The organism is Streptomyces scabichelini (assembly GCF_011045015.1).
Classification (GTDB): Bacteria; Actinomycetota; Actinomycetes; order Streptomycetales; family Streptomycetaceae; genus Streptomyces; species Streptomyces scabichelini.
Genome location: NZ_JAAKZY010000037.1, coordinates 1 through 57671 on the forward strand (window position 1 = coordinate 1; position 57671 = coordinate 57671).

General features: G+C 70.0%; 51 protein-coding genes (1 of these 51 running past the window's edge). 28 read left to right on the forward strand and 23 right to left on the reverse strand.

The annotated features are described in order from the left end of the window. Positions 1-91 precede the first annotated feature (91 nt). Genes G5C60_RS14315 through G5C60_RS14325 form a run of 3 tightly spaced genes read right to left on the reverse strand, consistent with a single transcriptional unit; the run spans position 92 to position 2516 of the window. Entirely contained in the window at positions 92-514 is a 423-nt protein-coding gene (locus G5C60_RS14315; RefSeq protein ID WP_165258855.1) for a RidA family protein, read from the reverse strand. Continuing rightward, positions 511-1302 (reverse strand): IclR family transcriptional regulator, encoded by a 792-nt coding sequence (locus G5C60_RS14320; protein WP_165258857.1) that lies wholly within the window; start codon positions 1300-1302, stop codon positions 511-513. The genes G5C60_RS14315 and G5C60_RS14320 overlap by 4 nt, the downstream gene beginning before the upstream one ends. Beyond that, the gene (locus tag G5C60_RS14325) at positions 1299-2516 is read right to left on the reverse strand and encodes a sugar kinase (protein WP_241266800.1); all 1218 of its coding nucleotides are present in this window, start codon (positions 2514-2516) and stop codon (positions 1299-1301) included. Before G5C60_RS14325 ends, G5C60_RS14320 begins: the two co-directional genes overlap by 4 nt. A 212-nt stretch (positions 2517-2728) precedes the next feature. Between G5C60_RS14325 and G5C60_RS14330 the strand changes: the two genes are divergently transcribed. Both G5C60_RS14330 and G5C60_RS14335 read left to right on the forward strand, forming a co-directional pair. Then, the gene (locus tag G5C60_RS14330; RefSeq protein WP_165258862.1) at positions 2729-4036 is read left to right on the forward strand and encodes an amino acid deaminase; all 1308 of its coding nucleotides are present in this window, start codon (positions 2729-2731) and stop codon (positions 4034-4036) included. An 87-nt stretch (positions 4037-4123) separates the two neighbouring features. After that, positions 4124-5746, forward strand: coding sequence for an N-acyl-D-amino-acid deacylase family protein (locus G5C60_RS14335; protein ID WP_165258864.1), 1623 nt, complete (start codon positions 4124-4126; stop codon positions 5744-5746). Between the two features lie 115 nt (positions 5747-5861). Here G5C60_RS14335 and G5C60_RS14340 read toward each other — a convergent pair whose 3' ends face one another. Together G5C60_RS14340 and G5C60_RS14345 are read right to left on the reverse strand one after the other, a co-directional pair. Continuing rightward, positions 5862-6833 carry a trypsin-like serine peptidase gene (locus G5C60_RS14340; RefSeq protein WP_165258866.1) on the reverse strand — a complete coding sequence of 324 codons (972 nt, stop codon included), beginning with the start codon at positions 6831-6833 and terminating at the stop codon, positions 5862-5864. 149 nt (positions 6834-6982) lie between these two features. After that, entirely contained in the window at positions 6983-7687 is a 705-nt protein-coding gene (locus G5C60_RS14345) for a hypothetical protein (RefSeq protein WP_165258869.1), read from the reverse strand. A 200-nt stretch (positions 7688-7887) separates the two neighbouring features. Here G5C60_RS14345 and G5C60_RS14350 point away from each other — a divergent pair, with 200 nt between their 5' ends. The 6 genes from G5C60_RS14350 to G5C60_RS14375 all read left to right on the forward strand — a co-directional run bounded on the left by G5C60_RS14350 (position 7888) and on the right by G5C60_RS14375 (position 14435). Further along, positions 7888-9099, forward strand: a complete 1212-nt coding sequence (locus G5C60_RS14350; protein WP_165258873.1) for a pyridoxal phosphate-dependent aminotransferase — start codon at positions 7888-7890, stop codon at positions 9097-9099. A 77-nt stretch (positions 9100-9176) separates the two neighbouring features. Beyond that, entirely contained in the window at positions 9177-9584 is a 408-nt protein-coding gene (locus tag G5C60_RS14355) for an SCO4983 family protein (protein WP_165258876.1), read from the forward strand. Positions 9585-10000: 416 nt separating this feature from the next. Then, complete coding sequence (locus G5C60_RS14360; protein WP_165258879.1) at positions 10001-11095, forward strand: substrate-binding domain-containing protein; 1095 nt, start codon at positions 10001-10003, stop codon at positions 11093-11095. Positions 11096-11108: 13 nt separating this feature from the next. After that, a complete protein-coding gene (locus tag G5C60_RS14365) occupies positions 11109-12284 on the forward strand; it encodes a toxic anion resistance protein (RefSeq protein ID WP_165258883.1) in 1176 nt (391 codons plus the stop codon). Next, entirely contained in the window at positions 12281-13849 is a 1569-nt protein-coding gene (locus G5C60_RS14370) for a substrate-binding and vWA domain-containing protein (RefSeq protein ID WP_165258886.1), read from the forward strand. The genes G5C60_RS14365 and G5C60_RS14370 overlap by 4 nt, the downstream gene beginning before the upstream one ends. After that, positions 13836-14435, forward strand: coding sequence for a hypothetical protein (locus G5C60_RS14375; RefSeq protein ID WP_165258890.1), 600 nt, complete (start codon positions 13836-13838; stop codon positions 14433-14435). Before G5C60_RS14370 ends, G5C60_RS14375 begins: the two co-directional genes overlap by 14 nt. Positions 14436-14597: 162 nt before the next feature. On the opposite strand, the gene G5C60_RS14380 is transcribed toward G5C60_RS14375, so the two are convergent. Continuing rightward, on the reverse strand, positions 14598-16421 hold the full coding sequence (locus G5C60_RS14380) for a phosphoenolpyruvate carboxykinase (GTP) (RefSeq protein ID WP_165258901.1): 1824 nt from the start codon (positions 16419-16421) through the stop codon (positions 14598-14600). Positions 16422-16761: 340 nt separating this feature from the next. Here G5C60_RS14380 and trhA point away from each other — a divergent pair, with 340 nt between their 5' ends. The 4 genes from trhA to G5C60_RS14400 all read left to right on the forward strand — a co-directional run bounded on the left by trhA (position 16762) and on the right by G5C60_RS14400 (position 20625). Continuing rightward, positions 16762-17469, forward strand: coding sequence for a PAQR family membrane homeostasis protein TrhA (gene trhA, locus G5C60_RS14385; protein ID WP_165258903.1), 708 nt, complete (start codon positions 16762-16764; stop codon positions 17467-17469). A gap of 135 nt (positions 17470-17604) precedes the next feature. Further along, on the forward strand, positions 17605-19179 hold the full coding sequence (locus tag G5C60_RS14390) for an MFS transporter (protein ID WP_165258905.1): 1575 nt from the start codon (positions 17605-17607) through the stop codon (positions 19177-19179). A 5-nt stretch (positions 19180-19184) separates the two neighbouring features. Further along, the gene (locus G5C60_RS14395) at positions 19185-19817 is read left to right on the forward strand and encodes a TetR/AcrR family transcriptional regulator (RefSeq protein WP_165258907.1); all 633 of its coding nucleotides are present in this window, start codon (positions 19185-19187) and stop codon (positions 19815-19817) included. Between the two features lie 82 nt (positions 19818-19899). After that, positions 19900-20625: a Mut7-C RNAse domain-containing protein gene (locus tag G5C60_RS14400; RefSeq protein ID WP_165258910.1), complete on the forward strand. Its 726-nt coding sequence runs from the start codon at positions 19900-19902 to the stop codon at positions 20623-20625. Between the two features lie 35 nt (positions 20626-20660). On the opposite strand, the gene G5C60_RS14405 is transcribed toward G5C60_RS14400, so the two are convergent. Next, positions 20661-22691, reverse strand: coding sequence for a thioredoxin domain-containing protein (locus G5C60_RS14405; protein ID WP_165258912.1), 2031 nt, complete (start codon positions 22689-22691; stop codon positions 20661-20663). 125 nt (positions 22692-22816) lie between these two features. Between G5C60_RS14405 and G5C60_RS14410 the strand changes: the two genes are divergently transcribed. From G5C60_RS14410 to G5C60_RS14425, 4 genes are all read left to right on the forward strand, one after another. Beyond that, the gene (locus tag G5C60_RS14410; RefSeq protein ID WP_165258915.1) at positions 22817-26020 is read left to right on the forward strand and encodes a tetratricopeptide repeat protein; all 3204 of its coding nucleotides are present in this window, start codon (positions 22817-22819) and stop codon (positions 26018-26020) included. An 87-nt stretch (positions 26021-26107) separates the two neighbouring features. After that, a complete protein-coding gene (locus tag G5C60_RS53155; protein ID WP_165258917.1) occupies positions 26108-28924 on the forward strand; it encodes an AAA family ATPase in 2817 nt (938 codons plus the stop codon). A 6-nt stretch (positions 28925-28930) separates the two neighbouring features. Further along, a complete protein-coding gene (locus G5C60_RS14420) occupies positions 28931-30256 on the forward strand; it encodes a CHAT domain-containing protein (RefSeq protein ID WP_165258919.1) in 1326 nt (441 codons plus the stop codon). Continuing rightward, positions 30253-31284 (forward strand): hypothetical protein, encoded by a 1032-nt coding sequence (locus G5C60_RS14425; protein WP_241266798.1) that lies wholly within the window; start codon positions 30253-30255, stop codon positions 31282-31284. Before G5C60_RS14420 ends, G5C60_RS14425 begins: the two co-directional genes overlap by 4 nt. A gap of 49 nt (positions 31285-31333) precedes the next feature. On the opposite strand, the gene G5C60_RS53160 is transcribed toward G5C60_RS14425, so the two are convergent. The 3 genes from G5C60_RS53160 to mca form a co-directional block, all read right to left on the reverse strand. Beyond that, positions 31334-31465: a hypothetical protein gene (locus G5C60_RS53160; protein WP_277611320.1), complete on the reverse strand. Its 132-nt coding sequence runs from the start codon at positions 31463-31465 to the stop codon at positions 31334-31336. Positions 31466-31530: 65 nt separating this feature from the next. Next, on the reverse strand, positions 31531-31791 hold the full coding sequence (locus tag G5C60_RS14430; RefSeq protein ID WP_165258922.1) for a hypothetical protein: 261 nt from the start codon (positions 31789-31791) through the stop codon (positions 31531-31533). A 6-nt stretch (positions 31792-31797) separates the two neighbouring features. After that, the gene (mca, locus tag G5C60_RS14435) at positions 31798-32676 is read right to left on the reverse strand and encodes a mycothiol conjugate amidase Mca (protein ID WP_165258924.1); all 879 of its coding nucleotides are present in this window, start codon (positions 32674-32676) and stop codon (positions 31798-31800) included. Between the two features lie 122 nt (positions 32677-32798). Between mca and G5C60_RS14440 the strand changes: the two genes are divergently transcribed. After that, a complete protein-coding gene (locus G5C60_RS14440; RefSeq protein ID WP_165258926.1) occupies positions 32799-33197 on the forward strand; it encodes a DUF4307 domain-containing protein in 399 nt (132 codons plus the stop codon). Between the two features lie 223 nt (positions 33198-33420). After that, complete coding sequence (gene greA, locus G5C60_RS14445) at positions 33421-33918, forward strand: transcription elongation factor GreA (protein WP_165258928.1); 498 nt, start codon at positions 33421-33423, stop codon at positions 33916-33918. 124 nt (positions 33919-34042) lie between these two features. Here greA and G5C60_RS14450 read toward each other — a convergent pair whose 3' ends face one another. From G5C60_RS14450 to ilvA, 3 genes are all read right to left on the reverse strand, one after another. Further along, a complete protein-coding gene (locus tag G5C60_RS14450) occupies positions 34043-34888 on the reverse strand; it encodes an ABC transporter permease (RefSeq protein WP_165258930.1) in 846 nt (281 codons plus the stop codon). Further along, complete coding sequence (locus tag G5C60_RS14455) at positions 34885-35910, reverse strand: ATP-binding cassette domain-containing protein (RefSeq protein ID WP_165258938.1); 1026 nt, start codon at positions 35908-35910, stop codon at positions 34885-34887. Before G5C60_RS14455 ends, G5C60_RS14450 begins: the two co-directional genes overlap by 4 nt. 238 nt (positions 35911-36148) lie before the next feature. After that, positions 36149-37378: a threonine ammonia-lyase gene (gene ilvA / locus G5C60_RS14460; protein ID WP_165258941.1), complete on the reverse strand. Its 1230-nt coding sequence runs from the start codon at positions 37376-37378 to the stop codon at positions 36149-36151. Positions 37379-37540: 162 nt separating this feature from the next. Between ilvA and G5C60_RS14465 the strand changes: the two genes are divergently transcribed. From G5C60_RS14465 to G5C60_RS52035, 3 genes are all read left to right on the forward strand, one after another. Beyond that, positions 37541-38050 carry a MarR family winged helix-turn-helix transcriptional regulator gene (locus G5C60_RS14465; protein WP_206439515.1) on the forward strand — a complete coding sequence of 170 codons (510 nt, stop codon included), beginning with the start codon at positions 37541-37543 and terminating at the stop codon, positions 38048-38050. Between the two features lie 199 nt (positions 38051-38249). Next, complete coding sequence (locus tag G5C60_RS52030) at positions 38250-38759, forward strand: sigma factor-like helix-turn-helix DNA-binding protein (protein ID WP_165258945.1); 510 nt, start codon at positions 38250-38252, stop codon at positions 38757-38759. Beyond that, complete coding sequence (locus G5C60_RS52035; protein WP_165258948.1) at positions 38756-39007, forward strand: hypothetical protein; 252 nt, start codon at positions 38756-38758, stop codon at positions 39005-39007. Before G5C60_RS52030 ends, G5C60_RS52035 begins: the two co-directional genes overlap by 4 nt. Before the next feature lie 21 nt (positions 39008-39028). Here the strand turns inward: G5C60_RS52035 and G5C60_RS14480 are convergent, their stop codons facing one another. Then, positions 39029-40183: a cystathionine gamma-synthase gene (locus G5C60_RS14480; RefSeq protein WP_165258951.1), complete on the reverse strand. Its 1155-nt coding sequence runs from the start codon at positions 40181-40183 to the stop codon at positions 39029-39031. Between the two features lie 142 nt (positions 40184-40325). Here G5C60_RS14480 and G5C60_RS14485 point away from each other — a divergent pair, with 142 nt between their 5' ends. Beyond that, positions 40326-41447 (forward strand): hypothetical protein, encoded by a 1122-nt coding sequence (locus G5C60_RS14485; RefSeq protein WP_165258954.1) that lies wholly within the window; start codon positions 40326-40328, stop codon positions 41445-41447. Between the two features lie 64 nt (positions 41448-41511). On the opposite strand, the gene msrA is transcribed toward G5C60_RS14485, so the two are convergent. Continuing rightward, entirely contained in the window at positions 41512-42024 is a 513-nt protein-coding gene (msrA, locus tag G5C60_RS14490; protein WP_165258957.1) for a peptide-methionine (S)-S-oxide reductase MsrA, read from the reverse strand. Positions 42025-42572: 548 nt separating this feature from the next. On the opposite strand from msrA, the gene G5C60_RS14495 reads away from it, so the two are divergent. Next, complete coding sequence (locus G5C60_RS14495; RefSeq protein WP_206439517.1) at positions 42573-43640, forward strand: serine hydrolase domain-containing protein; 1068 nt, start codon at positions 42573-42575, stop codon at positions 43638-43640. Positions 43641-43794: 154 nt separating this feature from the next. On the opposite strand, the gene G5C60_RS14500 is transcribed toward G5C60_RS14495, so the two are convergent. Both G5C60_RS14500 and G5C60_RS14505 read right to left on the reverse strand, forming a co-directional pair. Further along, a complete protein-coding gene (locus tag G5C60_RS14500; protein ID WP_165258960.1) occupies positions 43795-45846 on the reverse strand; it encodes a serine/threonine-protein kinase in 2052 nt (683 codons plus the stop codon). 164 nt (positions 45847-46010) lie between these two features. Continuing rightward, complete coding sequence (locus tag G5C60_RS14505) at positions 46011-46400, reverse strand: VOC family protein (protein ID WP_165258963.1); 390 nt, start codon at positions 46398-46400, stop codon at positions 46011-46013. Positions 46401-46613: 213 nt separating this feature from the next. Between G5C60_RS14505 and G5C60_RS14510 the strand changes: the two genes are divergently transcribed. Genes G5C60_RS14510 through G5C60_RS14520 form a run of 3 tightly spaced genes read left to right on the forward strand, consistent with a single transcriptional unit; the run spans position 46614 to position 49791 of the window. Then, a complete protein-coding gene (locus tag G5C60_RS14510) occupies positions 46614-47687 on the forward strand; it encodes an ABC transporter substrate-binding protein (protein ID WP_338145818.1) in 1074 nt (357 codons plus the stop codon). 32 nt (positions 47688-47719) lie between these two features. Beyond that, positions 47720-48721: a FecCD family ABC transporter permease gene (locus tag G5C60_RS14515; protein WP_338145819.1), complete on the forward strand. Its 1002-nt coding sequence runs from the start codon at positions 47720-47722 to the stop codon at positions 48719-48721. Next, positions 48718-49791: a FecCD family ABC transporter permease gene (locus tag G5C60_RS14520; protein ID WP_338145820.1), complete on the forward strand. Its 1074-nt coding sequence runs from the start codon at positions 48718-48720 to the stop codon at positions 49789-49791. Before G5C60_RS14515 ends, G5C60_RS14520 begins: the two co-directional genes overlap by 4 nt. A 132-nt stretch (positions 49792-49923) precedes the next feature. Here G5C60_RS14520 and G5C60_RS14525 read toward each other — a convergent pair whose 3' ends face one another. Then, the gene (locus G5C60_RS14525; protein WP_165258965.1) at positions 49924-50964 is read right to left on the reverse strand and encodes an NAD(P)-dependent alcohol dehydrogenase; all 1041 of its coding nucleotides are present in this window, start codon (positions 50962-50964) and stop codon (positions 49924-49926) included. Positions 50965-51136: 172 nt separating this feature from the next. Between G5C60_RS14525 and G5C60_RS14530 the strand changes: the two genes are divergently transcribed. After that, the gene (locus G5C60_RS14530; RefSeq protein WP_165258967.1) at positions 51137-52048 is read left to right on the forward strand and encodes a helix-turn-helix transcriptional regulator; all 912 of its coding nucleotides are present in this window, start codon (positions 51137-51139) and stop codon (positions 52046-52048) included. 36 nt (positions 52049-52084) lie between these two features. Here G5C60_RS14530 and G5C60_RS14535 read toward each other — a convergent pair whose 3' ends face one another. Together G5C60_RS14535 and G5C60_RS14540 are read right to left on the reverse strand one after the other, a co-directional pair. Then, positions 52085-52855, reverse strand: a complete 771-nt coding sequence (locus tag G5C60_RS14535; RefSeq protein WP_165258969.1) for a group II truncated hemoglobin — start codon at positions 52853-52855, stop codon at positions 52085-52087. Positions 52856-53001: 146 nt separating this feature from the next. Continuing rightward, positions 53002-54255 carry a L,D-transpeptidase gene (locus G5C60_RS14540; RefSeq protein WP_165258980.1) on the reverse strand — a complete coding sequence of 418 codons (1254 nt, stop codon included), beginning with the start codon at positions 54253-54255 and terminating at the stop codon, positions 53002-53004. A 421-nt stretch (positions 54256-54676) separates the two neighbouring features. Between G5C60_RS14540 and G5C60_RS14550 the strand changes: the two genes are divergently transcribed. Further along, on the forward strand, positions 54677-55030 hold the full coding sequence (locus G5C60_RS14550; RefSeq protein ID WP_165258982.1) for an LPXTG cell wall anchor domain-containing protein: 354 nt from the start codon (positions 54677-54679) through the stop codon (positions 55028-55030). 165 nt (positions 55031-55195) lie between these two features. On the opposite strand, the gene G5C60_RS14555 is transcribed toward G5C60_RS14550, so the two are convergent. From G5C60_RS14555 to hutH, 3 genes are all read right to left on the reverse strand, one after another. After that, entirely contained in the window at positions 55196-56689 is a 1494-nt protein-coding gene (locus G5C60_RS14555; protein ID WP_241266799.1) for a DEAD/DEAH box helicase, read from the reverse strand. A gap of 132 nt (positions 56690-56821) precedes the next feature. Continuing rightward, positions 56822-57025 (reverse strand): cold-shock protein, encoded by a 204-nt coding sequence (locus G5C60_RS14560; protein WP_033323720.1) that lies wholly within the window; start codon positions 57023-57025, stop codon positions 56822-56824. A 209-nt stretch (positions 57026-57234) separates the two neighbouring features. After that, positions 57235-57671: the end of a histidine ammonia-lyase gene (hutH, locus tag G5C60_RS14565; RefSeq protein WP_165259017.1), read on the reverse strand. It continues 1102 nt past the right edge of the window; only the last 437 of its 1539 coding nucleotides appear in the window; its start codon lies off the right edge, out of view; its stop codon occupies positions 57235-57237.

The window sequence follows — 57671 nt, forward strand, 5'->3', positions numbered from 1 at the left end:
GTGGGGGGTGGTGCTGATGGCGGCCGGGCGCGGGTTGGATGTGGCTGGTCGCGCAGTTCCCCGCGCCCCTGAAGGGCGCGGGGTGTGAGCCTTAGTTGCTCAGTACTGCCAGTGCGTCGATCTCGATCAAGAGACCTGCCGGGAGGCCTACGTAAACCGTTGTGCGGGCGGCGGGCGGCGCGGTGAGCCCCTGCTCCTCGAAGTACTGGTTGTAGATCGCGTTCATCTCGGCGAAGTGGTCGACGTCCGTCAGGTAGACGCGGATCATCATCGCGTCGTCCCAGGTCGCGCCACCCTCTTCGAGGACCGACTTGACGTTGGCGAGGGTCTGGAGGGTCTGCTCGCGCAGGGTCGGCCCGGCTGGCGTCGGCGGCTGTCCCTCCACGGCGGGCAGAAAGCCGACCTGACCGGCGACCTGAAGGATGTTCCCCTTCTTGACTCCGTGCGAGAACTTGGCGGGCGGGGTGGTGTGGGTCTTCGGCGTGAGGGCGATCTTGTCCGTCTTGTCCGTCATGAGCTCGCTTCCTTGGGGTCTTTGAGGTTCTTGAGGTCCTTGAGGGGGGCGGTGCCGGAGTACTCGTGGCTGATGGTCTCGGCGGTACGCCGCACCAGCGGGAGCAGTGTGAGGAGTTCGTCGGCGGTGACGACGACGTTCGGCGCGGAGACCGACATGGCGGCGACGACGCGTCCGTCGGTGCCGCGGATGGGGGCGCCCACGCAGTTGATGGACTCCTCGTGGCCACCGAGGTCGGTGGCCCAGCCCTGTTCGCGTACCGTCGCCAACTCCTTGAGGAAAGCAGGGGCGTTGGGGATGGAACGGGCCGTGTACATGGGGTAGTCGAGCTTGTCCGCGAGGGTGCGGCGCTCGGTCTCGGGCAGGTCGGCGAGGAGGAGTTTCGCGACGGCGGCGACCGTGATGGCGACCGGCTTTCCGATACGGGAGTACATGCGCACCGGGTAGCGGCTCTCGACCTTGTCGATGTAGAGGACCTCGCCCTCCTCGTACACGGCGAGGTGGACCGTGTGCCCGCACTGTTCGTTGAGGCGTACGAGATGAGGGTGGGCGATCTCGCGGATGTCCAGGTTCTCGACGGCCTCCTGGGCGAGGGCGAAGAGGCGGGCGCCGAGGCGGTAGCGCTGGTCGGACTGGCGGTAGACGAGGCCGTGCTCGTGGAGGGTGCGCAGGAGCCGGAGCGCGGTGGACTTGTGGACGCCGAGCCGCTCGGCGACCCGGCCGAGGTCGGCGGGGCCCTCGGCGAGCAGCGGCAGGATACTCAGGGCACGATCGACGGTCTGGCTCATGGGGTACGTACCTCCTCCTTGGCCCGCGTCCACCCGGGGCCGAGTCGAAGTGTCCCCCACGCGTCGTCGTCCAGCGCGACCAGTCGGTCGGCGTGCTCGCGCGCGGGAGGCGCCCCGAGGTCATCGGGCACGGTGAGCGCGGCGGCGGCCATGAGATGCCCGTGCCGGATCCGTTCCCGCACGGGGAGCCCGCGAAGGGTCGCGGACAGGAATCCGGCGGCGAAGGCGTCCCCGGCGCCGACGTGCGCCACGACGTCCACGCGGAGGGCGGGGACGTGGGTGACGGTGTCGGTGGCAATGGCGGTGACGGTGGCGGGACCGTGGGGAGGATCCTCGTGTGGCTCGCGTTCGAAGACGGTGGCGCCTCGGTCGCCCTCCTTGACGACCAGTAGCCGTGGCTCGGGCAGCGTCGCGCGGATCGCGGTGGGGCCACCGGTGACGCCCCAGGCGGCCTCGGCCTCGTCGGCGCCCACGAAGACGAGGTCGCTGCCGCGGGCCAGGTCGAGCAGGATGCGGCCCGCATCAGCCCGGTCGTGCCAGAGGTCCACGCGGTAGTTGACGTCGAAGGAGACGAGGGGGCGGCCGGGGCGGGGTGCCGTGAGGTTGCGGAGGAGGGCGAGGCAGTCGGCGGAGAGGGCGGCGGTGATGCCGGAGAGGTGGAGTACGCGGCCGGAACGGATCTCGTCACCGGGCATGTTCGCGGGGGACATGGCGGAGGCGGCGGACCCCGTGCGGTAGTAGACGACTTCGGCGGGTGAGTCCCCGTCGAAGCCCTCAATGGCGCCCCCAACGGCACCCTCGTCGGAGCGCCGGTCGGCGCCCCCGTCGGCGCCTCTGCCGGAGCACTCGTCGCCGCCCCTGCCGACGCCTCTGTCGGAGCCCCCGTCGGCGACCGGTTCACGGAGGTCCCCCGAGCCCTGCTCACCGTCGGTACCCGCCGCCGCCGTCAGCGCCCGCTTCCCCGCCGTACGGAAGTAGATGCCGGTCGGCCGGACCGGGTCGGTCTGGACCGCGCTCGTGTCGACGCCGTGCGCCGCGATCCGCTCCACCAGGTGCCGCCCGAAGCCGTCGGCGCCCACCCGGCTGACCCATTTCACGGAGTGCCCGGCGGCGGCAAGACCGCACGCCACGTTGGACTCCGCGCCGCCGATGCCCCGGTCGAAGGACGGTACGTCGGCGAGACGGCCCGGCCGCGAGGGCAGGAACGTGACCATGGACTCGCCGAGCGTGACGACGTCCACGGCAGCGTCCACGGCAGGTTCGGGGCAGTCGGGTCCGGTGGGGGTAACGATGGCGGAGGCTCCTCGTCGTATCGCGGGTCTCAGCGGCTCCGTTGACCCGGCGTTGGCCGAGATGTTAGACAGCAGTAAGCGACATACGCAATGAGCGTTGCACATAATGCAACGCACCTCAGCAGGGAGGCTCCATGGCCGCCGACTCCGCCTCTGCCACCGCCGCAGAACGCCTCGCCGCGCTCGCGGAGGAACGCGTCGACCACCGCTTCAAGGGCCTCCCTCCCGACGCCGACGGCCTGACGGTCGGCGAGTTGGCCGCCCAGCGCCGCAACCTCTTCACCGACGGCTTCACCACCCCCGTACTCGCCCTCTCCGCCGAGCGCCTGGAGCACAACCTCCGGCTCATGGAGACGTACGCGAGCCGCCACGGCCTGTCCTTCGCCCCGCACGGCAAGACCTCGATGGCCCCTCAGCTCTTCCACCGCCAGATCGAGCACGGCGCGTGGGGCATCACGCTGGCGGTTCCGCACCAGGTGCGGGTGGCACGTGCCTTCGGGATCCAACGAGTCTTCCTGGCCAACGAGTTGGTGGACCCGGCCGCGCTGAAATGGGTCGCGTCGCAACTCGCCGCCGACCCGTCCTTCCGCTTCATCTGTTACGTCGACTCCGTGCGCGGCGTGGAGCTGATGAACGCGGCGCTGCACGGATCGGCCCGCCCGGTGGACGTCGTCGTCGAGCTCGCCGCGGGCGAGGGCGCCAGGACCGGCGTCCGTACCGAGGCGGAGTGCGCGGCGGTCGCGGACGCGGTGGCCGCCGTGGACACGCTGCGGCTGGTGGGCGTGGCGGGGTACGAGGGCGAGGTGCCGGACGCGAACCCGGAGCGGGTGCACGCGTGGCTGCGGCGTCTCGTCGCGCTCGCCGCCGACTTCGACAAGGCGGAGCGTTTCGCAGGTCTTGACGAGGTCGTCGTGAGCGCGGGCGGCAGCGGCTGGTTCGACGCGGTGGCCGACGTCTTCGCCGAGATTCCTGAACTCTCCCTCCCCGTGCTGAAGTTGCTGCGCTCCGGCGCGTACGTCTCGCACGACGACGGTCACTACCGCCGGATCACCCCCTTCACCCGCGTTCCCGAGGAAGGCGCCCTCCACCCCGCCTTCCGCCTCTGGGCGCAGGTCGTCTCCCGGCCCTCGCCTGACCAGGCCTTCGTCAACGCGGGCAAGCGGGACGCGGCGTACGACCTGGATCTTCCGGAGGCCCAGGCGGTCCGACGTGACGGCGACGGAGGCGGAGGCGGAGCCGAGCGGCCGGCGACCGGCATCACGGTCACCGGCCTGTCCGACCAGCACGGCTGGCTCCGTACGACCCCGGACGCGGACCTGCGGGTGGGCGACTGGCTCGGCATGGGCCTCTCCCACCCGTGCACGTCCTTCGACAAGTGGCAGCTGATTCCGCTCGTGGCGGCGGACGGCACGGTGGTGGACTACGTCCGCACGTTCTTCTAGCCCACCAACTTCTAGCCCACCAAGAGGCGCGAACAACTCGACAGTTCGGGACTCGACAGTTCGGGCGGAGCCCGGAAAGGCGGCACCATGGATCTCGTCATCCGCGACGCGGAAGTCGTCGACGGCAGCGGCGACGCTTCCTACCGCGCCGACGTCGCCATCGAGGGCGGCCGTATCACCGCGATCGTCAAGGAGGCCGCGGCGGCCGGCTGTCTGCGGCCCACCGCCACCCGCGTCCTCGACGCCGAGGGCCTCGTCCTCTCCCCCGGCTTCATCGACATGCACGCCCACAGCGACCTCGCGCTGCTCCGGGACCCGGATCACAGTGCGAAGGTCGCGCAGGGGGTGACCCTCGAAGTCATCGGGCAGGACGGACTGTCGTACGCGCCGGTCGACGACCGTACGCTCGCCGAGGTGCGCCGCGCGATCACCGGCTGGAACGGCAACGGCGACGACATCGACTTCACGTGGCGTTCGGTGGGCGAGTACCTGGACCGCCTCGACCACGGCTTCGACGGCGAGGGCATCGCGGTGAACGCGGCGTACCTCGTCCCGCAGGGCACCGTCCGCATGCTGGCCGTCGGGTGGGAGGACCGCGAGGCGACGCCCCAAGAGCTGGACCGTATGCGGCAGTTGGTCGCCGAGGGGATGGAGCAGGGCGCCGTGGGTCTGTCCTCCGGGCTGACGTACACCCCCGGCATGTACGCCAAGGACGCCGAACTCACCGAGCTGTGCCGGGTGGTGGCCGAGTACGGCGGCTACTACTGCCCGCATCACCGCTCGTACGGAGCGGGCGCCCTGGACGCGTACAAGGAGATGGTGGCGCTGACGCGCACCGCGAACTGCCCCCTCCATCTCGCCCACGCCACCATGAACTTCGGCGTGAACAAGGGGAAGGCCCCGGATCTGCTGGCCCTCCTCGACGACGCGCTCGCCTCGGGGGCGGACATCAGCCTGGACACGTACCCGTACACCCCCGGCTGCACAACCCTCGTGGCCATGCTGCCCAGTTGGGCGAGCGAGGGCGGTCCCGAGGCGATCCTCGCCCGGCTGAAGGACGACGACACCGCCGAACGGATCCGTCACCACATGGAGGTCGTCGGAGCGGACGGCTGCCACGGCGTGCCCATCGAGTGGGACACGATCGAGATCTCGGGTGTGTCGGAGCCGGCCCTCGCGCCCTACGTGGGCCGCACGGTCCAGCAGTCCGCCGACGAGCGCGGCGAGGCCCCCTGGACCACCGCCCGCCGTCTTCTCCTCGACGACGGCCTCGGCTCGACGATCCTCCAGCACGTGGGCCACGAGGAGAACGTCCAGGAGATCATGCGCCACCGCGTGCACACGGGCGGCTCCGACGGCATCCTCCAGGGCGACAAGCCGCACCCGCGCGCGTACGGGACGTTCCCGCAGTATCTCGGGCGGTACGTGAGGGAGTTGGGCGTCCTCACCCTTGAGGAATGCGTCGCGCATCTCACCTCACGCCCGGCCGCGCGCCTCCGTCTGGCCGACCGCGGCCTGGTCCGCGAGGGCCACCGCGCCGACCTGGTCCTCTTCGACCCGGCCACGGTCGCCGCGGGCTCGACCTTCGAGACTCCGCGCACGCTGCCGGCCGGCATCCCGTACGTCCTCGTCGACGGCCGTTTCGCCGTCGAGGACGGCCGACGCACGGACGTACTGGCGGGGCGGGCGGTCCGCCGGACTGCCGGGTAACCGCCCGCCGTCCGCGCCCCAAAGGGGCGCGGGGCTGTGACATATGCGGCTCCGCCGCGTGGGCGCGACCAGCCACGACGGACCCGCAGCTTCGAACCGCACTTCCAGCGGAGCGCTAGGGCTTGGGAAGGGTGCAGCCTGGCCGGCTCAGGTCGATCTTGTTGTCGAGGCCGACGCACGGGACGATCTGGTACGTCTGCTGGGCGTAGTTGATGCCCTGGCGGACGGTGACCTCGCCGCTCTCGTCGACCTCACAGGGGTTGTTGTCGGTGCAGCGGGCGCCGTCCTCGTTGCCGGTGTTGTTGACGGCGACGACCTTGCCGGTGGCGTCGTCGATGACGGGCGAACCGGACGTACCGCCGATGGTGTTACAGGCGGAGGTGTAGCGGACCGAGTCCTTCCAGGTCCAGGCACCTTCCTTCAGGCGGTACGCGAAGCCGTCGACGTCGCAGCTGTAGGTGCGCTTCCAGTAGCCGGAGACGACGGTGATGGCGGTACCGGCGGTGGGGCGCGCGGAGTTGAGTTCCAGGGCCTGTATGCCGTACGAGTCCTTGATCTGCTGGTACGTGCTGGTCAGCTGGTACAGCGAGACGTCGGTGTCCGTCATCGTCGAGTACGCGATCTTGCTCGCCTGGAGGGTCGCGACGCGCGTACCGGCGGAGTTGAGCAGGCCGAAGGTGCGGCTGGACGGCTGGTCGACGATGACCTCACCCGGCTCGGGGAAGCCGCTCTCCAGACAGTGGCCGTTGGACATCACCAGGGCCGGGTCGTTGTCCTCCGAGTCGGGGAGCCGTATGACCGAACCGGAGCAGTTGCTGAGCGAGACGGTGCCGGCAAAGTTCACGGCTCGGGCCGACGGCGCGGCGGCCCTGGACAGGTTCGCCGTCGTGGACGTGACCACGTCATGGGCCACCGATGTGACCGTGTCCGGGTCCACGCCCTTGCCCACGGTCGCGGCCGCGGGCTCGGCCGCGACGGCGCGCGCCTCGTCGGCGGGTGTCATGACCGTGGGGGCCGCGACCGTGGGCGCCGCGCCGATCCCGGCGAGTGCCAGGACGCCGAGCGCGGCAACGAGAGGTTTTCTCATGTGGGGGTCCCCTCTTACGACTTGGGCGACCGGAGAATTTCCGGCCGCCCGATGCATTGTCATGCGCATTGTGATCGCAGAGGGGCGTATGAGCAAGGAGTTGTTTCAGGCGGGGCGTTGTTATCGTCGATGTACAACCTGATCAGCGGCTACTTGGGGTCTTTGGTGGGGCGTTGGCCGCGGCCGGGGTTCTCGTCCGAGTTGCCGCGGTCGGGCTCGCTCGTGGTGGTGGGGGCCGCGGTCGTGGGCGGCTCGGTGGTGGAATCACCGGAGCGATCGGACTCGTCGCCCGCCTCGCCCCCGTCGTCCTTGCCGGGCCGGGAGTCTCCCGGTGAGGGGCTCACCGAGGCGCCGTCCGAGGCGACGGGTGACACCCCCTCCGGCCTCTCGGTCGACGTGCCGGACGGGTCGGCCGACGAGCCTGCCGCGCCGGGCCCGGCCGCGGCCGACGGGGACTGCCGGGCCTTCGGCGACTGCCGGTCGTCCACCCCGGAGGACTCGGAACCGAAGAGCCCGGCGACGACAACGGCGAGGAGTACGACACCCGCCACGCAGCCGGCGACGACCCCACGGCGGATCAGCCGGGCCCGGCGGCGGCGCGCCAGCTGCTCGCGGCGGTCCGGACGGTCTGAGGGGCCGGACTCGTCGGGCGCGTCGGCCGCGTCGGGCGCGTCGGGCGCGTCGGCCGCGTCCGTCACGTCGATGCGGACCGTGTCGTCGTACGCGTTCTGCCACCCGTGCGCGACCGCCGGGTCCGCGTACTCGTCGTACGCCGCCGGGGTCGTGTCGCCGTACGGGTGGTACACCATCGGCGCGCTCTGGGGTTCGCCGTTCTCCCGGTTCGCGCTGTTCATGCCGTACGTACCGGCGATCTCGTTTGCAGTATTCGCGCCGTACGTACCGCTGTGGGGCTGAGGGTCCGGTACATGGCGGGGGATTGTAGAGATAGGAGGGGCTCCTGGTGTAGCCGAGGGCGATATCCACCCAAAGCAGCACGTCTCGCGTGATGGAAAGCACGTCCCACGGAGCGTTACGCGGCCGTAAGCTCACCGACATGCAGGTGATCCAGTCGACCAAGCTCGCCAACGTCTGTTACGAGATCCGGGGTCCGGTACTCGAGGAGGCGATGCGGCTCGAGGCGGCCGGTCACCGCATCCTCAAGCTGAACACCGGAAATCCGGCCGCGTTCGGCTTCGAGTGCCCGCCCGAGATCCTGGAGGACATCCTCCGCAACGTCTCGTCGGCACACGGATACGGGGACGCCAAGGGCCTGCTCGCGGCACGCCGGGCCGTGGTCATGCACAACCAGACCCTCGGCATAGAGACGGACGTCGAGCACGTCTTCATCGGCAACGGCGTCTCCGAGCTGATCGTGATGGCGATGCAGGGCCTGCTCGACGACGGCGACGAGGTCCTCGTACCCGCCCCGGACTATCCGCTGTGGACGGCCGCGGTCTCACTGTCCGGCGGTACGGCCGTGCACTACCGCTGCGACGAGCAGTCCGACTGGATGCCGGATCTCGCCGATGTCGAGCGGAAGGTCACCGACCGGACCAAGGCGCTCGTGATCATCAACCCGAACAATCCGACGGGTGCGGTGTACGACGAGGCGATGCTGCGCGGGCTGACGGACATCGCGCGCCGGCACAACCTGCTCGTCTGCTCGGACGAGATCTACGACAAGATCCTGTACGACGACGCCACGCACACGGCGACCGCCAAGATCGCCCCGGACCTGCTGACGCTCACCTTCAACGGGATGTCGAAGGCGTATCGCGTGGCGGGGTACCGGGTGGGCTGGATGTCGATCTCCGGGCCGCGGGCGCACGCCGACTCGTACATCGAGGGGCTGACGATCCTGGCGAACATGCGGCTGTGCGCGAACATGCCGGGGCAGCATGGCGTGGTCGCGGCGCTGAGCGGGCGGCAGACGATCAACGATCTCGTGCTGCCGGGCGGTCGGCTGCGGGAGCAGCGGGACGTGGCGCACGAGCTGCTGACGCAGATTCCCGGTGTGACGTGCGTGAAGCCCAAGGGGGCGCTGTATCTGTTCCCGCGGCTCGATCCGAAGGTCTTCAAGATCAAGGACGACCGGCAGATGGTGCTGGATCTGCTGCGGGCCGAGAAGATCATGGTGGTGCAGGGTACGGGGTTCAACTGGCCGGAGGCCGATCACTTCCGGGTCGTGACGCTGCCTACGGCGCGGGATCTGACGGATGCGGTGACGCGGATCGGGAACTTCCTGGACGGCTATGGCCAACCGTGACGTTGTCGCTGCCGCTACAACTTTAGACGGAATCTAAGGTAGGATGGCTTCCTGTTACAGCACAGGAGGCCGTCCCCATGTACGAACCGATCCGCACCAAGTCGGTCCACACGATGGCCGGCACCGCCGACTTTCCCCACCGGTCGCGGGAGGAAGAGCTGGACATCCAGCTCGCCGGTCATCTGGCGGCGTTGCTCGCGGTGACGGATGAGTTGCGCGGGCTCGAGCCGTCGGCCGACCTGGACGTTGCCGCGGAGCGGCTGGCCGAGCAGGTGACGCGGCTGCGTGGTGGGCGTCCGCCGGTGCGCGCGGCGGTGGCCGCCGGTGTCGATGAGCCGCGTGCTGCTGCGCTCCAGCAGCGGGCGCACGCGCTTGCGGGGCGCGCGCTGGTCGTCGCCGCGTCTCGCGCGGATACGGGGGCCGCGATTCTCGCCGCCGAGCGCATGGATGCGCACGCGGCGGCCGCCGAGGCTTTGGCGGTTTGAAGCTGCGGGTGTGTGGGTGGCTGGTCGCGCAGTTCCCCGCGCCCCTGGGTGGGTGGTGGGTGCGGGGTCGTGGGCCGGTGCGTCAGCCCGTCGCAGGGTGGGCATACGGCCCGGTGGTGGTACACGGCCCTGGTGACCTGAGACCGAACCTACGCGACGGGCATACGACGCACCGACCCACGACCCCTCCCGCCGGTGGGAGGGAGCGGGGTTCGTCGTGGCGCAGGCTTTTGCTTTTTAGGGGCGCGGGGAACTGCGCGACCAGCCACAACGGGCCCGCAGTCGCCCATGGACCGAACCCACCCACCCGGTAGGCGCCCCCCGCAGGGGCACGGGGGCGATACCGGGACCGGTAAGTCACCCCCCGTTCACCCCGGACGCTGGGGAACTTTGGGTTCCGCGAGCAAGCTCCAGGTGTGAGACGAATAGTCGCTATCGTCCTCGCGGTGTTCCTGATCGGCGGAGTGGCAGCAGCCGTCGTCGCGGGCCGCGAAGGGCAGGACAAGAGCACGGCAACGAAGACCGTGCGGGGAGTGATCGGGTCGGAGAAGGCCGAGTTCTTCGCCGACCCCGACGTGGTGAAGGCCCTGGCCGCCAAGGGCTACACCGTAGAGACGGAGACGTCGGGTTCCTGGGCCATGGAGGGCCTGAACCTCAAGGGATACGACTTCGCGTTTCCGTCCAGCCAGGCGCCCGCCGAGGAGCTGGCCGAGAAGTACGGCGTACGGCAGCCACTGCCGCGCCCCTTCTACTCGCCCCTCGTGGTCGTGGCGCACCGCAGCGCCGCCGAGGTACTGGCCGCGAACGGACTCGCGACCGTCGGCAAGGGGAAGAGCGAGGGCAACGGCACCCTGAAAATGGGCGCCTATCTCGATGCCGCCGACGCCGACAAGACCTGGCAGCAGCTCAAGGGCGCGGACAAGTACGGCGAGCTGACCGGGACGCTGTTCGTGTCGACCACCGATCCGACCAGCTCGAACTCCGGCGCGCTCTACCTCGCCGCCGCCTCGTACGTCGCCGCCGGCGGGCGCGTGGCCAGTGACACCGCCGCCGTCGACGGCACCGCACCCCTGATGCACAAGCTGATCAGCGTCCAGGGCGCCCAGCAGACCAGTACGGACGCGGCGTTCAGGGATTTCATCAGCGGGGTCGGCAATCCGCTCGTCCTCGTATACGAGTCCCAGGTCGCCTCGCTGCTCATACAGCGCCCAGGAGGCCAGGAGGCCGACGACATGACCGTCCTCTACCCGGACACCACCGCCAACAGCGACCACACTGTCGTACCCCTCAACGAAGAAGGCCGCGCACTCGGTGAACTCCTCAGCACCGACAAGGAGTTGCGCAGGCTGGCGGTGCGGCACGGGTTCCGGCCGCAGGGCGCGAGCGCGGAGTTCACGGCGGCGACTGCCGCCCACACCACGTATCTCAACCAGAAGCTGACCGGCGTCCGGCAGGCGCCCGTGCCCGCCTCCAAGGTGCTGCACGAGATGGCGCGCCGGGCCCGGGGCTAGGGGGAAACAGCAAGTGACCAGCAACAACGAAGACTTCACTCTGACGCCGCCCGAGCCCGTCGCGGCCGTGCCGAAGGAGAAGGCCGGCGGGCTCGTGCCCGTCGACGAGTCGGTCCGTACGGACATGGACCGCAAGGCCGCCGAGTACGTCGACGGGCTCGCCGCCCTCGACGCCCGCTCCCCCGAGTTCGCGAGCAAGCTGGGCGAGATCGTCGCCCTCGGCTCGGGCGAGATGCGCGCCGCGTCCGCCCAGTCCAACCGCATGCTGGACCGCACGATCCGCAGCCTGCCCTCGAACGGCGAGGACGCCCAGTCGCGCGTCTCGTCCTCGCTGGTCGAACTCCGGCGTACGGTCGAGGATCTGGACCCGCGCGATCTGCCCGCGAGCAAGGGCCGCAAGCTGCTGTCCAGGCTCCCCGGCGGCAACAAGTTGCGGGACCACGTCGCCAAGTACGCTTCCGCGCAAGGCACGCTGAACAAGATCGTCGGCTCTCTGCGCGGCGGCCAGGACGAGCTGCGCCGCGACAACGCCGCCCTGCAGACCGAACGCGTCCGCCTCTGGGACACGATGGGCAAGCTCCAGGAGTACGTCGTCCTGACGCAGGCCCTGGACGAGGCGGTCGAGCGGCACATCGTCGGCGTCGAGGCCACGGATCCGGCGCAGGCCGACACGCTCCGAGCCGATGTCCTCTTCCCGGTGCGCCAGAAGCACCAGGACCTGCTCACCCAGCTCGCCGTGTGCGCACAGGGTTACCTGGCCATGGATGTCGTACGCCGCAACAACGAGGAACTCATCAAGGGCGTCGACCGCGCGGCCACCACCACCGTGTCCGCGCTGCGCATCTCCGTGATGCTCGCTTCCGCCCTCGACAACCAGAAGAAGGTCGTCGAGCAGGTCAACGCCCTGCGCGGCACGACGGAGGACCTCATCCGCGGCAACGCGGAGATGCTCGCCACGCAGTCCGGCGAGATCCAGCGCATCGCCGCGGACCCGGCGGTCGGCGCGGAGACACTGCGCAGCGCCTTCCAGCAGATCTACCGGACCCTCGACACGATCGACAACTACAAGGCCCAGGCCACGGAGACGATGGCCGCCACGGTGGAGTCCCTGACCTCCGAACTCCAGAACGCCACCGCGTACTTGGAGCGGTCGCGGTCGGCGAACGCGCTGGAAGGGGGGCTCGGATGAGAGTTCCCCAAGTACGCGGCACCGCGCTGGCCGCCGTCCTGCTGCTGGCGGTCACCGCGTGCACCGGGAGCCTGAGCTCCGAGAAGCCCGGGCAGTCCGGGCAGCCCGCCAAGGCCGAACCCGGCACCGTGCGCATCCTCGCCTCCAGCGAGCTCGCCGACATGGCCGAGGCCCTGGCCGGCGTCCATGAGGAAACCGGTGTCAAGCTCGAACTCTCCTACACCGGCACCCGCGACGCCGTCGACCAGCTCGCGTCCGGCCGGACGGACGGCCGGTACGACGCGGTGTGGCTGGCGTCGAACGACTATCTGCGCCTCGCCCCGGCGGCTGCGAAGAAGCTCGTGTCAGAGACCCCGATCATGGCCAGCCCGGTCGCGCTCGGCGTCAGGTCCGGCGTGGTGAAGCGCCTCGGCTGGAGACCGGAGGATGTCACCTGGTCCCAGGTGCAGCGGGCGGTCGCGGACGGCAAGCTGACGTACGGCATGACGGACCCGGCTCGCTCCAACTCCGGTTTCTCCGCGCTGGTCTCGGTGGCCGCGGCACTGTCCGGTGCCCAGTCGGCCCTGACGGACGCCGACGTGCGGAAGGCCACGCCGGAGCTGAAGACGTTCTTCGCGGGGCAGCGGCTCACGTCCGGCTCCTCCGGCTGGCTGGCGTCCGCGTATGAGCGCCGGGGCACGGTGGACGCGCTCATCAACTACGAGTCGGTCCTCGCCAAGATGAAGGGCATGACGGTGATCCAGCCGCGCGACGGCGTCCTCACGGCCGACTATCCGCTGTCTTCCCTCGCCGCCACGGACTCGGCCACCCGTGACAGGGTCCGCCGTGTCGCCGATTATCTGCGTGAACCGCTCAATCAGTGGCATATCGCGTACACAACCGGACGCCGCCCCGTCGTATCCGCCGCGCTGGCCTCGCACTCCCCCGCCCCGAGCGACAGACGCCGCGAGCTTCCCTTCCCCGCAAGCCGATCCGTCGCCGACGGGCTCCTCGACGCATACGAGAACAAGCTGCGCCGGCCCTCGCGCACGGTGTACGTCCTGGACACCTCGGGGTCGATGCGCGAGGGCGGCCGTCTGGACCTGCTGAAGAAGGCGCTCACCGATCTGACCGGTGACTTCCGTGAGCGTGAGGAGGTGACGCTGATGCCGTTCGGCTCCGCCGTCAAGAGCGTACGGACCCATGTGGTGCGGCCCGAGGACCCGCGGGCGGGTCTCGACGGGATCCGCCGCGACACGAAGGCGCTGAGCGCTGAGGGTGACACGGCGATCTATACGTCGCTGGAGAAGGCGTACGAGCATCTGGGTGCCGACGACGACACGTTCAAGTCGATCGTGCTCATGACGGACGGCGAGAACACGGCGGGCGTGGGGCCGGAGAACTTCGACGGCTTCTACGAAGGGCTGCCGTACGAGCGGCGGGAGATCCCCGTCTTCCCGATCCTCTTCGGCGACTCCGACCGAGCCGAGCTCGAGCACATCGCCGAACTGACCGGCGGCCGTCTCTTCGACGCCCGGCAGGGCTCGCTCGACGGCGCCTTCGAGGAGATCCGTGGCTACCAATAAGTTCTTCGGCTACCTGGAGTCCCGCAAGAATCTCACCGGCAGCGCGCTCGGGATCGTGGGTCTTGGCCTGACGTTCACGGGTCTTGCGGGCGCGTACTGGCCGATCGTCGTCGCGGGTCTGTACGGCGCCGGTGCGCTCCTCGCGCCGCCGGAGCGTCCGTCCCTGCCGGACTTCCCCGACCCGTCGGCCCAACTGGACGAACTGCGGGCAGACTTCGACAAGCTGCGCGACTACTTGACCGGAGTGGAGCTCCCCCCGGCGGCCTCCGGCCGCCTCACCGAACTCACGGAACTCCTCACGGCCCTCCTCGCTCCCGGCTGGGTCACGGAGGTCCTCGCCCAGGACCCGGAGGGCGTACACGCCCTGTCCCGTACGGTCCGCCAGGACATCCCGGAAGCGGTCGACACCTTCATACGAACTCGCTGGTGGACCCGCCTGACTCCCGGCACGGACCCGCCGGAGCGCCACCTGGAACGCCAGCTGTCGCTGCTGCAGGGCGAGATGGAGGTCCTGGCAACGAGCCTCCGAGAGGTGGAGGCCCGCCGCCAGGAGTCCCACACGCGTTACCTGGAGGAGCGGTCGTGATCAGCGGGCCTGGCGCGGCGCTGGGGGTCTTCGCCCCCGCCGCCCCTACCCGTTCCCGTCCACTCTCCTGGGGCTTCGCCCCAGACCCCGTTTCGGGGGCCAGCCCCCGGACCCCCGGTCCGCCAGGCCGATCAGCGGGGTCCAGGGGCGGAGCCCCTGCCCTCAGCCCAGGCGTTCCACCAGCGCCCGGTACTCGTCCCACAGTTCCTTCGGCGTGTGGGAGCCGAACGTGTTGAGGTGGTCGGGGACCAGCGCCGCCTCCTCGCGCCACACGTCCTTGTCGACGGTGAGCAGGAAGTCCAGCTCGGACTCGGAGAGTTCGAGACCCTCCGTGTCCAGGGCCGCCTTCGACGGCAGAATGCCTATCGGCGTTTCGACACCCTCGGCCTTGCCGTCCAGCCGGTCCACGATCCACTTCAGGACACGGCTGTTCTCGCCGAAGCCCGGCCACACGAACTTGCCCGCGTCGTTCTTGCGGAACCAGTTCACGTAGTAGATCTTCGGGAGCTTGGCAGGGTCCTTGTCCTTGGCGACGTCGATCCAGTGGCCCATGTAGTCGCCCATGTTGTAGCCGCAGAACGGCAGCATGGCGAAGGGGTCGCGGCGCAGTTCGCCGACCTTGCCCTCGGCCGCCGCCGTCTTCTCGGAGGCGACGTTCGCGCCGAGGAACACGCCGTGGTTCCAGTCGAAGGACTCGGTGACCAGGGGGACCGCGGTGGCGCGGCGGCCGCCGAAGAGGATCGCCGAGATCGGCACGCCCTTCGGGTCCTCCCACTCGGGCGCGATGATCGGGCACTGGGACGCGGGGACGGTGAAGCGGGCGTTGGGGTGGGCGGCCGGGGTCTCGGACTCGGGCGTCCAGTCGTTGCCCTTCCAGTCCGTGAGGTGGGCGGGCGTCTCCTCGGTCATCCCCTCCCACCAGATGTCACTGTCGTCCGTCAGCGCGACGTTGGTGAAGACGGAGTTGCCCCACAGGGTCTTCATCGCGTTGGCGTTGGTGTGCTCACCGGTGCCGGGCGCGACGCCGAAGAAGCCGGCCTCGGGGTTGATGGCGTACAGCTGGCCGTCCTCGCCGAAACGCATCCAGGCGATGTCGTCACCGATCGTCTCGACCGTCCAGCCGCGGACCGTGGGCTCCAGCATGGCGAGGTTGGTCTTGCCGCAGGCGCTCGGGAAGGCTGCGGCTACGTACTTCGACTCGCCCTGCGACGGCGTCAGCTTGAGGATCAGCATGTGCTCGGCCAGCCAGCCCTCGTCCCGTGCCATGACGGAGGCTATGCGCAGGGCGTAGCACTTCTTGCCGAGCAGCGCGTTGCCGCCGTAGCCGGAGCCGTACGACCAGATCTCGCGGGTCTCCGGGAAGTGGGAGATGTACTTCGTGGAGTTGCACGGCCACGGTACGTCCTGCTCGCCCTCGGCCAGCGGCGCTCCGAGCGTGTGCACAGCACGCACGAAGAAGCCGTCGGAGCCGAGCTCGTCCAGGACCGGCTGGCCCATACGCGTCATGGTGCGCATGGACACGGCGACGTACGCGGAGTCGGTGATCTCGACGCCGATCGCGGAGAGGTCCGAGCCGAGCGGGCCCATGCAGAACGGCACGACGTACATGGTCCGGCCACGCATCGAGCCGCGGAAGACACCCTGCTCACCAGCGAAGATCTCCCGCATCTCGGCGGGGTCCTTCCAGTGGTTCGTCGGGCCCGCGTCCTCCTCCTTCTCGGAGCAGATGAAGGTGCGGTCCTCGACCCGGGCGACATCGGTCGGGTCGGAGGCCGCGTAGTAAGAGTTGGGGCGTTTGATCGGGTCGAGTTTCTTGAAGGTGCCCTTACGGACGAGCTCCTCGCACAGTCGCTCGTATTCCGCCTCTGAGCCGTCACACCAGACCACGTTGTCCGGCTGCGTGAGTTCTGCGATCTCGTTGACCCACGAGATCAGTTCCTGGTGGTTGGTGGGAACGGCGGGGGGAGCCGCGATGTCGCGCGCCACGGTTGCTCCTAGATGAGGGGTTTTGTTGTCGAATGCCCCTTGGGGGCCGCGGCCCGGATGCTTCGTCTGGATCATTGGCGCTCATCCGGTGCCGACCGCACTCATTTGATCATCCGACGGGTTCGCGCATATGTCCAGAGCGCCTCACACCTGAGCGGACGTGACCATCACCACGCGATTCCCCCCGGGGGTTCATGTTTTATTGACCGTTTTGCCCCCAAGCCATAGTGACGGCCCGGCCTGCACCGCCCTCAAACCCCGATGAGACGATGGACACTTGGCACTTGTCACAGGGCCGAACTGATAGAGGACTTACGGTTCCGTAGGTACGATTTCCCGCATGACTGCGTCCGTCCCCGACGCGCCCTCGGACTCGCCGGTAGCCGACCGCGTCTCCTCCGCGCTCTCCCACCTCCCGCACCCGGACAAGCCCAAGCTCCGGGGCTGGCTGCACGCCGGAATGTTCCCGGCCGTGGTCATCTCGGGCCTGGTCCTCACCGCGCTCGCGGACTCGTCGCGCGCACGCATCGCCTGCGCGATCTACGTCCTGACCGCCTGCCTGCTGTTCGGCGTGAGCGCGCTCTACCACCGGGGCGACTGGGGACCGAAAGCCGACGGCGTACTGCGCCGGCTCGACCACGCGAACATCTTCCTGATCATCGCGGGGACCTACACACCGCTGACGATGCTGCTCCTGCCGGACACGAAGGGGCAGTGGCTCCTGTGGAGCATATGGGCCGCCGCCGCGGCGGGCATCGTCTTCCGGGTGTTCTGGGTCGGCGCCCCGCGCTGGCTCTACACCCCCTGTTACATCGCGATGGGCTGGGCGGCCGTCTTCTTCCTCCCCGACTTCATGCGCGCGGGCGGGATCACCGTCCTCGTCCTGGTCGTCGTCGGCGGCCTGCTCTACAGCGCGGGCGGCGTGATCTACGGACTCAAGCGCCCCAACCCGTCCCCGCGCTGGTTCGGCTTCCACGAGGTCTTCCACTCCTTGACGCTCGCGGCGTTCGTCGCGCACTACGTCGGGATCTCGATCGTGGCCTACTAGCACGGGTAACCTCCCCACCCAGCACGGGTAACCTCACCGACCTCGCCTTCAGTGGCCGCGGCTTTCGAGCCGCGGCCACTTTTGCGTATGGGAGCGTATTGACAGACCCAATCTTTTGACAGCTACTCTCATTTCATGGCTACCGTCACTCCACAAGCCGAGACCCCGCCCGACCCCCGTCGCTGGTGGGCCCTCGGCGCCCTCGTCGCGAGCATGCTCGTACTCGGCTTCGACATGACGATCCTCAACGTCGCGCTGCCGACGATGGCCGCGCAGCTGGATGCCGGCACGGGTGAGCTCCAGTGGATCGTGGACTCGTACATCGTCGTGTTCGCGGCGCTGATGCTGCCCGCCGGACTGCTCGGCGACCGCTTCGGACGGCGCAGGATGCTGATCGCGGGGCTCCTGGTGTTCCTCGCCGGCGCCATGTTCGGCACCCTCGTCTCCACGCCCGAGCTGGTCATCGCCGCCCGCACGGTCATGGGCGTGGGCGCCGCGCTGGTGATCCCGCTCGGTCTTTCCGTGCTGCCGTCGATGTTCGGGCCCGAGGAGCGCAGCAAGGCGGTCGCCGCCGTCACCGCCTCGATGGCCGCGGGCATGCCGCTCGGGCCGCTCGTCGGCGGGCTGCTGCTCGACCACTACTGGTGGGGCTCGATCTTCCTGATCAACATCCCGATGGTCGCCATCGGCGTCGCCGCCTGCCTCTTCCTGCTGCCGGAGTCCCGCGACCCGGCAACGCCCCGCGTCGACGTCCTGTCCACGGCGTACAGCGCGATCGGTCTGGGAGCGCTGGTCTTCGGCATCATCGAGGCGCCCGAGCGCGGCTGGGGCAGCCCGCTGGTCCTCGGCTCGTTCGCACTGTCCGCGGTTCTGCTCGCGGCTCTCGTCGTACGGGAACGCCGTGTGGTGCGGCCCATGCTCGACCTGAAGCTGCTCGGGCACCGCGGTTTCCTGTTCAACAGTCTGGCCGCGACGCTCGGCACCTTCGTCTTCTCCGGGCTGCTGTTCATGCTGCCGACATACCTCCAGGAGGTCGGCGGCAGTGACGCGTTCGGCACCGGGCTGCGGCTGCTGCCGATGATGGGCGGCCTGATGTTCGCCGCGCGGGCGAGCACGCCCTTGGTGCAGCGCGTGGGGCCCCGCCCGGTGGTCACCGCGGGTCTGGCGGTGCTGTGCTTCGCCGCGCTGCTCGGCTCCCGCACCGAGGCCGACAGCGGCTACGGGTTCACCGCGCTCTGGCTGACCATCGCGGGCCTGGGCTTCGGCCTCGCGATGGTGCCCGCGATGGACGCGGCGCTCGGCGGGATCCCCCGCGACGAGGCGGGCAGCGGGTCCGGGCTGCTGATGACGCTGCGGCAGGTGGGCGGCGCGATCGGTATCGCACTGCTCGGCAGCCTGGTCGCCAGTGCCTACGGCGACCGGATCGACACCTCGCGCCTCCCGGCCGAGGCCGCGGACGCGGCGCGCGAGTCGCTGACCGGCGCGCACGCGGTCGCCGAGCGGCTCGGCCTGCCCGGCCTCGCCCGCTCCGCCGACGCCGCGTACGTGGACGGCATGGGCACGGTCCTGGTGGTGTGCGGCATCGCGGCCCTGGTGACCGCCCTGCTGACGGCGGCGCTGCTGCCGAACGTACGGCCCGCCAAGGACGGTGAGGTCGCGGAAGGCGACACTCCGGTCATGGCTCGCAGCGAATCCGATGGCGGACAATGACGGGCATGACCACGGCACGAACCTCCCTGCCCGAAGCCGCCCGGCACCTGAGCCTGCGGGAGCGGAAGAAGCTCAAGACGCGCATCGCGATCAGGAACGCCACGTATGAGCTGATCGAGGAGCAGGGGTACGACGCCACGACCGTCGAGCAGATCGCGGAGCGCGCGGAGGTCTCGCCGAGCACCGTCTTCCGCTACTTCCCGGTCAAGGAGGACATCGTCCTCACGGACGAGTACGACCCCCTGGCGGTGGAGATGCTGCGGTCGCGTCCGGAGGACGAGAGTCTGCTGGACTCGATGCGGTTCATCATCCGGCGGTCGATGGACATGGCGATCGCCGACGACCCGACCTTCGCGGATCGGGAGATGAAGCTGCGCGTCGGACTGATGGCGAACGTCCCGGCCGTGCGCTCCCGGGTCATGGAGACCATGTCCGTCACGGGCCGCCTGATGTGCGGGGCGATCGCGGAGCGCACCGGACGGCACGAGAACGACCTGGAGGTACGGGTCTACACCATGGGGCTGATGGGCGCTCTCCTCGAAGCGACCATCTACTGGGCCGAGCACGACTACCAAGACGACGTCCTGGACCTGATCGACCGCACCCTCGCCACCTTCAAGGACCTGCCCAGGCGATGACCCGGGCGACGGCCCGGACGACGGCCTCAGGGCGCCGGAAAAGGACCGGGCCGCCGTACCGCGGTCATGGCATCCTGACCCCGTGAACGGTCCGGAGATCCACGTCGAGTTCGCCCCCGAGCTGGGCATGTTCGTGCCGCAGGCGCGGCGCGCGGGGGCCACGGAGGTCGTCACCGACGGGGTCTCCACGCTCGGGCATGTCGTGGAGTCGCTGGGTGTGCCGCTGACGGAGGTCGGCGGGCTCGTCGTGGACGGGCGTGAGGTGCCCGTGTCGTACGTCCCGGTGGCGGGTGACTCCGTCGAGGTGCGGGCCGTCGAACGGCCGCAGCAGGTGCCGGGGGCGCCGCTCCGTTTCCTGCTCGACGTCCACCTCGGCACGCTCGCCCGGCGGCTGCGGCTGCTCGGCGTGGACGCGGCGTACGAGTCCACCGACATCGGCGACCCGGCCCTCTCCGCGCGCTCGGCGGCCGAGCGGCGCGTGATGCTCAGCCGCGACCGGGGCCTGCTGCGCCGCCGCGAGCTGTGGGCCGGCGCGTTCGTCTACAGCACGCGGCCCGATGACCAACTCCGGGACGTACTGGGCCGGTTCGAGCCCGAGCTGAAGCCGTGGACGCGCTGCACGGCCTGCAACGGCATGCTCGAAGAGGCCGCCAAGGAGGACATCGCCGACCGGCTCGAAGGCGGGACGCAGCGCTCGTACGACGTGTTCGCGCAGTGCGGGGAATGTGGGCGCCTGTACTGGCGGGGCGCGCATCACGACCGCCTTGAGGCGATCGTGATGCGCGCCGTAACGGAGTTCGGCTCCTGAAGCTGCGCCCCGTAGGGGCGCGGGGCAGTGTGCAGTCAAGAGACCAGCTTCTCCCGGAGGGACCCCGCGTCCGTCACCGGTGCGTCGCAGGTGAACCGGCGGCAGACGTACGCCGCCGGTTCGCCCTCGACCAGCGGGCGGTCGGCGAGGAGCGGGAGTTCGTCGCTGCCGGGGGTGCCCACAGCGACGACCGCGCCTGGGGCGGTGGTCAGGAGGGCCGTGCGGTGGAGTTCCTTCGTCGCCGGGTCGTCCTCCGGTCCGACGACGGCCACCTCACGCGGCCCGTCCAGCAGGGCCTCCGCGGTCGCGAGTCCCCAGCCGATGAAGCGCGGGGCGCGCGGGCCGAGCGCCTTGACGACGCCCAACGCCCCTTCCGCGGCGGTGCGATGGGGCTCGGCGCCGGTCTGGGCCGCATAGCTCAGCAGGGCACCGGCGGCCGCGCTCCACCCGGAGGGCGTGGCGCTGTCGGTCGGGTCCTGCGGGCGGCGGATCAGCTTCTCGGCGTCGGCGGCCGTGTCGTACAAGGCACCGGACTCCTCGTCGACGAACCGCACCAGCACATGGTCGAGCAGGAACCCGGCGAACTCCAGCCAGACCCCCTCACCGGTCACCGAGGCGAGCGCCAGGAAGCCCTCGGCCACATCCGCGTAGTCCTCCAACACGCCTGCGTTGGCGCCGACTTGGCCGTCCTTCGACGTACGGGCGAGCCGGGCGCGCTCGTCCAGATGAAGACGTACGAGGAGATCGGCGGCCTCGAGCGCGGCCTCGACGAGGTCGGGGCGGTCGAAATACGCGCCGGTCTCCGCGAGGGCGGCGATGGCGAGACCGTTCCAGGCGGCGACCACCTTGTCGTCGCGGCCGGGAGCGGGCCGCTGCGCACGGGCCCGGTTGAGGCGCTGCTTGACGGACTCGATCCGCTCGGCGTCGAACACGCCTTCCTGCTGCGGCAGTTGCAGAACGGAGGCGCCCTCTTCGAAGGTGCCCTCCTCCGTCACGCCGAAGTACAGGGCGGCGAGTTCGGCGTCCTCCTCGCCGAGGATCTCGGTGAGTTGCCGGGGCGTCCACACGTAGTACGCGCCCTCGACATGCTTCCCCGTACCGTCATCGCTGTCCGCGTCGAGCGCGGAAGCGAACCCGCCCTCGTTCGTGCGGAGTTCGCGGACCATGAAGTCGGCGGTTTCGAGGGCGACGCGACGGGCCAGGTCGGAGCCGGTGGCGCGCCACAAGTGGGCGTACACACGGCACAGCAGGGCATTGTCGTAGAGCATCTTCTCGAAGTGGGGCACGACCCACTCGCGGTCCACGGAGTACCGGGCGAACCCCCCGCCCAACTGGTCGTAGATGCCCCCGCGCGCCATCCGCTCACATGTATCGGCGGCCATCTGCAACGCGCCCTCGGCCCCGGTCCGCGCGTGATGCCGCAACAGGAACTCGATCGCCATGGACGGCGGGAACTTCGGCGCCCCGCCGAAGCCGCCGCGCTGGGCGTCGTAGTCCCGAGTGAGCCCGAGCAGCGCCTGCGCCAGCTCCTCCTCACCGGGCACGGTCGTGTCCCCGTACGAGATCTCCCGCCCGGCAAGATCCCGCGCGATCTTCCCGGCGACGTCGGCGACCTCCTCACGCCGGTCGCTCCACGCGCTGTGCACCCCTTCCAGCACCTGCCGGAAGGAGGGCATGCCCTGCCGGGGCGCGGGCGGGAAGTAGGTGCCGAAGTAGAAGGGCTCGGCGTCCGGGGTGAGGAAGACAGTCATGGGCCAGCCGCCCTGCCCGGTCGCCGCCTGCACGGCCTCCATGTAGACGGCATCCACGTCGGGCCGCTCCTCGCGGTCGACCTTGATGCTCAGGAAGTGCGCGTTGAGGTAGTCGGCGGTCTCCCGGTCCTCGAACGACTCGTGAGCCATGACATGACACCAGTGGCAGCTGCTGTAGCCGACGCTCAGCAGCACGGGAACGCCCCGTTTGCGCGCCTCTTCGAAGGCCTCGGCCGACCAGGGCCACCAGTCGACCGGGTTCTCGGCGTGCTGGAGGAGGTAGGGGGACGTTTCGTGGGCCAGTCGGTTCGGCATGGGGTCCATCCTGCCGCAGTACCCGCAATTCCCCGGACAAGCCGTGATCGCTGCCCTCTCGCGCCGACGTGCCGTCCGCAGGACACTTGGCCGGGAAAGTCATCGCTGGCGGAGGGGGACCTGACATGCGGGACAGCCATCGGGCGGAAGCCGAGCGGCTGTTGGCCCGGGCCGTGGAGGAGGAGGTTCGGCGCTCGGGCGGGCGGACCGATGGGAGCGTGCTGCTGTCGCGGGCGCGTGGGGCGCTGGACGCCATCGCGGAGACGGCCGCGGAGGAGTACGAGGCGTACACGAAGGCGCTGGACGAGGCGGAGGCGGGCCGGCTGACCTTCGGGCAGCGGTACGCGCGCGAGGGTGGGGGGACTGCGCTGCTGGTGGCGGCCGTCGCGGCGGTCGCGGCCGGCGTCACGGACCTGGCCTTCGGTACGGGTGCGGGGACGGCGGTCGGTGCCGGGGCCGTGGTCGGTGTGGCGGGCGCCGCGACCACCGTGCTGAAGGTGACCGCCTCCCATCTGCCGGCCGCCAGCCGCCGGGCCGGGGCCCTGAGCCAGCCGGGCGGCCCCGAGCAGCTGCGGCTCCAGTGGCTGACCGCCCTTGAGGTACGCGGCATCCGCCCGTTCCTCGACCAGCAGCGGGTGCTCAGCGCGTCCACGGGGCCGAAGAAGAAGGCGCCACAGCTACGGGGTACGGACAAGAGCGCGGCGGCACGCAGGCGCAGTGTCCTGGAGCGGTCCTTCGACCAGCTCCCGGAGCCGGAGGGGCCGTTCGCGGGCCGCAGGCAGGAGCTGGGACGGGTGGCGCAGTGGGTGCACGCGGCCCGCGCGAGCACGGAGACCAAGCCGACGGTGGTCGTGCTGCACGGCGCTCCGGGCTCGGGCCGCAGCACCCTCGCGATCCGTGCCGCGCACGCGCTGAGGGATCAGTTCCGGGGCGCGTGCGTGGTGGATCTGCGCGGCGACAGCCCGGAGGAGCCGCCGCTGTCCACCCGTGACGCGCTGCTGCACCTGCTCAACCGGCTCGGCGCGTCCCGCGAGCAGTTGCTGTTCCGGGAGCGTTCCTCGCCGGAGCAGCAGGTGCGGCGGCTGAGCGAGCTCTATCACCAGCATCTGACGGGCCTGCCCGTGACGATCGTGCTGGACGACGCGAGCGATGCGGAGCAGGTACGGACCCTCGTGCCCGAGCGCTCCGACAGCCTCGTCCTGGTCACCGCCCGCAAACCGCTCGACCTGCCCGCCGACCTCCCCGCCTGGGTGCACCAGCTCTCCGTGGACGCGCTGGACGCGTCGGGCGCCGAGGAGCTGCTGAACGCGGCGGCACAGGACACCTCGGGCCCGTACGACGCCGAATCCTGCGACCGGGTGAGGGAGTTGTGCGGCGGCCTGCCCCTCGCGCTGCGCATCGCGGGCTCCGCACTGGGCCCGCGTACGCACCGGCAGCTCGCCACCGATCTGGCGGCGTACGGCCCGGTCGAGCCGGTCGAACGGGTGCTGTGGCTGCGCTACACGGACCAGTCCGACACGGCCCGGCGGCTGTGCAGAAGGCTGGCTCTGGCGGGCCGCGCGTCGCTGGGCGCGGCCGCGGCGGCCGCCCTGCTCGCGACGGACGAAGCGGAGGCGACCCGGCACCTGGAGGCCCTGTCGCACGCCGGCCTCATCGACCACGTACGCGGCAGCCGCTACCGCCTGCACGACCTCGTCCGCGCCTTCGCGCAGGCCCGCCTGCTGGACGAGGAGGAACCTGCCGAGCGTACGGCCGCGCAGGAACGTCTCATCGTGAACTACGGGGAGTTGGCCGACTCGGTGATCCGCCTGGTCGACGGCAAGACGTCGACGCGCGCGGACACGGTCGGCCCGCACGGGTTCACCTCGCTGGACGCGGCGCTGCGCTGGCTGGACGACGAGTCGAGCTTCATCACGGCGGCCCTGCGGCACGCGGAGGGCGTGGACCAGGCGGCCGTACTGAACCTGCTCGGCGCCCTGTGCGACTACTGCCTGCTGCGCGGCGACCTCTACCGCCTGGGCGAGATCAGCGAGTTGACGCAGGCGGTGGACCAGGGACTGCTCATGCGCTCGGTCCAGTGGCGCACGGGCATCGCGGCCCGCCAGCTCGGCGAACTCGACAAGGCGCGTACGCAGCTCGCCTCCGTGGTGGACCTCTACTTCGAGGCGCACCACGACGCGGGCGCGGCAAGGGCGTTGTGCTCCCTCGGGATCACGCTCCACCACCAGGGCAACCTCACGGAGGCGGCGGCCAGGCTCCAGGAGGCCATGGACCTCCAGGCCTCCCCCGAGCTCGCGGCGGACCGCGCCTGGACGATGCACGCGCTGGCGGCGGTGGAACGGGACCGGGCTCGCCTCGCCACGGCCCTGGAGCTGCTGACCCAGGCCCTGGTCCTGCACCGCCACGGCGAGTCCGTGCACGGTGAGGCCTGGGCCCACTTCCAGCTCGGCCAGCTGGGCCTGCGCATGGGCGACGTACCGCGCGCGGAGGCGGAACTCCGCGAGGCCCTCGACCTGTACGGCCGCACCCGCGACGCCCGCGGCGAGGCCTGGGCCCTGACCCAGCTCGCCCGTGCCCGGCTGGTCGACGGCGACCCGTCCTCCGCCGTGGACGGCCTCCGCCAGGCGATCTCCCGCCACCGCGACAACGAGGACGCGCGCGGCGAGGCGTGGACGGTGTACTACCTGGGCCAGGCGCTGGAGGAGTCGGGCAGCCTGGATCAGGCGGTGCGGGAGCTGGAGCGTTCGCGGACGATGTTCTCGCGGATACGGGACGTGTACGGGCTGGCCTGCGCCCGCCACCACTCGGCCCGCGCCACCCGCGACCAACGGGCCGCCCAGACGGGCTCGTTGCGCAACTCGGGCTTCGCCCGCCAACTGCTCGTGGACGCCCGGGCGGACTTCCAGCGCATCGGCGTGGCCCATGGCGAAGCCTGGACCTGCCTGGAACTGGCGGTGGTCGACGCGGGCAACGCCCGTACGCAGTCCGCCCTCACCTTGTGCGACGAGGCGGCCTCGCTCTTCGCCTCCTACGGCGACCGCAGAGGCGAGGACTGGGCCCGGTTCCTGCGCTGCACCCTGCTCCCGTACGCCTCCCCCGGCGGCAACGAAATCGGCACCGCCGTCGCCCAGGAGGAACTGACCCAGCTGGCCCGTACCGACCATCCGGCTCGGGACGGAAAGCTCGACGACTACGTGGGGGCGTATCAGCTGCTGCTGGAGCGGGGGATCGATCTGGACGCGGGCTGGCAGGCCTGGCGGCTGGGGATGGTGCCCAGTCGGCATGCGCGGGAGGTCATGGGGGTGCAGGTCGCGGCGGGGAAGGGTTGAGCGGTGACGGGGTATGCGCCGGACCCGGGAGACGGGTCGATGCCGCGGGACGAGTTACGGAGTCCTACGCCACCGCCTGAGGATCCGGTGCCGTTCGTGGGGCGGGACGAGGAGATCGAGTCGCTCGCCGAGGGGCTGACCAGGGCTGGGCTGGGCGGAAGGGTGCCTGTCCCGCAGGTACTCGTGCTGCACGGGCCGCCCGGCGTCGGCAAGACGGCGCTGGCCGCGGCGTTGGTGATGAGGCCGGAGCTGCCTCGGGTGCACTGGATCCCGGTGGGGGCCTTCGCAAACACGGAGACGACCCTGTTGCGGCTGCTCGCCGAGCACGGCGCACCGCGGCGGGAGATCGTCGCGGCGGCGCTGAAGGGTGAAGAGGAGTTCCAGCGGGTTCTGCGGGCCCAGTGTGCGAGGTTCATCCGCGGTTCCGTTGTGGTCCTCGACGTCCTCGACAAGGGGAGGCCCGCGCTCGGCCGCAATCTGCTGGCCGTACTCGGCAACAGGCGGAATCTGGTGATCGTCACGGGGCGGGAGGCGTCGGACTGGGGGGACCTGGGCGCCCGGCTGCATGCCGTGGGGCCGCTTGGTCCGGCGGACGCGGCCCGACTGGTCGAGGCCGTCGCCGCCGCCAAGCACGCACGTAGCGCCCTCGCCCCTGCGAGTGCTCACCGCCAAGCAGTCGACGCGGCGCAGGGGCTGCCCGCGCTGCTGCGCGTCGCGGGCGCCCAGCTGGCTTTCGGCGACCCGTTCTCCGGGATCTCGACCCCCGACGCTCTGGTCACCCGCGTCCTGGATCTGTGGGATTACCTTGCCGACGAGCGTGCCGTGCTGGAAAAGCTCGCCTTCCGGGAACCGAACGGCCCGTTCACGTCCCGCACCGTCGAGGCGTTGTTCCCGGAGCGCGACTCGGCCTGGGCAGCTGTCACGTTGGACATGCTCGCGGCGTTCGAGGTGGTGCAGGAGACAGGTGACGGAGTGTTCGTCCTGCCGTCGCAGATCGCCACCGCCATACGAAACCGTGTGCCGACAGGGAGCCACCCTTCTCACGCCACTGCCGTGGCCTCGCAACTGCTACAGGCCGTCGGGAAGCGTGTCCGGGATGCGGCCGACGCGCTGGACGGTCGGCACCGGCCGTCCCCGCACAGTCAGTCCTCCGGTCAGCGCACACCCGACGAACTCGCCCGGTCCGCCGATGAGTTCATGGCCCTGCTCAGTGACTCTCCGCCCAGCTCGCGGGAGATGCACCTCCAAGGCACAACGCACCTCACCGGGGCGCTGGCGTCCGTGTTCACCGTGTACGGCGATGCCCACCGGCTCGTGGCTCTGCTCCGGCTCATACGCCGTCCCTCGCCCGGACTCCTGAGCGAGGCCGCCCGCGATCTGGGCATGCCTCAGGAAGCCCGGGAACTGCTGGGCCGGGTCGGCCGGGACACTTCGTACGAGGCCGCGCCCGCCTGGTACTCATCGGGCGACCTGCAACAGGCCCTGCGTACGTCAAGCAACGCACGAGTCCAACAAATCGCCTACCGGCCCGGGTGGTTGACTGTCCGCGGCGCGGCGCTGTGCGACCAAGGGCGGCCGTTGGAGGCTGTCCAAGTGCTGGAGGAAGCCCACACGGCTCATCGTGGCACCGGCTGCACGCGCGGATGCGGCTGGGCTCAGCTGCACCACGCGCGCGCATGCCTGCTGCTCGGGCGGGCGGCGGAGGCCGAGCACCTGCTGGGGCAGGCTGCAGAAGCGTTCCGGTCCGTCGGTGACGTACGTGGCGAGAACTGGGTGGCCACGGAGAAGATCCGGCTCCTCCTGCTCCACGGGCGAGAGGGGGATGCTCTGGATGTCGCGCGGCGAGCGCTCATCGCGCACGAGCGTTCAGAGGACATCCGCGGAATGGGCTGGACTTGCCACTATCTGGGACTGGCCCACGCCAGAAGGGGCAGCGAGGAAGACGCCCGCTCGGCACTGCGGTTCGCGGGGGGTCACTTCCGGGACTGTGCCGACGAGCTGGGGAGCGCCTGGACACGGCACCGGCTAGCCGTGCTCACCTCCGAAGGCGGGAGTGTCGACGAACTCGAGGCGGTGGCCACGGAGTTCGCCGACCTCGGCTGCACGCTCGGACAGGCGTGGTCCCTGCTTGAAGTGGCGCTCCGCTCACCACAGGTGTCGTCCTTCGACGACGCCGTGACGCTTGCCGAGGAACTCTTCCGTGACCTGGGCGACCTGAATGGCCTCACCTGGGCAAACACCCTGCGCGACATGCGGCGCCGCCCTACGGAGTATCTCGTGCTGGAGAGCTCGTCCAGTCGTCTCGGTTCGGCGTACCTCAGTAGCTGTCTCTGGGAGTTCGGCAACTCGGTGAACCAGCGCCGGCCCGCCATCCCCCTACGGGCCCGCGATCTCGTCGCCGTACACCGCGATCATGAGGAGCCGGAACCGGAACCGGAGCTGCCCCCGCTGGTGCAGCACCCATGGGTAGGGCTTCCGCCGGCGCTCCCCGCGTCCCCCAGGCGGAACACGCCCCACTGCCGGGTCCGCATCACCCTCCTCGACGACTCCCCCACCACATCGGCCACCGCCCGCCTCCTCCTCCGTGTGACCCCGACCCAGGACCACCCTTGGTCCGCCCACGCCGAGGCCGGAACCCCATGGCTGACCGCCACCGCGGTCCCGCTCACGCCCGCCTCCGTCGAGCCCGCCACCGCCCTCCTGCGCCCCGCCGAACAGGCCGCCCACGGTGGCGAATTCACGTTCACGGCGCACCGGCCCGGCCGTCACGTCATCCGCTTCACCGTCGCCCTGGAACGCACCGGCACGGTCCTCCAGCAGGTGGAGACGGAACTCGACATCCTCGACGGCGACCACCTCCGCGACCTCGCCGGCCCGCGGGCCGCCTCGACCACGGAGCGGTAGCGGGCGATGAGCACGGAACTCCGGGTCCGCGTGATCCAGGACCCCAGCCAGGGTTTCACCACCCTGCCCGACGAACTGGCCAAGGGCCCCGACATCACCGTCTGCTTCGATGTCCTGGCCGGCGACCGCATCAGGGCCCGGCTGTACGGACCCGCCGTACCGTCCCTGTTCGGCACCGAGCACCGCGCGGACCTCACGGCCCGCCCCGCCGACGTGCGCACGGCCGCCGCGCGTCTGTGCCGCGTCTGGAAGGAACTCCTCGTCGACTTCCGGCCGCTGACACGGGACGGCCGCCCGGCGCCGGACGGCCCGGAGCAGCCGTACGCCTCCCTCGTGGACCTGCGCACCCGCCCGCCGCGGGAGTTGTACGACATCGTGGAGGAACTGGCGCTGGCAGGCAGCGAGTTGCTCTTCGGCACCCTCCTCGGCGGCCAGGACCGGCGGATCGAGCGCTTTCGCGAGTATCTGGCCGAGTCGCTGTCCGCCCGCGAGGGGCTGCGCGTCCGCTTCGACTCGGAGCTGTATCTGCCGTGGCCGATGGTGTGCCTGCGACCCGAGGACGTCCCGGCGCCCACGCGGGACGCGGACCCGGCCGCCGTCCATCCCCGTTTCCTCGGCCACCGCCACCAGATCGAGCAGACCGGCGGCGCCTATCCGTGGCTGGACGGCCGCCGGGAGGCCCCGGCCGTGCCCGCCGTGAGCCTCAACCGCGACACCCGGATCGACCGCAAGGGCCGGACCCGGGCCGCGGAGGTGGCGGCCCTGCTCGCCAAGGACACCGAGTTCGTGGAGCGCACGACGCGCACCGAACTCACCCGGGCCCTCGCGGACAGCGGCCTGTGCGAGCAGCTGATGTACTTCTGGTGCCACGGCCACTTCGTGCACAACGGCACCCAACCACCCTGTCTGGCCCTGAAGTTGACCGACCAGGCGACCATCGACGCGCACACGGTGCGGGACTGGCGGCGGCGTCTGGGGGACGACAGCCCGTTCCAGCCGTTCGTGATGCTCAACGCCTGCCATGCGGGGGTGCCCGCGGAGGGCGGTGACTCGGCGTTCCTGGGAGGGGCGCTGATCCAGGCCGGCGCGCGGGGTGTCCTCGGACCGCAGATCGAGATGCCGCAGATCTTCGCGGCCGAATACGCGCTGGAGTTCCTGAGCCGCTATCTGCGCGGCACCGAGACGGCGGGCACGGTCGCCCACGCGGTCGCCCGGTACTTCGCCGACGAGCTGCACAATCCGCTGGGCTTCGCCTACGCCCTGCACTGCGGCATGGACACCCGCCTGGAACGGACCGTTCCGCCGACCGGGGAACAGGAGATCACCGTATGAACCCGGGCGGCATGAACGCGGGCGGCGTGAACGCGGCCGACGGGCACCCGGCTGATGTGCACCTGGTCGACCTCGGCTCCGACGGCTGGCTCCTGGAGGAGACGTCCGGCGGCCCGCGTCCCGTCCCCGCCGACCGTCTGGACGACCATTTCGCCGAGGAGCTTTCCCCGCCCGACTGGGCGACCGACCTGCTGGTCTATGTCCACGGCTGGCAGACCAGGCCCGAGTCCGCACTCATGGCTGTCCACCGGCTGCTGGACCTGACGGCCGACCAGTACGACCGCCATCAGGCCCTCTATCCGCAGCTCAAGCCGTGGCGGCCCTGGACGGTCCTCGTCCGCTGGCCCTCCCGCTCCCTGCCCTCCCTCGGCGGCTACCGCCGCATCCGCGACCGGGCGCACACGATGAGCGCGGACGGCGGTCACGCGGCCCGCGTCATCGGCCGGCTGCTGGGCTACCTCGACACGCACCGCGCCGATCCGGCCGCGGCTCCCGTCCTGGCCAACCGCGACGGCCAGTACCTGCACCTGATCGGCCACTCCTTCGGCTGCCGCTTCCTGTGCGAGGCGGTGCAGTGGGCGGCGGACGCCCCGGCCACTCTGGGCTGGAGCACACCGGAGCCCCCGAACCGGCCCTTCACCGTCGACTCGATGCTGCTGCTGCAGATGGCGGCCCCGCGCGACGCCTTCGCGTCCCGGTTCACCGCCCTCGCCGAGGCACCGCTGCGCGGCCCGGTCGTGGCGACGTACTCGCAGCACGACCGCGCCACCGGCTTCTGGCACCTACGGGCGGAGCGGCGGGCGGGCATCGGTTACGCGGGCATCGGCACCGCCCCCGCACCGGTGTCGTCGATCAGCATGCTCCCGCCCGGAAAGCCGTACCCCCTCTCCACCCTCGACCACCGCTTCGTCAGCGTCGACGCGAGCGACGTCTTCGTACGCGGTCACGGCCCGGCCGGCGCCCACTCCGACCACCTGCACCCGGAGTCCGCCCACCTGCTGCTGTCCCTGGCCGACCATTCGCGCTGACGCGCCGTCTCAGTCCTCGTACGGGTCCACCATCAGTCCTCGTACGGGTTCACCACACGAAGCGGCTGCCGGACGGCCGGGGTCTGCCGTGTATCTGGTGCCGCAGCCTCGTACGCAGCGTGTCGATCTCGTCGAGTACTCGACGGTCCTGAGCGGTCAGGGCGGGCGTATGAGGCAGCACGTCTTGATGAGACCCACTGGGTGTCATCAAGACATGCTGCCTCAGCAGTTCAAGCCGCTGAGCTCTCAGCCCTTCGCAGGCGAGGCGTTCCCCCCGGAACCGGCCTTCTTGTCGGAGCCGTCCCCCTTCGGGTCCTTCTCCTCCTCGAAGTCGACCTTCCCCATGTGCCGGTTCATCGACTTCATCAGGCCCCACACCGCCACGGCCATCACCGCGAACACGATGAAGCCGAGGACGCCAGGGGTCACCTTGTCCTCGTCGACCTCCGCCGCGAGGGGGACGAGGTGCGTCATTGCCAGGCTTGCGCTTGCGCTCATGTCAGGCATTGTCTCTCAGGACTGCCGGATGCCCGCGAAGAGGTCGTCCTCGGGGAGGGACGTATCGACGAGGGACTTCGCGAGCTCGTACTCCTCCGTCGGCCAGACCTCCTTCTGGATCTCCATCGGCACGTGGAACCAGCCCCCGTCGGGGTCGATCTGCGTGGCGTGCGCGATGAGCGCCTTGTCGCGGATCTCGTAGAAGTCGGCGCACGGAACGTGCGTGGTCAGGGTCCGCTCGGCGCGCTGGAACTCGTCCCAGCGCTTGAGCCAGTCCCCGTAGGGGGACTCCATGCCGCGCTCCAGCAGGGCGTTGTGCAGTGCCTCGGTGCGCGGGCGGTTGAAGCCCTGGTTGTAGTAGAGCTTCTGCGGCCGGTACGCCGGCCCGAACTCCGACTCCGGGTACTTCTCGGTGTCCGCCGCCCCCTCGAACGCCACCATCGAGATCTTGTGGGTCATGATGTGGTCGGGGTGCGGGTAACCGCCGTTCTCGTCATAGGTCGTGATCACCTGCGGGCGGAAGGAACGGATCTTGCGAACCAGCTCCCCCGCCGCCTTGTCGACGTCCTCCAGGGCGAAACAGCCCTCGGGCAGCGGCGGCAGCGGGTCGCCCTCGGGCAGGCCCGAGTCGACGAAGCCGAGCCACTCCTGCTTGACGCCAAGAATCTCGCGGGCCTCGTCCATCTCCTTCTTGCGTACCTCGTGGATGTGCTCCTCGACGTACTTGTCGCCCTGAAGCTTCGGATTGAGGATGGAGCCGCGCTCCCCGCCCGTGCAGGTCACGACCAGCACGTCCACCCCCTCGGACACGTACTTCGCCATGGTGGCCGCGCCCTTCGACGACTCGTCGTCGGGGTGGGCGTGTACGGCCATCAGTCGCAGCTGGTCAGTCAAAACACAATCCTCGTCAGTCGGCGCCCCGTTGCATAGGCGCGATCGGCGGCTTCTATAGTGACCGAATCGGGGGGTGAAAAATTCCGGGCCACGCGCTTTGCGCCCCCGCGGAGAGGACGATCATGAGTACGGCGAGCACGCAGCTGCCCGAGGGCCGGTACGGCCGCTCCGCGGACGAGCGCGCCGACCGCAAGCTCAAGGTCATCGGCAGTGTCCTGGGTGTCGCTCTGCTCCTCCTCATCGGCTGGTTCGCGTACCACTACGTGGGCGGCAGCAAGATCAGCGCCGAAGTGATCACCTTCGACACCTCCGCCGACGCGGTCAAGGTGCACCTGGAGGTGCGCAAGGACACGGACGCCAACGGCTACTGCACCATCCGCTCGCAGGCCGAGGACGGCGCCGAGGTGGGCCGCGCGGACTTCCGCTTCGACCAGGACGCCTCGCGCATCGACAAGGTCGTCACGCTGCGCACGACGGCGCCGGGCACCACGGCGGAGCTGCTCGGCTGCCACGCCGACTGACACCGGCCTCGTACGTATCCCTGCGTATCCCTGGCATCGGACCTCGATACCTGCGCGCCGACTGGAATCCGTAGGCGCTGACCTGCGTTGACGTGATTCTGATGGCTTATGTCCTCCCCCTTCGCCCGCTGAATTGTTAGGCTCGTGGTTTCGCCCTCCCCTGGAGGAACATTCTTCTGGGTAGGGCGATGCTTTGTATTCCCAGTACCGACGAGGAGCACCTGTGACCCAGACCAGCGAGAACGTCACCTGGCTGACCCAGGAGGCGTACAACCAGCTGAGGGCCGAGCTGGAGTACCTGTCTGGTCCTGCGCGCACGGAGATCGCCGCCAAGATCGCGGCCGCGCGCGAGGAGGGCGACCTGCGCGAGAACGGCGGGTACCACGCGGCCAAGGAGGAGCAGGGCAAGCAGGAGCTCCGGGTGCGCCAGCTGACCCAGCTCCTTGAGAACGCGAAGGTCGGCGAGGCGCCGGCGGCCGATGGTGTGGTCGCGCCCGGCATGGTCGTCACCATCGCCTTCGACGGTGACGAGGACGACACGCTGACGTTCCTGCTCGCCTCGCGCGAGTACGCGAGCGCGGACATCGAGACGTACTCGCCGCAGTCCCCGCTGGGCTCCGGCGTGAACGGCAAGAAGATCGGCGAGGACGCCCAGTACGAACTGCCGAACGGCAAGCTCGCCTCGGTGAAGATCCTCGAGGCCAAGCCGTACACGGCCTGAGTCCACGCGATCCGTTCCACCTGGCCCTCGGGCCTGTACGTCGTCCCTGACATGCCCCCGGCGCCCGGCGAATTCCATGCCCCGGGGGCATCGTCATGCCACATCCCTCAGTCGGCTTCCTGGATCAGGCCGTCGCCGAGCGGTACTTCCGCACCGCCAGCGTCCGGAATATGACGATGATCAGGATCGAGTAGATCAGCGACGCCCAGACCGGGTGCTGCATGGGCCAGGCGTCCGACGGCGAGACCCCCGGGTTGCCGAACAGCTCGCGGCAGGCCTGCACCGTGGCGCTGAACGGGTTCCAGTCGGCGACATGGCGCAGCCAGGGCGTCATCTGGCTGGAGTCCACGAACGCGTTCGAGACGAACGTGACCGGGAAGAGCCAGATCAGCCCGCCGGAGGTGGCCGCCTCGGGCGTACGTACGGACAGGCCGATCAGCGCGCCGATCCACGTGAACGCGTACCCGGCCAGGAGCAGCAGTCCGAAGGCGCCGAGCACCTCACCCACGCTGGTGTGGGTGCGCCAGCCGACCAGCAGGGCGACGACGGCCAGCACCAACAGCGTGAGCGCCGTCTGCACCAGGTCGGCGAACGTGCGGCCGGTCAGCACGGCTCCGCGCGCCATGGGCAGCGAGCGGAAGCGGTCTATGAGCCCCTTGTGCATGTCGTCGGCGATGCCCGCGCCGGCGCCCGCGGTGGCGAAGGTGACGGTCTGCGCGAAGATGCCGGCCATCAGGAACTCGCGGTAGACGCCCGGATCTGTCGTGCCTCCGATCTTCATGGAGCCGCCGAACACGTACGAGAACAGCACCACGAACATGATCGGCTGGATGAGTCCGAAGATCACCATCTCGGGGATACGGCTCATCCGGATCAGATTGCGCTTGGCGACGACGAGGGAGTCCCGCACGGACTGGCCGAGGGCACTCCCCGGCTGCACGGCCTGCACGGCGTCGGTGACGGCACTCATGAGGCGGTCTCCTCGGTCTCCTTCTTGGCTTTGGCCTTGCGGCCCTTCGCGTCCTGCACCCCGCCGTTCTCCTCGTCCTCCGCCTCGGCGAGGTGTCCCGTCAGGGAGAGGAAGACGTCGTCGAGAGTGGGGCGGCGCAGGCCGATGTCGTCGATCTCGATACCGCGGGTGTCCAGCTCGCGGATGACCTCCGCGAGGAGCTTCGCGCCGCCGGTGACGGGCACGGTCAGCTTGCGCGTGTGCTCCTCGACGGTCGTCTCGCCCTTGCCGAAGCCCCGCAGCACCTCGGAAGCGGTCGCTATGTGCTCGCGCTCGTGGACGACGACCTCCACGCGCTCCCCGCCGGTGCGCGCCTTGAGCTGGTCGGAGGTGCCGCGGGCGATGACGCGGCCGTGGTCGACGACGCAGATGTCGTGGGCGAGGTGGTCGGCCTCTTCGAGGTACTGGGTGGTCAGCAGCAGAGTCGTACCGCCGGAGACCAACTGCTTGATGACTTCCCACAGCTGCTGGCGGTTGCGGGGGTCTAGGCCGGTCGTCGGCTCGTCCATGAACATGACGGGCGGCGAGACGACGAGCGCCGCAGCGAGGTCGAGCCGACGGCGCATGCCGCCGGAGTACGTCTTGGCGGTGCGGTCGGCGGCGTCCGCGAGGTTGAACTGCTCGAGCAGCTCGCCCGCCCGCACCTTCGCGTCCTTCGCCTTCATCTGGTAGAGCTGGCCGACCATCTGGAGGTTCTCGCGGCCGGTCAGGTATTCGTCGACCGCGGCGAACTGGCCGGACAGGCCGATCGAGCGCCGCACTTCGTTGGGGTTCTTGAGCACGTCGATGCCCGCGACGACCGCCTTGCCCCGGTCGGGGCGCAGCAGCGTGGTCAGGCAGCGGACCGCGGTGGTCTTGCCCGCGCCGTTCGGCCCGAGCAGGCCCAGCACGGTGCCCTCCGGGACATCGAAATCGACGCCGTCCAGAGCCCTTACGTCACCGAAGGTCTTCACCAGGCCTTCGGCGTAGATGGCGCCTGGCATGTGAGTTCTCCACGTCGTTGGGGATTTCTTCGGAAAGACTGGATGTGCGGAAATACTGGAATTGCGTGCTTGCCCCCCCGCCCATGAGTGGCGAGAGACACACCATAACGCGATGTATCGCGTTTCTCAACGAGTTTTTCCCGCCTGTGGACAACCGGGTCCGGACCTCGGCCGCCGACCTCGACGGCCTGGCGGGCCGACGGCTCGGCAGACGTCAGTCGACGCGTCAGCCGATGCGTCAGTCGATGACCGTGTAACCGGCCTCGCGCAGTGCCTGCCCCACCTCGGCGCAGTGCTCCGGCCCCTTCGTCTCCAGGTGCAGCTCCACCTCCGCCTCCGTGAGCCCGAGCCGCGGATCGGTCCGTACGTGACTCACATCGAGGACGTTAGCGTCCACCACTGACAACACCCCCAGGAGCGTGGCGAGGGCCCCGGGGCGGTCCGTGAGGCGCAGCCGCACCTGAAGATAGCGGCCGCCCGCGGCCATGCCGTGCCGCAGGATGCGCTGCATCAGCAGCGGGTCAACATTGCCGCCGGACAGCACCGCCACGACCGGCCCCTCGAACTCCTCCGGCGTGCTCAGCAGCGCCGCGACGGGGCTCGCGCCGGCGGGCTCGACGACCAGCTTGGCCCGCTCCAGACACAGCAGCAGCGCGCTGGACAGGGCGTCCTCGGAGACCGTACGGACCTCGTCCACCAGGTCGCCGACGATCCGGAACGGCACGTCGCCGGGGCGCCCCACCTTGATCCCGTCGGCCATCGTCGCCGGGTTCTCGATGGACACCGGCCGCCCGGCCGCCAGCGAGGGCGGGTACGCCGCCGCGCCCGCCGCCTGCACCCCCACGACCCGCACATCGGGCCGCAGCGACTTCACGGCGATCGCGATACCCGCGGCGAGACCGCCGCCGCCGATCCCGACGACGATCGTGCGCACCTCGGGGCATTGCTCCAGGATCTCCAGGCCGACCGTGCCCTGGCCCGCGATGATGTCCGGGTGGTCGAAAGGGTGGATGAACACCGCGCCCGTCTCGGCCGCGTACTCCTGCGCGGCGGCCAGCGTCTCGTCGACCACCGTGCCGTGCATACGCACCTCGGCGCCGTAGTGCCGCGTCGCGGCGACCTTCGGCAGCGGGGCGCCCGTCGGCATGAACACCGTGGAGCGCACACCGAGCAGCGAGGAGGCCAGGGCGACACCCTGCGCGTGGTTGCCCGCGCTCGCCGCGACGACACCCGCGGCGCGCTCCTCGGGAAGCAGCCCGGCGATCCGCACGTACGCGCCGCGCAGCTTGAACGAACCCGTCCGCTGCAGGTTCTCGCACTTGAAGTGCACCGGCGCGCCCACCAGCCTGGAGAGATGCCTGCTGCCCTCCATGGCGGTCACCCTCGCCACGCCCGCGAGCATCTTCTGGGCGCCGCGCACGTCGTCGAGGGTCACCGTCGGCAAGGAGTCAGCCGTGCTGTAGCTCATGACCACCAGTCTCGCAGCTCACGCGCCGCCCCACGGGACGCGACCAAGGTCCCGTACATGTTTACGCAGCGCCGGTACGGCCCGCGTCCCGTCCGCGTACTCTGTCCCCCAACCCAGCCCCACGCATGAATAGAGCCCCCGGCCATGCCCACAACACCTGAAATGTCGATGGACATGACGACCGTCGGTGACACCGGTCTTCTCGAATCGCTCCAGCACGAGGTGGCGGTGTTCGCCCGCCGTGCAGAACAGACCCGGCTCGGCGGGGTCGGGCAGGTCCGCAACTCCATGGACCGCGCCGCGTATCTGCTGCTCAACCGCCTCGACAAAGAAGGCCCGATGGGCGTCAAGGCGCTCGCCGCGAGCATGGGCATCGACTCGTCGACGGTCACCCGTCAGGTCGCGCCGCTCGTGGACACCGGACTCGTCAAGCGCACCTCGCACCCGGAGGACGGGCGCGCGGTGGTGCTCCAGCTGTCGCCGCGCGGGCTCTCCCGCCTGGAGGAAGTCCGCTCCTCCAGGCGTCAGTTGATGGCCGAACTCACCGAGGACTGGACACCCGAGGAGCGGGAGGCGTTCTGCACGCTCCTCACCCGCTTCAACGGCGCGCTGTCCACCCGCATGGCCGCGGCCTCGGTGGAGACATCGGTGGAGGCGCCCTCGGCGTCCTGAGCGCCCCGTATCGCGCCATACCGCGCCTTCAGCCGTTCGGCCGAGGGGCACACCGACGTCCAGGCCCAAGGGGACTGCGTCATGTCGGCCTCTTGACCAGGGGGCCGCGCCTGGCCTCATATGAGATCGGGCCCCTGTAGTACGCGATTTTCCTCGTCGTACGCCCCAGGGGCCCGGTTTCCCAGAGTCGGGAGGCGCGGTGCGAGAACGGCAGGCGTCCCAAGGCGCCCGCCGGGCCCGGGAGGTCGAGGCGTTCGTCGCGGGCGCGGCAGGGCGGCTGCTGCATGCCGCCACACTGCTCACCGCGGAGCCCCCGGACGACAACCCGCGCGCGCGGCGCCTGCTCACGGCGGCCCTGGCCCATACGTACGCCTCCTGGGACCGGCTGCACGGCGAGGACCCGTACGACCGCACCCGGCAGCAACTGGCGGTGCGCTTCGCACGCGGGGCCTGGCATCAGTACGGCAGTCTGGGCTGGGCGCACCTCCGTGGCCGCCCGAGCACCGGTGGCGTACTGCAGCGTCTCAGTCCCCAGGAGCGGCTGATCCTGGTCCTGCGGATGTACGAGGGCGTGGCCGAGGAGCAGACCGCGGCGCTGCTGGGACTGCCCCTGGAGCGCGTACGGGCCATCTGTGCCCGCGCGATGGCGAACCTGCTGCATCCACCGCGGGAGCCGGCTCCCGCGATGCCGAAGGTGGCGCCGTCATGAGCCCCGTGTCCCGCAGGGATGATGCCGTCCGCCGCATCCTGGAGGACGCGACGCCGTCCGTACCGCCCGAGCTGTACGCGGACGTGGTGCGGCGCGGCAGCCGCATGCTGCGCCGCAGGAAGGCGGCCCGGCGGCTGCTGTGGCTGCTGCTGTTCGCGGCCGCCGTGGCCTTCCTGGTGTGGGCGTCGATGGCCCGGCCGTGGGTGGAGCCGCCGTCGGAGACGACTCCACCTCTCACCGGCTGGTAGACATCACCGGTCGGCGGGTGCTCAGCCGAGGGCCTGTGCGAGGTCCTGGAGCAGGTCGTCGACGTTTTCGATGCCTACGGAGAGGCGTACGAGGTCGGCGGGCACTTCGAGCGCCGAGCCGGCCGCGGACGCGTGCGTCATGCGACCCGGGTGCTCGATCAGCGACTCCACGCCGCCCAGCGACTCCCCCAGGGTGAACACCTTGGCCCGGTTGCAGACCTCGACGGCCGCCTCCTCACCGCCCTCGACCTGGAAGGACACCATGCCGCCGAACGCCTTCATCTGCTTGGCGGCGACCTCGTGACCGGGGTGCTCCGGGAGGCCCGGGTACAGAACACGCGTCACGCGCGCGTGCCTGCTGAGCATCTCGGCGACCTTTGCGGCGTTCTCGCTGTGCCGGTCCATCCGTACGGCGAGCGTCTTGATGCCGCGCAGCACCAGCCAGCAGTCGAAGGGCCCGGCAACGGCGCCCATCGCGTTCTGGTGGTACGCCAGATCCTCGCCCAGCCCCTCGTCGCTCACGACGAGCGCGCCACCCACGACGTCCGAGTGGCCGCCCATGTACTTGGTCAGCGAGTGCACGACGACGTCCGCGCCGAGCGCGAGCGGCTGCTGGAGGTAGGGGCTGGCGAAGGTGTTGTCGACGACCAGCTTGGCGCCCGCCTCCCGCGCGATCTGGGCGACCGCGGCGATGTCGGTGATGCCGAGGAGAGGGTTGGACGGCGTCTCCACCCAGACGATCTTGGTCTTCGGGGTGACCGCGGCCCGTACGGCGGCGGGATCGCTGGTGTCGGCGACCGACCATTCCACCCCCCACCGCGAGACGACCTTCGCGAAGAGGCGGAACGTTCCGCCGTACGCGTCGTTGGGGATGACCACGTGGTCGCCGGGGCTGAGCAGCGTACGCAACAGGCAGTCCTCGGCCGCCAGTCCGGACGCGAACGCGAGGCCGCGGCGGCCGCCCTCCAGGGCGGCGAGGTTCTCCTCCAGGGCCGTCCTGGTCGGATTGGCGCTGCGGCTGTACTCGTAGCCGCCGCGCAGCCCGCCTACGCCGTCCTGCTTGTAGGTCGAGACCTGGTAGATCGGCGGGACGACCGCGCCGGTGAGGGGATCGGCGGTGTTCCCCGCGTGGATCGCCACGGTTTCGAAGTGCTGGCTGATGTGCCTGTCGCTCATGGGCACCGAGGGTAGTGCGCCCGCGCGGATTGTGACGGCGGAAGGCCGTGGCGAGGCCGGGACGGCGGTGCGAGCGACGGTTTTCCCCAGGAACTGCCGACCAGGTTGGCCATTTGTCGGACCCGTCTGGTTCGCTTGAGTCATGGAGATTCTCTGGGTCCTGATGGCGCTGGTCATGATGGGCTTCGTCCTCGGGCCGATCTTGATGCGCAGGCGTGCCGGCGGTATCCAGCAGGTCGCCCCCGGCGACCCGGACGCGGCCGACCCGGCGAACTACGGCTTCCTTCGGCAGGAGGAGCTGGACATCCGCATGCCCGGCCCCGACCCGGACCTGCTGGAGGTCCTGGACCTGGTGCAGAGCAGCCAGGACTACCGGGCGGCGTCCCAGCTCCTCGCCGGCACCGAAACGGACGGCGAGCGGCGCTGGCAGCGCGTGCAGGCCTTCGCGGGTGCCGCGTCGCTGGAGCTGCACCAGCGCCCCGGCGGGGTCAGCGACAGCCCCGGCGGTCAGTGGCTGCGGGTGTGGCGGGCCGAGAAGCCCAAGGACGCGGGCGGCGCGGCCGTGCACGCCGAGTTCCTGGTCCAGCAGGCATGGCGTACGTCGACGCCCGGCACGGACGAGTTCCGGATCATCATGGAGGAGGCGAAGTCGGCCTGCGAGGAGGCGGCGCTGCTCTCCCCCGGTGACCCGATCCCGTACATCGTCGAGCTCTCCGTGGCCCGCGGACTGGCCTACCCGCAGGCGGAGTTCGAGAAGCTCTGGCTGAAGATCCTGGACCGCGCCCCCGCACACATGGGGGCCCATCTGGCAGCGCTGCACTACTGGTGCGAGAAGTGGCACGGCTCGCGCGAGGTGGCGTACGCCTTCGCGGAAGCCGCGGCGTCACGCGCGCCGCAGGGCTCGCTGCTCGCGGCGATGCCCCTCTTCGCGGTCTTCGAGCACCTGCCGGAGGTGAACCTCGTCCAGGGCTTCTACCAGAGCGAGGTCGTGACGAAGGCGATCCACGGCGCGCTCTTCGCCGTGCACGCGGCCCGCCCGGACGACCCGATGCTCGCCCACGTCCGCCATCTGCTGGTGTTCTTCCTGGTACGCAGCGAGCGCTGGGCCGAGGCGATGAGCCAGCTCGTCCATGTCGACGGCCATGTGGGGGCGCTGCCGTGGACGCTGACGCCGGACCCGGCGGCGGACTACGCGGTGTACCGGGCCCTGGCGGTCGCGGGATACGAGGCGAACGGAGGAAACCCGGCGACGCTGCCTCACTGAGCGGCCCAGTTGGAATCCTCGGTCCTCGGCCAGTCAGCTCCGCTTTCGCCGGGCCGCCCCGCGGTCAGCCCTCCGCGCGGGCGGGCAGCCGCCATCCCGGGCGCGGGAAGTGGCAGGTGTAGCCGTCCGGGTAACGCTGCAGGTAGTCCTGGTGCTCGGGCTCGGCCTCCCAGAAGGGGCCGACCGGCTCTACCTCGGTGACGACTTTGCCCGGCCACAGTCCTGAGGCGTCCACATCCGCGATCGTGTCCTCGGCGATCCGCTTCTGCTCGTCATCCACGTAGTAGATCGCCGAGCGGTAGCTGAGGCCGATGTCGTTGCCCTGACGGTTCTTGGTGCTCGGGTCGTGGATCTGGAAGAAGAACTCCAGGATCGCGCGGAAATCGGTCCTCTCAGGGTCGAAAAGGATCTCGATGGCCTCCGCGTGCGTGCCGTGGTTACGGTACGTCGCGTTCGGCACGTCCCCGCCGGTGTATCCGACCCGGGTCGCCGTCACGCCCGGGAGCCGACGGATCAGATCCTGCATCCCCCAGAAGCATCCGCCCGCCAGCACGGCCCTCTGCGTCTGCGCAGCCATCGCGGCCCTCCCATATCTGTCAGTTCGATCACTCGGGCTCATCGGCTCACACACACCGGCATCCCATGCCCACTCTGCACAACGCGCGAGGGTTCCAGGCGATTCCGTACCCGCCCAACCGGCCCCGCGGTCGCCGGTCGCCGACCACCGCGAGGAGCGCACCGACCTGCTGGCGTGGTGCTGTCCATCACTCGACACCGCGCCACGGTGAGTCCGCGCGGAGTCCGCGCGCGAACCAGCGATTGGGCTCGCAGAACGTCGGCCTACATCACGCTTCTGGCGCCTCGACCGGTCGAGGCCACCCTTGCGCACGTAGCCCCTGAGCCGCGTCCCTGATGGATCCCTGAGCTGCCCCCTGAGTGATCCTCGGGTCATCCCGGATGGTTCAGGGCTTCTGTCACTGGTGAGCTTTTGTCATGAGAAATCGCCAGTCATCGCGCTGTCTCCTCGTCGTCCTCACCACGGTGGCTTCGCTCGTCGCCGCTGTCCCCGCCCTCGCCGATTCGCGCCACCAGGGTTCGCGATTACACGCGAGTACCCAGGCAGCCTTGAACGAGATCGTGGAGCAAGGCACCCCGGGTGTCATCGCCCAGGTGCGAGACGACCACGGGGAGTGGAACGGCCGGGCCGGTGTCGGCAACCTTGCCACCAGGCATCAGCGCAGCCCCCAAGAGAAGTTCCGCATTGCCAGCGTGACCAAGATCTTCACCGCCACAGTGCTTCTCAAGCTCGAAGCCAAGGGGAGGCTGTCGCTGGACGACAGCGTCGAGAAATGGCTGCCCGGGGTGGTGCGCGGCCAGGGCTATAAGCCCGAGAACATCACCGTGCGGCACCTGCTCAACCATACGAGCGGAATTTTCGACTACAACATGGACGAGGGATTCCGCGCCAAATACGCCGGCGATGAGTTCGACAAGAACCGCTACACCAGGTGGGCCCCCGCGGATCTGCTGGACATCGCGCTCGCCCACCCGCCGAACTTTCAGCCCGAGCAGGGCAGCAGGCCCGGCAGGGCGGGCGAATGGGACTACTCCGACACCAACTACATTCTCGCCGGAATGATCATCGAGAGGGTCACTCGCGGCACCTACAAGAAGGCGGTCGAGCGACTCATCATCGAGCCGCTCGCCCTGCACGACACCAGTGTGCCCGGTACCTCGCCGAAGGTTCCCTCACCGCATGCGACGCACTACTCCACGCTCTTCGAGGACCCGCCGCACGCAAAGGTTCGCGATGTCACCGAGTTCAGCCCCACGGTGGCCTTCTCGGCCGGACAGATGATCTCGACCGTCGGCGACGTGAACACCTTCCTGTCTGAGTTGCTCGGCGGCGAGCTGCTCCCGGCTGCCCAGCAGCGGGAGTTGCTCGACGCGGTCCCTGTCGACGGGGACAAGGGGCACGGCGGCCCGGAGGACGTCTACGGCCTCGGCATCCGGCACTTCAAGCTCAAGGAGGACTGCTGGGCCTGGGGTCATGGCGGCATGATCCCCGGATCCGCAACCCGGACGATCGTCTCGGCGGACGGCCGGCACGTCCTGACCATGAACCGCAATGGCGACTGGGGGGAGCAGAAGCTGGAGGACGCGGCCGTCGAGGCGGAGTTCTGTCGGGGCTGAGGGGTTATGGAGGGGTTACAGCTGCCGCAGACTCCACCGCCGCTACGACCGCAAGGCCTGAACCGCCTGAACACCTCCTCCCCTTCACCACCATCGCCTGGAACCCCCTGCGCCACCTCGTTGAGGATCACCTGACGCTCAGCCGGGCGGCTTATCAAACGCGCCTGTACGTGAGCCGTTGGCCGTTGGACAGCTCGCGTACGAGTGTGTCGCCCTCGATGCGTACGGTGGAGGAGCCGCCGTAGCGGCAGGGGCCGGAGGACGTGGCCTGGTCGCCTGCGGGCGGGGCGAACCGTACCGGGCTGTCCGCGTTCCCTGTGGAGACCAGGTTCATGTCGGCCTCGCAGTGGTCGCTGCCGCTGTCGGAGACCAGTGCGGCGGCCGGGCTGCCCACGGCCTTCTGCTCGATGGTCATCCGCTGTGTGCCACCGCCCGCCATGGACCGCTGCCAGGTGCCGAGAAGCTCTTCGGGGAGCTTCTCAGGGCCCTCGATCCTGTGCAGTTCGGCGGTACGGCCCGCCGCTTCCCAGCGGAGGGAGTCGCCGGCGGCCCGGGAGAGCACATGCTCGCCGAGGGCCGAGCATGTGTCGGCGGGGACACTGCTGACGACGCTAGTGTCCAGCCGCAGAGACGTATCGCCGCCGGACGGCCTGGCGGCGAGTTTGCCGTCGCTCTTGCACTCGTAGTCCTTGCCGAGGCTGATGCTGGTGGCGACCACCTCGCCCAACTGCCCCGGTGAGATGGCGAACCTGCGGTACTGACCGGTGGGCTTCCCGTCCCGCTCGACCTCGCCCGCCCAGATGCCCACGAACTTCTTGGGCACATCGGACGTCACGCCCGGGTTTGCCTTGTCACCGGAGTCGGATTCCGAGCCCCCGTAGGGCAGTGGCAGTCCGGCGGCCGAAGCTGCGAACGCGGCTCCTGCCACCACGGCGACGGCCACCAGCGCGATCGCGGCCCGCCGGCCCCTGCCTGCGCGACGAGGGGGCGGTGGCGGAGCCGGCTCCGCCACCGGCCTGAGGTCCGGCTTCGGCACGACCTGAGTCCCCCACTCAGACCGTTCCGACTGCTCAGACCACTCAGACCGCTCCGACTGCTCTGATTGCTCCCACCGCTCCGACTGTTCCCACTGCTCTGACTGTTTCCACTGCTCCGACTGCTCCGACGCGGGAGGTTCCGCCCAGGTCACAGGGAAAGCGGCGGGGGACGGTGCGGAGGCCGCCGGTGCCGGTGCCGCCGGTGCGCTCACACGCGGGGGCGTATCCGTGTCGAGCAACTGGACGGCACTGCGCCCCAGTTCGGCGATGATCTGGGCCGGCAGCCACGGTGGCGACGAGGCGCCGGTCGCCACCGGCTGCACCCGTGCGGCCACCTCCTGCGGAGTCGGCCTGGCCGCCGGATCCTTGGCGAGGCAGTCGGCGATCAGTCCCCGCAGCGGCTCCTCGATGCCCGTCAGGTCCGGCTCCTCCTGCGCGATGCGGAACATCACGGCGTGAACGCCGCCGGAACCGCCACCGCCAAACGGCGTCTGCCCGGTCGCCGCGTACGCCAGCACCGCACCCATGCAGAAGACGTCGGCGGCCGGGCCCACCGGCTCGTCCCTGACCTGCTCGGGTGACATGAAGGCGGGCGAGCCGACCAGCATGCCCGAGCTGGTCAGGGTCGAGCCGGGCACCGCGTCCAGCGCCCGCGCGATGCCGAAGTCGATGACCCGGGGGCCGTCGATGGTGATCAGGACGTTGGAGGGCTTGAGGTCCCGGTGGACCAGTCCCGCGCCGTGAATGTCCAGCAGAGCGCAGGCGAGTCCGTAGGCGAGGGTCCGTACGGACAGGGCGGGCAGGGGGCCGTGCCCGCGGGGCGAGACGAGGTGTTCGAGCGAGGGCCCCGCTATGTAGCCGGTGGCCACCCACGGCGTTTCGGCCTCCGTGTCCGCGTCGAGGACCGGCGCCGTCCAGCGGTCGCTCACCCTGCGTGCCGCCTCCACCTCAAGCCGGAAGCGCTGGCGGAACTCGGGTTCAGCGGCCAGCTGCGGCTTGATGAGCTTGACGGCGACCGTGCGGCCGCCCTCCGAGCGCGCCAGACAGACCCGGCCCATGCCGCCGGCGCCGAGGTTTCTGAGCAGCCGGTACCGGCCGATCCTGTCGCCACCTCCACCGGAACCTCCACCGGAGGTGGCATCGAAGTCGCCTGTCGACGGCTTCGTCATCTGGATGTCTCCCCTCGGTCGGCGCTCCGCCCCACTCTCCCCCACTCTCCGCCACGAAGATCACGAGTCGGCTGCATCTGAGCTTCCGTTTGACGTGAAAGGACGCTACCCGCTTTCGAGTTGGCGGTTGCGAGCGTGGGAGGTCGTGCTCGATCGAGGCGTTCCTACGCCGAACCACCGCTTCCATAAGGCCGCGTCAGGATTTCCAGGTTGTGGCCGTTCGGGTCGTCGAAGTAGGTGCCACGGCCGCCGTCGTTGGTGTTGATCTCGTTGGTGTGGCGGTGGTACGGGTCCGCCCAGTACGTCAGACCTGCGGCCTTGACGCGGGCGAAGATCGCGTCGAAGTCGTCCTCCGAGACCAGGAACGCGTAGTGCTGCGGTGTGATGGGGTCGTCGGCGTCCATGTAGTCGAGGGTGACGCCGTTGGGGATCTGGACCGGGATGAACGGGCCGAACGGCGGGCTCACCTCCAGACCCAGGATGTCGGCGAGGAACTGGGCCGAGGCCTTTTTGTCGTGGGCGGCGACGATGGTGTGGTTCAGCTCGACGGTCATCGTGCGGACCTCCTCGGCCAGTCATCCGTGGCATTTCCACGTGACATCTCTACGTGCCATTCCCACGCTAAGCGCCGGTATGGCGGGATGGCAGCCCCGCGGTTCCGGCCACCCGGCACCCCGGGCCACGGTTCCAGCCACCCGGAAACAGAGCCGACACACCCCACGGCTAAGGTAAGGCTTGCCTTAGAGAACAGAGCATCGGAGCACAGCGTGCGCACGTTGGGGTTGAAGGCCGTACTGGCCATGTCGGTCGTCGGCGGTCTGATGGCCGGATGCTCATCGGGCACCGGCACCGGCACCGGCACCGGAAGCGCAAGCGGCGACGGAAGCAACAAAAGCGGGGGCGACCGTAACCCCGTCATCGGAGCCTCCGAAGGCCCCTCCGCCGCGCCCAGCGCGCTGGCCGAGGGGATGGGCACGAAGGCCGCCGAGGGTGAATTCCCGCGTAGCGTCAAGCACTTCAAGGGCACCACGGAGATCGACGCGGCCCCGAAGCGGATCGCCGTGCTCAGCACCGGTCAGCTCGACGACCTGCTCACCCTGGGAGTCGTACCGGCCGCCACGACCCGCGCCGACAACGCCGGTCTCGTACCCGACTACCTGCGCGACGCCTTTCCCCAGGACAAGAAGCAGCTCGCGGAGATGACCGACGCGGGAACCCGGGCCGCGCCCAACCTCGAGACGCTCGCCACCGCCCAGCCCGACCTCATCCTCGCCAACGACTCGCTCGGCGACCTCTACCCCAAGCTGTCGAAGATCGCCCCCACCGTGATCACCGCGGGCAACGGCATCAACTGGAAGCGCGACCTGCTGCTCGTCGGCGACGCCGTCGGCAAGGGCGAGCAGGCCCAGAAGCTCCTCGACACCCACGCCGAGGAGACCGCCGCGGCCGGCGAGAAGCTGAACGCCGAGAACACCTCCGTCTCCATGGTCCGCTTCACGCCCGACCGGACCCGGATGTTCGGCGTCTCCTCCTTCACCGGATCGATCGCCGTCGACATGGGGCTCGGGCGGCCCAAGTCCCAGCAGTTCACGGCGATTTCGCAGGACATCGGGGCGGAGAGCATCGATGTCGCGGACGGGGACTGGATCTTCTACTCCGTACAGGGCGCCGAGGACAAGACCGACGCCGGGAGCGTACTCGCCGGACCGCTGTGGAAGTCGATGAAGGCGGTCGAGGCGGGCCACGACATCAAGGTCGACGACGACCCCTGGTATCTCAACGCGGGCCCCACCGCGGCCCAGTTGGTCGTCGACCAGCTGACCGAGTCGCTCGACAGGTAAGCGACAGGCAAGCGGCAGCGACAGGCAAGCACGTGATCGCACGCGCGACCGTACGTACCGCCTGGCTGGGCGGTGCGCTCCTGCTCGTCCTCGCCACCGTCGCCCTGAGCCTCGCCGTCGGCACCCGTCCGGTGCCGCTGTCCGCCGTGCTCGACGCGCTGCTGCACGGCGGCGGGTCACGGGACGCGCTGGTCGTACGGTCGCTGCGGCTGCCGCGTACCGCCATCGGGCTCAGCGCGGGGGCGGCGCTCGGCCTCGCGGGCGCCGCGTTGCAGGCCGTCAGCCGCAATCCGCTGGCCGATCCCGGGATCCTCGGGCTGAGCCAGGGGGCCGCGGCGGGCGTCGTGTTCGCCATCGCGGGCGGGCTGGCGAACGGCTTCGGCGGATACGTCTGGTACGCCTTCGTGGGCGCCGTCGCCGCCGCCTGCCTGGTGTACGCCATCGCCTCGCGCGGCCGGGGCGGCGCCTCGCCGGTGAAACTGGCGCTCGCCGGTACCGCCTTCTCCGCGATGGTCGCGGGAGCCACCACCGTCGTCCTGACGTCCAGTTCGGCGACGCTCGACCAGTTCCGGTTCTGGCAGGTGGGCGCGCTCAGCGGGCGCGACGCCGGGACGGTCGGGCAGATGCTGCCGTTCCTCGTCGCCGGTGCGCTGCTGGTGCTGGCCTGCGCGCGCGGCCTCGACGCTCTCGCGCTCGGCGACGACACCGCGCGTGCGCTGGGGCACAAGGTCCAGCTCGTACGGGTCTCCGCGGCGCTCGGCGCGACCGTACTGACCGGCGCCGCGGTCGCCGCCGCGGGCCCGATCGCCTTCATCGGCCTCGCGGTACCGCACCTCGCCCGCCGCCTGGTCGCCGCCGGCTACCGCTGGGTGCTGCCCCTGTCCGCGCTGCTCGGCGCGGCCCTGCTCCTCGCGGCGGACGTCGCGGGCCGTGTGGTCCGCGCCCCCGCCGAGGTTCCGGCCGGCGTGATGACGGCGCTGGTGGGAGTGCCGGTACTGATCTTTCTGGTACGCCGGAAAGGGGCGGGTACGTGATCACCGGCGAACCCGAGGCAGCCGCCGCCCCCTGGAGTCCCCGCACCGCGGGCCTACGGCTCTTCCGTCACCGCCGCGTCTCGCTTCTCCTCCACCAACGCTCGGCCATGACGGCAGCCCTGCTCCTGGCCCTCCTCGGCGGAGCCATGACGCTCGCGGTCTGCGCCGGCCAGACGTACGTCTCCCCCGCCGAGGTCTGGCACGTATTGCGCGGCGACCCGAGCCCGTACACGCTCGTGATCTCCGAGCTGCGGCTGCCGCGTGTCGTGCTCGGTGCCCTCGTCGGCGCGGCGCTCGGGCTCGCCGGGGCACTGGTGCAGACGGTCACGCGCAACCCGCTGGCCAGCCCGGACGTGATCGGTGTGGGGCATGGGGCGGCGGCCGCGACCGTACTGGCGCTCGCCACGGGGGTCACGGCCTCGCCGGGCGCGCTGCCCGTCGTGTCGGTCGCGGGCGGGCTCGCCGCGGCGGCGCTCGTGTACGCCGTGGCCTGGCGGCGTGGCATGCAGCCGAGCCGGTTCGTGCTCACCGGCGTCGGCATCGGCGTCGCACTCTCCGCCGTCGTACAGCTCTACCTCACCGAGAGCGAGCTGGCCGCCGCCGAGCAGGTCAAGCTGTGGCTCACCGGCAGCCTGAACGGACGCGGCTGGGAACAGGCGGGCCCCCTCGGCGGCGTCCTGCTGCTCTCCCTTCCCGCCCTGGTGTGGGCGAGCCGGGCGATGCGCCCGCTGGGCCTGGACGACGACACGGCGGCCTCGCTCGGGGTACGGGTCCAGCGGACGCAGCTGGGTCTGACCGTCCTGGGCGTGGTCCTCGCCGCGACGGCCACGGGCGCGGCGGGCCCGATCGGCTTCGTCGCGCTCACCGCACCCCAACTGGCCCGCCGCCTGACCCGCACGCCTCAACTACCGCTGACGAACGCGGCGTTGACAGGAGCAATGATCCTGGTCACAGCCGACCTGACAGCACGCACCGCCGTGCCCCCACTGGAGATCCCGGTAGGGGCCCTGACGGCATTGGTGGGCGGACCGTACCTGCTATGGCTACTAGGACGGGAACGCGCCACTTGAAGGGGCGCCCTGAAAGGGCGCCCCTTCAGGGCGCCCCTGAAGGGGCGCGGGGAACTGCGCGACCAGCCACATCGGACCCGCACCCGAAAAACCACCGAACCCCTACGGAGCCAACCGCACCCCCTGCGGGAGCTAGATCGTCGCGGTGTCGATCACGAACCGATACCGCACATCACTGCTCTGCACCCGCTCGTACGCCTCGTTGATCTCAGCGGCACTGATCAGCTCGATCTCGGCTCCGAAACCGTGCTCCGCGCAGAAGTCGAGCATCTCCTGGGTCTCCTGGATGCCGCCGATGCCGGACCCGGCGAGGGTCTTGCGACCGCCGATCACCGAGAAGAGGTTGAGCGAGACGGGCTCCTCGGGCGCTCCGACGTTCACGAACGCGCCGTCCGTCTTCAGCAGGGCCAGGTACTGGTCCAGGCCCAGCGGGGCGGAGACGGTCGACACGATCAGGTCGAGGGAACCCCGCAGTTCCTCGAAGGTCTTCGGGTCGCTGGTCGCGTAGTAGTGGTCGGCGCCCAGCTTCAGGCCGTCGTCCTTCTTGCGCAGGGACTGCGAGAGGACCGTGACCTCGGCGCCGAGCGCGTGCGCGATCTTGACGCCCATGTGGCCGAGGCCGCCCATGCCGAGGATCGCGACCTTCTTGCCGGGGCCGGCGTTCCAGTGCCTGAGCGGGGAGTACAGGGTGATGCCGGCGCAGAGCAGGGGCGCGGCCACGTCCAGGGAGAGGCCGTCGGGGATGCGGAGGGTGTAGTTCTCGTCGACGACGACGTGGGTGGAGTAGCCGCCGTAGGTGGGCTCGCCGTCCTTGCCGATTCCGTTGTACGTCGGGACGTTGCCCTTGGCGCAGTACTGCTCAAGACCGGCCTTGCAGTTGTCGCACTCGCGGCAGGAGTCGACCATGCAGCCGACGCCCACGCGGTCGCCGACGGAGAACTTGGTCACACCCGGGCCGACCTCGGCGACGACGCCGGCGATCTCGTGGCCGGGGACCATCGGGAAGATCGCCTCGCCCCAGCCCTCCTGGGCCTGGTGGATGTCGGAGTGACAGATGCCGGCGAACTTGATGTCGATCAGGACGTCGAACTCGCCGACGGGGCGGCGCTCGATGGTGGTGCGCTCCAGCGGCGCCTTGGCGGCGGGTGCGGCGTATGCAGCAACAGTGGTCATGCCGTGCTTCTCCTGGTGTGTCGTCCTGCGTCCGGCCTGCCTTCGGGCCGGGCGCGGACACCAGCATGCGCCTCCGCGCGGTGTTTACCCAGGTCACGCTTCTGCCTACGTCCAGTGGTCCTACTACTGACGGGGTCAGGCTCATGGGCGTACGACGGTGAATACTTGAGGCATGGACGAACAGCCCTCTCAGGAGGCCGCCGGGGAGGCGGGTCAGTCGCTGGACCGGCGTGCCGAGCTCAGCGAGTTCCTGCGCACGCGCCGGGCCCGGCTGAAGCCGGAGGACGTGGGGCTGCCCGTCTTCGGCCGGCACCGCCGGGTGCCGGGGCTGCGGCGCGAGGAGCTGGCGCAGCTGGCCGGCGTGTCCGTCGCGTACTACACCCGGCTCGAGCAGGGCAACGGGCGGAACGTATCGGCGGAGGTGCTCGACGCGATCGCGCGCGCCCTGCGCCTGACGGGCGCCGAACACGCGCATCTCACGCATCTCGCGAAGCCGAAGCAGCACAAGAAGAAGCAGTCGGCGCGTCCACAGCACGTGCGGGGCGCCCTGCGGCAGCTCATCGACACCTTCGACACCGTTCCCGCGTATGTCGTGGGCCGCCGCTCCGACATCCTCATCTGGAACCGGATGGCCGCGGCGGTCTTCGGCGACTGGTCGCAGCTGCCGCCGCAGGAGCGGAACTGGGCGCGGATGACGTTCCTGAAGCCGGACTACCGTGAGCTGTTCGTCGAGTGGGAGCAGAAGGCGTCCGACATCGTCAGCTATCTGCGGATGGACGCGGGCTGCCACCCGGACGACCCGCAGCTGTCCGTCCTGGTGGGCGAACTCTCCGTGAAGAGCGAGGAGTTCAGGCGGCTGTGGGCCACCCACGACGTCAAGGAGAAGAGCTATGGCGTCAAGCGGATGCGCCACCCGCTCGTCGGCGACATCGAGCTCTCCTTCGAGACGTTCCGTCTGATCGACGACGAGGAACAGAGCCTGATCACCTACCACGCCGAACCGGGCTCCCCGTCGGCCGAGGCTCTGCGCCTGCTGGCCAGCTGGGGCACGGATGCGACCCGGGCGGGCTCGGCGGTGCCGTAGGCGGTCTTCGTCCGGGGGCGAAAACCCGGCCCGGCCCTACGGCTGGTACGGCGGAGCCGCTCCCCAGGTCCACCTCGGCACCGGCTGCTCCGCCGGGGGCTTCGCGTCAGGGCTGGAGAAGTACACCGCGAGCCGTGTCCCCCACTCCGCGTACGCGACGAAGGCCGAGCGGAACTCGGCGTCGGTCGGGAGGCCCGCCTCGTCCGCCGCGTCCTGGAGGAGATTGACCCAGCGGCGGCGCTGCACCTCCGTGATGCCCTTGCCGAGGTGCTTGGCGACCATGTGGCCGTGGCCGCCCTGCGTCTCGGAGTACGCCTGCGGACCGCCGAAGACCTCGCCGAGCCAGAGTGCGACGTGCGACGCGTGCTCGGGGGCGAGACCGGCGAACACCGGCGCCAGGACCTCGTCCTTGAGCACCTTGTCGTAGAAGACCTCGGTGAGCCGGGCGAAGGCCTCGGCGCCGCCCGCCCAGGCGTACAGCGTCGGCGCGGACGCGCCCGTGCCGCGTACCGTCGTCGGCTTGTAGTGGCGCATCTCCTCGATGGAACCGACGTACGGACGGATCTCGGCCAGGAAGTCGTCGAAGAGTTCCGACTTGCGGAAGCCTTCGATGTGGTCCTCGGTCGACGTCCAGGTGATGCGCAGGACGAAGTGCTCGAAGTCCTCCTCGCAGCGAGCCAGTTCGTAGTCGACGCACTGCGGGGCCTCGGCGAGCCGGCCGGCGGCCCGGGTGTAGGCGGCCAGGAACTCCGCCGACTGCTGCTCGGGGATGCGATACCGGATGTACTCCACGGTGTGGGCAGTCATGACCCCACACAAACACGAACGGCCTGCCGGGACCATGAGGTCCCGGCAGGCCGTCGTCCGTCTATGCCCACCGCGTAAGAACCGGACGCGTCACATCCGCGCCGCGCCGTCTGCGGAGCCGACGGTCAGATCGCCAGAGCCGGCGGTCAGATCGCAGAACCCGACTTCCACTGGGCCCAGTCCATGTTCCAGCCGTTGAGGCCGTTGTCCGGAGTGATGGTCTTGTCGCCGGTGTTCTGGACCACCACGACGTCACCGATCATCGAGTTGTTGTAGAACCAGGCGCCCTCGGTGTTCGGGTCGTTCGCACCCTCGGTGTCGTTCAGACCGACACAGCCGTGGCTGGTGTTGACGTTGCCGAAGACGGAGTCGGCACCCCAGTAGTTGCCGTGGATGAAGGTGCCGGAGGTCGACAGGCGCATGGCGTGCGGCACGTTCTCGATGTCGTACTCGCCCTTGCCGTCGTCGTCGGTGAAGCCGACCGTCGCGCCGTTCATCCGGGTCTCCTTGAACTTCTCGGAGATCACCATCTGGCCCTCGTACGTCTTGTTCTCGGGCGAACCGGCGGAGATCGGAATGGTCTTGATGGTCTTTCCGTCGCGCATGACCTTCATCTGCTTGGTCTTGGCGTCGACGACCGAGACCTGGTTGCGGCCGACCGTGAAGGACACCGTCTTCTGCTGTACGCCGGTGACACCCTCCGCGCCCTCGACGCCGTCCAGGGCCAGCTTGAGGGTGACCTTGGAACCGCTCTTCCAGTACTCGTCGGGGCGGCAGTCCATGCGCTGGGTGCTGAACCAGTGGCAGACGACCTCCTGGCCGCTGCTGGAGGTGACCGTGATCCCCTTCTGCACGGCCTCCTTGTTGGTGATCGCCTTGTCGAAGTTGATCGAGACCGGCATACCGACGCCGACCGTGGCGCCGTCGTCGGGCGTGAAGGTGCCGATGAAGCTGTTGGACGGGGAGACGGTCGTGAACGAGGCGTTCTCGTGGGCGGCGCGGCCCTCGGAGTCCTTGGCGGCGACCGTGAGCTTGTACGTGGTGGACCGCTCCAGCTGAACGCTGGGCTTCCAGCTCTTCTTGTCGGCCGATATCTCGCCCTCGACGGCGTCGCCGGCCGAGGTCTTCATGGTGACGTCGGTGAGCGTGCCCTTGCTCACGGTGACCTTGGCGGCGTTGTTGATGGAGGCGTTGTCGGCGCCGTCCTTCGGTGTGATCTTGATTTCGGCCTCGGAGCTCTTCTCGGCCGCCGCCTCGTCGACCTTGGACTGCGAGGTGCCGTCGCCGCTGTCGGCGCCGTTCTTGCCGTCGTCGCCTCCGCTGCACGCAGAGAGCACCAGCACCCCTCCGAGCAGTGCGGACGCGACCGTCAGGCCCTTGCGCCGCTTACTGTTCGTCATCACACGCTTCTCCATCGTTGCCGAATCCCCAAAACACCAGAGAGTCCCCGTAAGTTCTTCAAACGCTACGACCGGTTCGTCCCGTTCCACATATGAAGCAGGTGTGGGGCACACCACGTCGATACGGCGTCGTACCGCTGGTGAGGGTGTCGGTCAGTGCTTCCCCTGAGACGACAGAACCCCGGGCCCTGGTTGCCTCCCAGGGTCACGATTCCCCCAAGCCGCACGCGAATTCGCCCCCCGAAACCTCACTGACCAGGGCGAACGGATCGATGAGAGCCGCCAGAGCCTCCGCAGTGGCTTCCGTCACTGCGCCTGAGCGTACAGCTCACCGGTACCGTGACTTTCCTGAGACCCGCGACTTTCATTAGCATCAGCCCCTACGGCCAATTCGCCAGCACCGCAAGGGGATCGATATTCCGTGTCCGCCGCACGTCGATCGTTGCTGACCGCCACCGCAGCGGGCGCCCTGCTGGGTGCCCTGTGGTTCGTCCCCTCCGCCAACGCGACGGGGGACAAGGTCGCGGCGGAGGCCAGAGCACAGCAGACGTCGACGATCACGCAGGCCAAGGCCGCATCCTCGAACTCGGCTTCCACCGATGAGACGGCCCAAACCAATCAGACCGCCCAGACCGATCAGACGGAACTGGCCGACACGGGAAGCTTCGACACGACCCCGTACGTGGTCGGCGGCACGCTGTTCCTGGGTCTGGGCGCAGGGTTCGTCGTGTATTCGGTACGGCGGGAGCGGAGCGGGCCTTCCGGGGCGTACTGAGGGCCGGGCGGACTTGGCGAAGCCCGGTACGGAACCGCGCCCCTTAGCGGAACCGCGCCCCTTAGGGGCGCGGGGCTGTGACATCGTGCGGCTCCGCCGCGTGGGCGCGACCAGCCACAGTCGACCCGCAGCCGTCGAACCGCATTCCCAGCGGAGCGCTCAGGCTCAGTTGCGGCCGCGCGTGCGCGCACCGGGTCCGCCTCGCTGCGCCCCACCCCTGCGCGTCCGCGGCCTGGACTTCGCCTTCGGCTGGGCGACCGCGGGCTTCGGGACCTCGACGACCACCGGAACGCCGGACGGCTCCCGGGCGCCGGTGATCCGCGCCAACTCCTCGTCGCTGGACTTGATCCGTACCGTCCGCGGGCTGATCCCCGCGTCCGACATGAGCCGGGTCATCTCACGCTTCTGCTCGGGCAGAACCAGCGTGACCACGCTGCCGGACTCGCCGGCGCGGGCGGTACGGCCGCCGCGGTGGAGGTAGTCCTTGTGGTCGGTCGGCGGGTCGACGTTCACGACGAGGTCGAGGTCGTCGACGTGGATGCCGCGGGCCGCGACGTTGGTGGCGACCAGCGCGGTGACCTGACCGTTCTTGAACTGGTCGAGCGTGCGGTTGCGTTGGGGCTGGGAACGGCCGCCGTGCAGCGCGGAGGCCCGTACGCCGTTGGCCAGCAGCCGCTTGGCGAACCGGTCGGCACCGCGCTTGGTGTCCACGAAGAGGATCACGCGTCCCTCGCGGGCCGCGATGCGCAATGCGACGGCTTTCTTGTCGGTCTCGTCGAGGACGTGCAGCACATGGTGCTCCATCGTCGTCACCGCGCCCGCCGAGGGGTCCACGGAGTGCACGACGGGGTCCGTGAGGAACATCCGTACGAGCTTGTCGATGTTCTTGTCGAGCGTCGCCGAGAACAGCATCCGCTGTCCGCCCGGCTCGACCTGCTTCAGCAGCGCCGTGACCTGCGGCATGAAGCCCATGTCGGCCATCTGGTCGGCCTCGTCGAGAACCGTGATGGCCACCCGGTCGAGGGTGCAGTCGCCGCGGTCTATGAGGTCCTTGAGCCGGCCGGGCGTGGCGACGAGCACCTCGGCGCCGCGGCGCAGCGCGCCCGCCTGCCGGGAGATCGACATTCCGCCGACCACGGTGGCGAGCCGCAGGTTCACGGCTGTGGCGTACGGCGTGAGTGCGTCGGTGACCTGCTGCGCGAGCTCGCGCGTGGGCACCAGGACCAGCGCGAGCGGCGCCTTGGGCTCACAGCGGCGGCCGGCCGTGCGGGCGAGCAGCGCGAGGCCGAAGGCGAGCGTCTTGCCGGAACCGGTCCGGCCGCGGCCCAGAATGTCGCGCCCGGCAAGGGAGTTGGGCAGCGTCGCGCCCTGGATCGGGAAAGGCTCGATGACGCCCTGAGCCGCCAGGGTCTTCGTCAGCGCGGGCGGCATGTCCAGCGCGTCGAAGGACTCGACGGCGGGCAGCGCGGGCGTGACGGAAACCGGCAGCGTGAACTCCCGCGGCGCGGTGGCGGGCGGCGACGGTTTCTTGCGTACGGTCCTGGCGCCGCCGTTCGCGGCAGCGGGAGCCCCGCCGCGAGCGCCACGGGAACCGCGAGCACCTCGAGAATTCGCCGGCCGTTTACCGGCGGGTCGTTCAGGGCGATCGGATCGAGTCATGCTGATGATGAATTCCTTCCTCGGCCGCACGAACTGAGTGACGCACGGACCACTGGACGCGCGGACGGCACGAGCCGGGGCCCGCACCCGAAGGTGCGGACCCCGGCTCGCTTTTGAGCGTGTCCCTGAAAATTAGGCGGGGACGATGTTCTCCGCCTGCGGGCCCTTCTGACCCTGCGTGACGTCGAAGGAGACCTTCTGGCCCTCCTGCAGCTCACGGAAGCCCGAGGTGGCGATGTTGGAGTAGTGGGCGAACACGTCCGGGCCGCCACCCTCCTGCTCGATGAAGCCGAAGCCCTTTTCCGAGTTGAACCACTTCACGGTGCCAGTTGCCATGTGTCATTTCTCCTGATAGGCGGGCCCCATCCGGAAATGACCGGAAAAACAAAACGCGCCTGAGGACGTTTCCTTTCAGGCGCACAAAGTTAATGGGTACCAAAAACGTAACTAGAAGAACCCTAGCACACATCCCGGCGGGAGTGCCGCCGCGCCTTCGACGGCCGGACGGCGGCACTCCCACCCACACCCATATGCCCCCGCGACCGCTACTCCAGCGGTCCCGTCACCGGCTCCACCGCCGCGACCAGGTGCCCCCCGCGTACGAAGGCGTCGGCGGCCTCCAGGTCGGGCGCGAGGAAGCGATCGGGGCCCGGTCCCTGGACGCCCGCGGCGCGGACCGCGTCGATGACCGCACGGGAGGCGGGGGCCGGGGTAAGGCCCTCGCGGAGCTCGATGGCGCGGGTGGCGGCGTACAGCTCGATGGCGACGATCCGGGTGAGGCTGTCGACGGCCGTACGGAGCTTGCGCGCGGCGGACCAGCCCATCGACACGTGGTCCTCCTGCATCGCGGAGGACGGGATCGAGTCGGCCGAGGCCGGGACGGCGAGCCGCTTCATCTCGCTCACCAGGGCGGCCTGCGTGTACTGGGCGATCATCAGCCCGCTGTCCACGCCCGCGTCGTCCGCGAGGAAGGGCGGCAGCC

Coding starts and splice junctions, on each gene's coding strand:
- G5C60_RS14315 (WP_165258855.1), bottom strand. CDS start 514: ATGACGGACAAGACGGACAAGATCGCCCTCACGCCGAAGACCCACACC.
- G5C60_RS14320 (WP_165258857.1), bottom strand. CDS start 1,302: ATGAGCCAGACCGTCGATCGTGCCCTGAGTATCCTGCCGCTGCTCGCC.
- G5C60_RS14325 (WP_241266800.1), bottom strand. CDS start 2,516: ATGGTCACGTTCCTGCCCTCGCGGCCGGGCCGTCTCGCCGACGTACCG.
- G5C60_RS14330 (WP_165258862.1), top strand. CDS start 2,729: ATGGCCGCCGACTCCGCCTCTGCCACCGCCGCAGAACGCCTCGCCGCG.
- G5C60_RS14335 (WP_165258864.1), top strand. CDS start 4,124: ATGGATCTCGTCATCCGCGACGCGGAAGTCGTCGACGGCAGCGGCGAC.
- G5C60_RS14340 (WP_165258866.1), bottom strand. CDS start 6,833: ATGAGAAAACCTCTCGTTGCCGCGCTCGGCGTCCTGGCACTCGCCGGG.
- G5C60_RS14345 (WP_165258869.1), bottom strand. CDS start 7,687: ATGAACAGCGCGAACCGGGAGAACGGCGAACCCCAGAGCGCGCCGATG.
- G5C60_RS14350 (WP_165258873.1), top strand. CDS start 7,888: ATGCAGGTGATCCAGTCGACCAAGCTCGCCAACGTCTGTTACGAGATC.
- G5C60_RS14355 (WP_165258876.1), top strand. CDS start 9,177: ATGTACGAACCGATCCGCACCAAGTCGGTCCACACGATGGCCGGCACC.
- G5C60_RS14370 (WP_165258886.1), top strand. CDS start 12,281: ATGAGAGTTCCCCAAGTACGCGGCACCGCGCTGGCCGCCGTCCTGCTG.
- trhA (WP_165258903.1), top strand. CDS start 16,762: ATGACTGCGTCCGTCCCCGACGCGCCCTCGGACTCGCCGGTAGCCGAC.
- G5C60_RS14390 (WP_165258905.1), top strand. CDS start 17,605: ATGGCTACCGTCACTCCACAAGCCGAGACCCCGCCCGACCCCCGTCGC.
- G5C60_RS14395 (WP_165258907.1), top strand. CDS start 19,185: ATGACCACGGCACGAACCTCCCTGCCCGAAGCCGCCCGGCACCTGAGC.
- G5C60_RS14405 (WP_165258912.1), bottom strand. CDS start 22,691: ATGCCGAACCGACTGGCCCACGAAACGTCCCCCTACCTCCTCCAGCAC.
- G5C60_RS14410 (WP_165258915.1), top strand. CDS start 22,817: ATGCGGGACAGCCATCGGGCGGAAGCCGAGCGGCTGTTGGCCCGGGCC.
- G5C60_RS14420 (WP_165258919.1), top strand. CDS start 28,931: ATGAGCACGGAACTCCGGGTCCGCGTGATCCAGGACCCCAGCCAGGGT.
- G5C60_RS14425 (WP_241266798.1), top strand. CDS start 30,253: ATGAACCCGGGCGGCATGAACGCGGGCGGCGTGAACGCGGCCGACGGG.
- G5C60_RS14430 (WP_165258922.1), bottom strand. CDS start 31,791: ATGCCTGACATGAGCGCAAGCGCAAGCCTGGCAATGACGCACCTCGTC.
- G5C60_RS14440 (WP_165258926.1), top strand. CDS start 32,799: ATGAGTACGGCGAGCACGCAGCTGCCCGAGGGCCGGTACGGCCGCTCC.
- G5C60_RS14450 (WP_165258930.1), bottom strand. CDS start 34,888: ATGAGTGCCGTCACCGACGCCGTGCAGGCCGTGCAGCCGGGGAGTGCC.
- G5C60_RS14455 (WP_165258938.1), bottom strand. CDS start 35,910: ATGCCAGGCGCCATCTACGCCGAAGGCCTGGTGAAGACCTTCGGTGAC.
- ilvA (WP_165258941.1), bottom strand. CDS start 37,378: ATGAGCTACAGCACGGCTGACTCCTTGCCGACGGTGACCCTCGACGAC.
- G5C60_RS14465 (WP_206439515.1), top strand. CDS start 37,541: ATGTCGATGGACATGACGACCGTCGGTGACACCGGTCTTCTCGAATCG.
- G5C60_RS52035 (WP_165258948.1), top strand. CDS start 38,756: ATGAGCCCCGTGTCCCGCAGGGATGATGCCGTCCGCCGCATCCTGGAG.
- G5C60_RS14480 (WP_165258951.1), bottom strand. CDS start 40,183: ATGAGCGACAGGCACATCAGCCAGCACTTCGAAACCGTGGCGATCCAC.
- G5C60_RS14485 (WP_165258954.1), top strand. CDS start 40,326: ATGGAGATTCTCTGGGTCCTGATGGCGCTGGTCATGATGGGCTTCGTC.
- msrA (WP_165258957.1), bottom strand. CDS start 42,024: ATGGCTGCGCAGACGCAGAGGGCCGTGCTGGCGGGCGGATGCTTCTGG.
- G5C60_RS14500 (WP_165258960.1), bottom strand. CDS start 45,846: ATGACGAAGCCGTCGACAGGCGACTTCGATGCCACCTCCGGTGGAGGT.
- G5C60_RS14505 (WP_165258963.1), bottom strand. CDS start 46,400: ATGACCGTCGAGCTGAACCACACCATCGTCGCCGCCCACGACAAAAAG.
- G5C60_RS14525 (WP_165258965.1), bottom strand. CDS start 50,964: ATGACCACTGTTGCTGCATACGCCGCACCCGCCGCCAAGGCGCCGCTG.
- G5C60_RS14530 (WP_165258967.1), top strand. CDS start 51,137: ATGGACGAACAGCCCTCTCAGGAGGCCGCCGGGGAGGCGGGTCAGTCG.
- G5C60_RS14535 (WP_165258969.1), bottom strand. CDS start 52,855: ATGACTGCCCACACCGTGGAGTACATCCGGTATCGCATCCCCGAGCAG.
- G5C60_RS14540 (WP_165258980.1), bottom strand. CDS start 54,255: ATGACGAACAGTAAGCGGCGCAAGGGCCTGACGGTCGCGTCCGCACTG.
- G5C60_RS14555 (WP_241266799.1), bottom strand. CDS start 56,689: ATGACTCGATCCGATCGCCCTGAACGACCCGCCGGTAAACGGCCGGCG.
- G5C60_RS14560 (WP_033323720.1), bottom strand. CDS start 57,025: ATGGCAACTGGCACCGTGAAGTGGTTCAACTCGGAAAAGGGCTTCGGC.